Below are 55,368 nucleotides of genomic sequence, written 5' to 3' on the forward strand. Positions count from 1 at the left end.
CGCCGGCACCGACCACGCCTCCGACCGCGCCGCCCACAGGACCGGCAATCCGGTTGCCTTCATAGGAGCCTTCCTGGGCGCCGCGGACGATGCCCTAGGCGTGACTGGAGTGCGGAAGAGACAACAGCGCGAGAAAGACAGCAGCGGCTGCAAACAGCAGGCGGACGGGCAAGCCGGCCGGCAAGACTGCGGCGGCGATACGAGCTTTGTTCATTTTCAATCCCAAGGGAATAATTGCGGCGGAAGCCGCCTGTCAGGGCAGGCATGGTCAACGTCCGAAGCGGCCAAATGGTTGCGCCTTTGTGACGAATTGTCGGCGTTGTGAACGCACGCCGCGCTCGCGAAAATGTCAGCGTCGCCGGGAGATGCGCGGCACAAAGCGGCCTTGCTTACGCCCGGCATCACGTTAACGATGGGCAGGCAGGCCGCTGGAACGAAAGCCGGATTGCAGGCATAGTGCACGCCGGGGACGGTGAGCCGCGGTGTTATGGTTTGAGCATGATCCCTTTCGGAAAATCGCTACACACTTTTCCGGATCATGCTCCAGCGTGAACAGGCCGGAGGCCAGACGTCAGATGCGTGCATTTTTCCTCGCTTTCACTTCACTGATGCTTGTGAGCGCGGGCACCGCGCAAGCCAAGGTCGACATTACCATCGACAAGGACAATCAGCAGATGACCGTCGCGGTCGACGGCGTCACCCGCTACCACTGGCCGGTGTCCACAGGCATTCCCTCGCGCGAGACGCCGAACGGATCGTTCCGCGCCTTCCGCATGGAAGAGGATCACTATTCCAAGGAATTCGACGACGCGCCGATGCCGCACTCGATCTTCTTCACCAAGGCCGGGCACGCCATCCACGGTACCGACTCGGTCGGACGATTGGGCACGCCCGCCTCGCATGGCTGCGTGCGGCTGTCGCGCCAGAACGCCTCGACCCTCTACGCGCTGGTGCAGGATCAGGGCGTGCTCAACACCACGGTGACGCTGACCGGCTCGGCACAGGTGGCGCTGGCCCGCAACCCACGCGGCCGCGCCAACACTGCGGTCGCGCGCGCCCAGCAGGGCGCCGACGAGCAGCAATACGCAACCACAGGCGATCCCGTGAACCTGACGCCGCCGATGCAACCCGCACGCCGCTACATGCCGCAGGATGACAATTACATCTATCCCGCTGACGGCAGCGACACCGGCGCGCGCTACCCGGCGCCGCGCCCGATCACCCGCCCGTATGGCGCGCAGGTCTACCAGCAACTGCCGCAGCCGCAGCAGACTTACGACCAGGGCTATGGCCAGCAGGGCTATTACTATCAGCCGCAGCCGCGCCAATATTATCAGCCGCGCAACTACTTCTATCAGAACTGACGTTACCTGAACGCGGCGTCGCCGCGTTCGACGATCTTCCGCACGACATCGACGAAGGCGCGGGCGACCGGTTCGAGAATCTCGGGGCCGGTCGCGCCGAGATCGTCCGCGGGCGTATGGAAGGTTTGATGGCGGCCGGCCATGCCGAGGAAATTGACATAGCCCGCCGCGTGCACGTCGCGCAGCTCGCCGACCGCCTGCTTCTCCGTCACCAGACGTTTCGCCGCGACCGCGACGAAGGCCTCGTCGGTCAGCGCAACGGCGGATTTGCTCAGCACCAGATAGCGCTCTTCCTCGGGCCTTGCGGTGCGCGCGCCGTTCGCAAACGCGTAGCACGCGTTCGACGAGCCGAAGTGGATCCAGGCCAGCGTGTCCTTCGGCGCAGGCGCGCCGTCTTTCAAGAACAGCTCCATGCCGCCATGGCCGATCTCGTGACCGGCGGTCGCGATGAAGACGAAATGCGCCGGCCATTTTTCCGCCGCCGCAATGCGCGCTAGCGCGAGGAAGTTGGCGATGCCGGGGCCGCGCTCGCAGACGCAGGAATACCAGCCGGTCATGGGCGTCGAGACGACGATGGTGGGGCCGCGCCCGCTGCCGGTCTCCGCGACGACGTTGCGTCCCGAGACGTTGCGGTCGTAATGGCCTTTGACGTCGAACGTCACCGGCGCGCCCGAGGCGAGTGCGCGATCGAATGGAGCACGCGACTTGGCGCCGACCACCATCACCGGCACCGGCCAGGGCGTGTCCTCCTGCGTGACGTTGTAGGCAAAGCGGTCATCGGCGGGATTGCCGATCGTCAGCAGGATGGCAGCGGGTCCCCTTGCTGCGGCCTCGGAGATCGCGGCACGGTGGGCCGGGCCGAGATAGGCGCCGCGATCGAATGGCAGATCCACCCAGAGAATCTTGCCGGCGACATCGCCCTCCCGCGCGAGCGGCGCGGACAGATGAAAGCTGGCCTTGTCCTCCGGCGGCCACCAGAACGGCGTCGCCTCGGCCGCGGTGCCGGAGGCTTCGGCGCTGGCACGCTCCACGACATATTGCCGGCCGAGCACGACGGGTTGAAACTTGATGGCGAAGCCGGCCCCGGACAGTTCGCCCGCGATCCAGTCGGCCGTCGCGCGATCGCCGGATGAGCCGAAGCGGTGCAGGCCGAAGGAGGCATAGCGCGCCACGTCGGCATAGAGGCTCGCGCCCGACAACACATCCTTGGCTGCCGCCTGTCCGACCATCAGAGCCGCCATCGTTGCGAGGAAGGTGAGCCGCATGTAAATCGCTCCCGGTCTTTTTTGCGGAACAGTTTCCGCTTTCTCCAGCCGCCGTCAACCGCGGGACTGGACGAAACGAGCGAAGATTTCATATGTTTTTCCTTTCATTTGGGCCGCGAACCGAGATGCATTCACGCATTGCGACAATTCTGACCGTGCTTTCGGTTCTCACGACAGGACAAACCATGACCGGAAAAGCGATGGCTTTCGATCTCGAGGCGCATCGCGGCGGGCGCGCGCTGATGCCGGAAAACACGCTGCCGGCCTTTGCCAACGCGCTCACGATGGGCGTGGACACGCTGGAGCTCGACGTCGGCATGACCGCCGATGGCGAGGTCGTGGTGTCGCATGAGCGCGGGCTCAATCCCGATCTCGCGCGGGATCCGAACGGCGCCTATGTCGCGGCGCCCGGCACGCCTTTCGTGAAGCTGCGGTTCGCCGAGGTCAGAACTTACGACGTCGGCCGGATCCGGCCCGACAGCGCCTATGCGAAGCAATTTCCCGACCAGCGCGCAGTGCCGGGCACCCGCATTCCGACCCTGGAGGAGTTGTTCGCGCTGGTGCGCAAGTCCGGCAACGAACGCGTGCGCTTCAATATCGAGACCAAGATCGATCCGGATCATCCCGATGAATCGCTGCAGCCTCAGGCATTCGTCACCAAGCTGCTGGGAGTGATCGCGGACGAAAAGTTTTCCGACCGTGTCATGATCCAGTCCTTCGACTGGCGAACCCTGCTGCTCGTCCAACAGCAAGCTCCGGCCATTCCGACGGTGTACCTGACACTGCAGCGCGGCTCGGCGCCAACGATCGCCCTCGATAAAGCCACCAGCTGGACGGCGGGCTTCAACCCGGCCGATCACGGCGGCTCGCTGCCGCGGACGATCAAGGCCGCGGGCGGCGCGGTATGGTCTCCCTATTTCGGCGACGTCACCGCGGCGCTCGTCACCGAGGCCCATGCGCAGGGATTGCGCGTCGTGGTCTGGACGGTCAACAAGCCCGACGACATGGCGCGGATGATCGAGATCGGCGTCGACGGCATCATCTCCGACAGGCCGGACCTGTTGCGGCAGGTCGCCGGCGAGAAGGGAATAGCGCTGCCGCCCGGGACGCCGGTCGAACCGTAAGCCTCGACTGGTAGCTCGAAGAGCTACTGCTCTCCGAACCGCAAGCGCCGATACAGCGCACCCAGGATGTTGGAATAGTCGTCGGTCCAGACCCGCACCTTCTCGTCCGCGTCGGTCTCCTCCCACTGCTTGGAAGAGGCCAGCCTGCCGACGTCATCGGCTTCGCGCGCGGAGATGACGACGTCGGTCGAGAAGATGTAATCTGCGTCGCGGCCGGAATCCTCATCAAAGACCCAGCTTTTGAGATCATTGGCATCGGCAATGCCGACGACGACAGGTTCGAGATCGAGATGCCGGTTGGAGACGTGCATCACCACGGCGCCATGCGGGGCGAGCTTGTCCTTGTAGATCTTCATCGCCTCTTGGGTCGCCAAGTGAATCGGGATCGCATCCGACGAATAGGCGTCGACGATGATGAGGTCGTAGATGCCGTCGGGCTCCCTGGCAAAGGTGAGGCGCGCATCTCCGATCACCGGCTTCAGGTCCGGCAGGCAGCTCGAGATGTAGCGGAAGTTCCTGGGGTCACGCGCGGCATCGACCATGGACTGGTCGATCTCGAAGAATTTCCAGTCCTCGCCGGGCTCGGCGGCGCAGGCGAGCGTGCCTGAGCCGACGCCGATCGCCGCGACCTTCAAGGGAGCGCCCTTGCGCTCGCGGATCGCGGTGATCGCCTGACCGATGCCGCCGTCCTTGTGATAATAGGTGATAGGCTCGGGCCGGCCGGTGACGGGCGTGCCGTCGTTGTTGCGGAAGCGCTCGGCGCCGTGAATCGTGGTGCCATGCATCAGCACGTGGAAATAGCCGCCCGGCGTCACCACGATCTTGTGCACGCCGAAGAAGCTGCGCACGGTGGTGACGCGGCCCTCGTCGGCCGGGTAAATCCGCGTCAAGGCCAGCGCCAGCGCCACGGTGGCAAAGATCTTCCAGCGATCGGCATCGAGCGCGAGCGCCAGAAGCGCTGCGAGCACGCCGACGGCGCCGGCAACCCAGACGCGGTGATCCTCGAACCAGGTCGAGAGATCGCCCGAGGTATAAGATGGCACCACCAGCGCCGCCGCCAGCAAGGCAAGCGCCAGCCAATACCATCTCACGAGACCAGCAAGACGCTCGTTCGCTGACGGCCGGCACAGTGCGGCAAGCGCGACCAGGATCGGATATTCGGCAATCCAGGAGAACGTGAAGGGCGCCACGAGGCCGGCAAAGAGGCCGCCGACCATGCCGCCGAATGACAGCGCAACATAGAACCCGGTGAGATATCTGGCCGCGGGGCGGGTCCGCGCCAGTTCGCCATGGCAGGCCATGGCGATGATGAAGAAGCAGAGTTGATGGCCGCCGAGCGTGAGCAGCAGATTCTGCTCGCCGCCGAAGGCAAGAAGGAAGATGACGCCCGCGATCGCCAGCGGCTGGAGCATCAGCATCCATTTGTGCGGCAGGAGCGGCCGCGACTGGAACACCACGACCCAGGTCAGCAGATACAGCGACAGCGGCAGCACCCACAGCAGCGGCGCCGCCGCCACGTCGGTGGAGATATGCGCCGTGACTGCGATCAGCAGGCCCGAGGGGACCGCCGCAAGGAATATCCAGCGCAGCCGCGTCACCACGCCTGGAGCCGGAGTATTTGCGTCATCGGTCCGTGTATCAGCCACCGCGAGATCAGGCGAGCGCAACAGCATCATGCCGCAAGCCCCGATCAGCAGAATCAAAAGGCCGTAGCCGCCGGTCCACAGCCGGTTCTGCGCATGCAGCGTGAACATCGGCTCGAGCAGGAACGGATAGGACAGCAGCGCCAAGAAGCTGCCGATATTGGAGGACGCATAGAGGAAGTACGGATCGTGACCATCAGGGTGACCAGTCCGGACGAACCATGCCTGCAGCAGCGGATTGTTGGCGGCGAGCGCGAAGAACGGCAGGCCGATCGAGGTCACGAACAGGCCGAGCAGCCAGAACGCGTAGCCGGACGCCGGCGGCTCGCCATAGGCGCTGGCGATGCCGAGCGGCAGTGTGACGAAGGCGGCGATCAGTAGCACGAGATGGACCACGACCGGGACCACACGATTTTTGATCTGCATGAGCAGATGGGCATAGGCATAGCCCGCCAGCAGCAGCGACTGGAAGAACACCATCGCCACCGACCACACGGCAGGCGAGCCGCCGAGCCGCGGCAGCACCATTTTCGTGAACAGCGGCTGCACCGAGAACAGCAAGAGCGCGCTGACGAAGATCGCTGCAGTGTAGATTGTCAGCAGCAGCCTATTGCGCGAGGCGGACGGCTGCTCCGCGGCGGCGGGTTGCGCGATCGAATCCATGGGAGCTCCGGCTTACTTCCGGCGGGCGCCGGGCGCGCGCAATGGAGCACACCGCGCCTGAACGGGCAATAAATGGTGTCGTGATGTTGCCGCGACGACTGCTTGCTATTAGACGGTCGTTCCGGGGCGATGCAGAGCATCGAACCCGGAACCTCGAGATTCTCCGGTGCGAAAGCCCGCACCATGGTTCGATGCAGCGCATCGCCCCGGAATGACGCCAAGGAAGTCATGACAGATACCGACGTCGTCATCATCGGCGCTGGCCATAACGGCCTCACTTGCGCGGCTTATCTCGCGAGCGCGGGCTTGCAGGTGCGTATGGTCGAGCGCCGCAAGGTGGTCGGCGGCGCCGCGGTTACGGAGGAGTTTCATCCGGGCTTCCGCAACTCGGTCGCGGCCTACACGGTGAGCCTGCTCAATCCGCAGGTCATCCGCGATCTGGGGCTTGCAGAGCAGGGCCTGCGTGTCGTCGAGCGGCGCGCGCAGAATTTTCTGCCCGCACCGGACGGCAACTATCTCCTCACCGGCGAAGGCCGGACGAAAGCCGCCGTTGCGCGGCTCAATACGCGCGATGCCGACGCCCTCGACGGCTTTTCGCGCGAGCTCGAGGATATCGCCGATGTGCTCAGGCAGTTCGTGCTGCGCGCGCCGCCGAATCTACTTGCCAGCTTTGGCCTTGGCGCGATCCGCGAGGCCGCGAACGCACTGACGACAGCCAATATCCTGCGCGGCCTGACGCTGGAACAAAGCCGCAGCCTGCTCGATCTCTTCACGCGTTCGGCCGGCGAGATGCTGGATGAGCGGTTCGAGCACGATCTGGTCAAGGCACTGTTCGGCTTCGATGCCATCGTCGGCAATTATGCGAGCCCTTATGCGGCCGGCTCCGCCTATGTGATGCTGCATCACGCCTTTGGCGAGGTGAACGGCAAGAAGGGCGTCTGGGGTCACGCCATCGGCGGCATGGGCGCGATCACGCAGGCCATGGCACGCGCCGCGCGTGCCAGGGGCGTCACGATCGACCTCGATGCCGGCGTGCGTGAAGTCATCGTGGATCGCGACCGCGCCGTCGGGGTGGTGCTGGAGAACGGCACGGCGATCCGCGCAAAATATGTGGCCGCCAACGTCAATCCAAAACTGCTTTACACGCGGCTGGTCGCGGCGGATGCCCTGCCGCAGGACTTCCTCGCCCGCATCCGCCGCTGGAAGAACGGCTCTGGCACCTTCCGCATGAACGTGGCGCTCGACCGCCTGCCCTCCTTCGCCGCGCTACCCGGCGACGGCGATCACCTCACCTCCGGCATCATCCTGGCGCCTGATCTCGGCTATATGGACCGGGCCTATCTCGATGCGCGGGCGCAGGGCTGGAGCCGTCAGCCGATCGTCGAGATGCTGATTCCATCGACGCTCGACGACACGCTCGCCCCTGCCGGACAACACGTCGCGAGCCTGTTCTGCCAGCATGTCGCGCCCGAACTGCCCGATGGAAGGTCCTGGGACGACCATCGCGACGAGGTTGCCAATCTCATGATCGCGACGGTGGACAGCTACGCGCCCGGTTTTGCCGCGAGCGTCCTCGGCCGCCAGATCCTGTCCCCGCTCGATCTCGAGCGGCAATTCGGCCTGCTCGGCGGCGATATCTTTCACGGCGCGTTGACGCTGAACCAGCTGTTCTCGGCGCGGCCGATGCTGGGCCATGCCGATTATCGCGGGCCGTTGAAGGGGCTCTACCATTGCGGGTCCGGGGCCCATCCCGGTGGCGGCGTCACCGGAGCCCCTGGCCACAATGCGGCGCAGGCCATACTGAGAGATCACCGCAGGCTGTTCGCAAGCCGTGGATAGGTCTGTGGACAGGCCTGCTCGCAGCGCTGTGATGAAGCTGTGGAAGTCTGTCGCGGCCCCTGGGTACAAGCCGCGAACCAAACTGTGGGAGGGCGGCGGATAGGCCCGATACGAGGCTGTGGATGAGCCCCCGGGTCACGCGTGGATAACCCGTGGACACAGGCAGCGATTACCGCCTCGGGCTCCGCCAACACGACTTCGCCCGCCAAGGGACAATCCCCAGGGCGGGCTGGTCGTCGAAAATGCCGTCTATGAAGAAAGTGGCCGCCGCCGGAAAATGGGAGGCAGAAATTACTTCAAGGAGCTGCTAATCGAGGTGAACTTGTCGTTCAGCGTGGTGCCCAGGCTGTTCACCACCGTGATGATCGCCAGCGCGATACCGGCCGCGATCAGCCCGTATTCAATCGCAGTCGCGCCAGACTCATCGGACCAGAACTTCGAAACCATGCGCTTCAAGACTCGCCTCCATCTCCATTTAAGGATGTGCCGGTTAGCTCCATCATCCGGAAATGTACGGTCGCACCGCCTACGATCGAGTTAAGCCGGGAACCGCAACTTGTGCGGAAAATTGGGAAGAAAAGTTCCCCAAATTGAAACCAACGGAACCTTAGGATGCAGCTTTCCCCTACCCATCGCGCCAGCTTTTCGATCGGCACCGAAGCCGCAGCCAGGCGCGTGGTCGATGTGTTGACCGAGGTCTTTTTCGAGGGCGATGCCGCGGTCGCCGCCTTCGAGCGACCGGACGGGCAATGGGACGTCACGCTGCATTTCGCCGCGGCGCCGGATCAGGCGGGCCTACGCGAACTCGTTGCAAATTCAGCAGGAAATGACGTCGCCGCCAGGCTTGCCTTCGACACGGTCGAGGCAAAGGACTGGGTCAAGGCGAGCCTGGAGGACCTCGTCCCGGTTCCGGCCGGACGCTTCGTCGTCCACGGCAGCCACGACCGCGACCGCGTGGCGCCGAACAAGCTCGCCATCGAGATCGAAGCGGCACTCGCCTTCGGGACCGGACACCACGGCACTACGCGTGGCTGTTTACTCCTGCTTGACCATGTCCTGAAACATGCGCGGCCGAAGCGCGTGCTCGATCTCGGCACCGGAACCGGTGTGCTGGGCATCGCAGCCGCCAAGGCGCTGCATCTGAGGGTGCTGGCCTCCGACATCGATCCGCCTTCTGTACGGGTCGCGGCCGAGAACGCAGCCCTGAACGAAACAGGCCAATATGTGCGGGTGATCCGCGCCACCGGCTTCGCTGCGCCGGATTTTGCCAAGAGCGGTCCGTTCGACCTGGTGCTCGCCAACATCCTTGCCAATCCCCTGCGGCAATTGGCGGGCCCGATGGTCCGGCATCTCGCGCCCGGCGCTCGCGTCATCCTCTCCGGCCTGTTGACCCATCAGGCGCCCGCCGTGATCGCCGCTTACCGCGCGCGCGGCCTCGTGCCGCTTCGGCATCTGCGGATCGAGGGCTGGAGCAGTTTGTTGCTGCGGAAAGTGGATTGAGCGAGCTCTCGTAGCGTGGGCAAAGCGTAGCGTGCCCACCACTTTCGTCCGCCGATACGAGATAATCCGTGGGCACGGCGCTCTGCGTCTTTGCCCAGGCTACAAGACTGTCGAGGCTGCCCTACTCCGCCGGCTTATCGTCCCCGCGCATCGCGCGCTCGCCCTGCAAGGCGCGCCTGGCGCGACGCTCGGCGACGCGGTCGATCATCTGGCTGATGAGGCCGCGCGGCTTTTTCGGTGTCTTGGCTGCGGGTGCGCGGCGCACCGGCGGCGAAATCTTCTCAAAGGTGAACGCTGGCATCGTGTGTCCCCTCGCCGTTGAGACGAACCACTTGCTCGAATTTTCCCGACATCCGGACGAAGCGCAACTGCCGCATCCATTACTCCACTCAATTCGAATGGAACATTTTCAAGCACAGTCCATGCCAGATGAGACGGCAATTGCGTCTAGATTGCGGACTGATCCCCATGATCCTAAACTGAGCCATGTTCGAAGCACACTTCCAGACATTCGAGGAGCCGGAGGCCGGCGTCGCATTGACGGCGCGGCTGGCTGCGCTCCGTGAAGAACTCACCCGCCGCAAATTGAGCGGGCTCCTCGTTCCGCGCGCCGACCAGCAGCAGAATGAATATGTGGCGCCCTCCGAAGAGCGGCTCGCCTGGCTGACCGGCTTCACCGGCTCGGCCGGCCTTGCCGTGGTGCTGGCCCAGGAAGCCGCATTGTTCGTCGACGGTCGCTACACGATCCAGGCAGCCAAGCAGGTCGACGCCAAGGCCTGGGCGGTGGAATCGCTAATCGATCCGCCTCCCGAGAGCTGGGTCTCGGCGCATCTCAAATCAGGCGATCGCCTAGGATTTGATCCGTGGCTGCACACTTTTGCGGCAGCCGAGCGGCTCTCCGCCGCCTGCGCCAAGGCGGGCGCCGAACTGGTGGCGGTCGACAGCAATCCGGTCGATGCGGTCTGGCACGACCGGCCGCAGCCGCCTATCGCGCCGGTGGCGATCCACGGCCTGCAATATGCGGGCGTGGCGGAGGCCGAGAAGCTGGCGCAGATCAAGGCCGAGATCGAGAAGCTGGGCGCCGATGCCCTGGTGCTGTCCGACAGCCATGCGGTCGCCTGGACCTTCAACATCCGCGGCGCCGACGTCGCACATACGCCGCTGCCGCTGTCCTATGCGGTGGTGCCCAAGGTCGGGCGGCCCACTGTTTTCATCGACCACCGCAAGCTCTCGAACCTGACGCGCGATCATCTCGAGCAATCGGCCGACGTGCGCGAGCCCGATGCGCTGACGCCGACGCTGATGGCGCTGGCGAGAAGCGGCGGGGCAATCGCGCTCGACAGCGCCACCGCGGCCGACGCCCTGAGCCGGCTGATCGCGGGCGCCGGCGGCAAGCCCGTGCGCGGCAGCGATCCGATCGCGCTGCTGAAGGCGGTCAAGAACGCGACCGAAGTCAAGGGCACGCAGACCGCGCACCGCCGCGACGCCATCGCGCTGGCGCGCTTTCTCGCCTTCATCGATCGCGAGGCGGCAAGCGGCAAGCTGACCGAGATCGACGCGGTCGAAGCGCTGGAAACGTTCCGCCGCGACACCGGCGCGCTGAAGGACGTGTCGTTCCCGACCATATCGGGCACCGGTCCCAACGGCGCCATCGTGCACTACCGCGTCACCCGCAAGAGCAACCGGCGCATCGTGCCCGGCGATCTCCTGCTGATCGATTCCGGCGCGCAATATGAAGACGGCACCACTGACGTGACGCGCACCATGGCGGTCGGCGAACCGACGGCGGAGATGCGCGACCGCTTCACCCGCGTGCTGCGCGGCCATATCGCGATCGCCCGCGCGGTCTTCCCCGACGGCACCACCGGCGCGCAGCTCGATACGCTGGCACGGCAATATCTCTGGGCCGCCGGCGTCGATTTCGAGCACGGCACCGGCCACGGCGTCGGCAGCTATCTCTCGGTCCACGAAGGACCGGCGCGGATCTCGAAGCTCGGCACCACGCCGCTCAAGCGCGGCATGATCCTCTCCAACGAGCCCGGCTATTACAAGACCGACGGTTTCGGCATCCGCATCGAGAACCTCGAGCTGGTGGTCGAAGCCAGCATCAAGGGCGCCGAGAAGTCGATGAACGCGTTCGAGACGCTGACGCTCGCGCCGATCGACCGCCGGCTCATCGACACATCGATGCTGAGCAAGGAGGAACTCGCCTGGCTCAATGCCTACCACGCGCGTGTCCGCGACGAGGTTCGGCCGGCGCTGGACGAGGCGACGAAGAACTGGCTCGACCAGGCGACGGCGGAGCTGCGGGCCTGAATCCGTCCCAAGACTGCCGCGCCTTGACGCCGCGCGCATAGCCGTATTCCGAAATGGCCATATTCGCTCGCGATGCGATACGGCTAGTGTCCGGCGATGCACGGCATGATCAGCGGGCCGCCTGAGGCGGCGACGAAGAACATCGCGACCTCGCGCGTGGTGTTGCTGCTTCTGGTCGTCATGACCGGGGTCGCGCCGATCTCGCTGTACATCCTGGTCCCGGCGCTACCCGTGCTGGCAACGAATTTCGGTCGCGACATCTCGATCGCGCAGATGACGGTGTCGCTCTATATGGTCGGCATCGCCCTGTCGCAGCTCATCATGGGACCGCTGTCGGACAAGTTCGGCCGGCGCCCGGTGCTGCTTGGCGGCCTCGCGTTGATGGTCGCAGCGAGCGTCGCCTGCATGTTCGCCGAGACCCTGCCGCAACTGATCGCCGCGCGCTTCTTCCAGGCGCTCGGCGGCGCCTCCGGCATGGTGATCAGCCGCGCCATCATCCGCGACATCTATGAGCGCGACCGCGTTGCCTCCATGATCAGCCTCGTGGTCGCGGCCCTGATGATCGGCCAGATGGTCTCGCCGCTCACCGGCGGCCTGATCGAGACCGCGTTCGGCTGGCGCGCGATCTTCTACGCCGTCACGGCCGGTGCGCTTGCGGTGGCCGTCGGCATCGCCATCGCATTGCCGGAGACGCGTCGCGACCGCGCGGTCGGCAGCGGCGGCTTTCGCAGCGACGTCGGCGGCCTGATCAAGAGCCGCGCCTTCATCGGCTATGTGATGTGCCAGGTGCTGGCGTCGCAGATCATCTTCACCTTCGCCGGCGGCGGTCCCTACATCGTCGTGACCCAGATGGGGCGGACCAGCGCCGAATACGGCGCGTGGTTCGCCACGACGGGCTTTGCGTATCTGATCGGCAATCTGCTCTGCGTGCGCTTTGCGCCGCGGCACGCGCTGGAGAAGCTGATCTGGTTCGGGCTCGCCCTGCAGCTTTGCGGCAGCCTGTTGAACCTGATGTGGAGTCTGACCGGCTGGAACGAAGCACCTGGCTGGCTGTTCGGCACGCAGATGATCGTGATGGTCGGCAATGCCTTCGTGATGGCGAATTCCGCGGCCGGCGCCATCAGCATCCGTCCCGAAGCCGCCGGCACCGCCTCGGGCGCGATGGGCTTTCTGCAACAGGGTATCGGCGCGCTGATGTCGCAATTCGGCGCCTATCTCGGCGGCCACTCGGCCACCACGCTGCCGCTCACCTCCGCCGTCCTCGCTATCTCGCTGCTCTGCGCCTGCACGATGATCTTCGTGGTGCCGCGCGGCGAGATCATGGTGAGCGAGGCACTGATCGAGCAGGCGGAAGAGGAAGAGACCGGGATGATGTAGCCCGCCGATTGCCAAGCGCGTTGCGCTCCCGAATACTGCGCGGACACCTGCTTGGGGGGCGAACCGATGATTTCGTCGAAGCGCGTACTTTATTGGCTGCTGTTGGCGGCGGCGATGCTGGCGCCGAGTGCGGCGCGATCACAATCTACCGATACCCTCGTGACGATGCTCCAGATCCTGAAGAAGGAGACCGCGGGGTGCAACTTCTCGCTCAAGGCCACCGGAACGATAACCAGCAACTATAATGGACCCGTCGATGAATTCATCGTGTTCTGGGTCTACGGTGTCGACGGCTGCGGCGGCGGCAACAATTGGGCAACATCAACGAGCGCGTTTTATGTCAAGCAGCCCTTCCGGGCCGCTGCCCAGGTCAGGAAGATACCGTTGGCAAAGAACGTGGTCGACGACACGCTGTTTTCGCAGGTCAAGAACGTAAGCTTCAAGCAGGACGCAAACGCCTCGACGTCCTATGTCGAAATCGACGGGCTCAGCGTCGGCGAAGATGATGCGCGTTGCTGCCCGACCGAAGGCCGAACGGCCAAAGTCTGGATCGAGGAAGGCCGGATCAAGAGCGCCATCATCAACCGGTGGAAAGAGCCGGCGCGCAACTAGGCCAGGCGCACCCCGTCACTCCCCGATCAGCTTCAACCACTCGTCCTCTGTCAGCACCTTGACGCCGTGCTTGTTGGCGTCCGCGAGCTTCGAGCCTGCGCCGGGGCCGGCGACGACGAGATCGGTCTTCTTCGACACCGAGCCCGAGACCTTGGCGCCCAGCCGCTCCGCGGTCGCCTTGGCCTCATCGCGCGTCATCTTCTCCAGCGAGCCTGTGAATACGACCGTCTTGCCGGCGACGGCCGAGTTGCTCTTCGGCTTCTCGGCGTCGACGATCTCGACTTCCCGGGTCAGCCGCTCGACGATGCCGCGATTGTGGCTCTCGCCGAAATAATCGGCGATGCTCTTGATCACGGTGTCGCCGATCTGGTCCAGCGCATCCATCTCCGCCATCGCTTCCCCGTCGCCCTTGGCGACCTTGAGGCAGGCGTCGTGAAAGGCTTCCCAGGAGCCGTAGCCGCGCGCCAGCGCCAGGGCGGTGGTCTCGCCGACATGGCGCATGCCGAGCGCGTAGATGAAGCGCTCCAGCGCGATTCTGCGCCGGCTCTCGATGGCGCCGAACAGATTGCGCACCGAGGTCGTGCCGTAGCCCTCGATCTCCTCGAGCTTGAGCTTCGCGTTGCGCTTCTCCAGCGTGAAGATGTCGGCGGGCTCTCTCACCCATCCTTCATCGAAGAAATACTGGAGCTGCTTCTCGCCGAGACCGTCGATGTCGAAAGCGCGGCGCGACACGAACAGCTTGAGGTGCTCGATCTTCTGATAGGGGCAGGCGAACTCGCCGGTGCAGCGGGCACGCGAGCCCTCCTCTCCCGTCGCCGTCTCCTCGCGCGTGACGTCGGTGTGCAGCGGGCATGGACACTTCTTCGGGAAGTGGAATTCCTTAGCGCTCTTCGGCCGCTTGTCGAGGACGACATCGACCACCTGCGGGATGACGTCGCCGGCGCGCTGGATCACGACGGTATCGCCGATCCTGATGTCGCGGCCATCGCGCAAGCTCTCGCCCTTGTTGCCGATGCCCTTGATGTAGTCCTCGTTGTGCAGCGTGACGTTCTGCACGATCACGCCGCCGACGCCGACCGGCTCGAGCTTGCCGACCGGCGTGAACGAGCCGGTGCGCCCGACCTGGATCTCGATGGCGCGCAGCACCGTCATGGCGCGCTCGGCCGGAAATTTATGCGCAATGCCCCAGCGCGGCGTGCGCGAGACGAAGCCGAGCCGCTCCTGCCAGTCGATGCGGTCGACCTTGTAGACGACGCCGTCGATGTCGTAGTCCAGTTTTGCGCGCTGCTCCTCGATGGAACGATGAAAAGCGAGCAGCTCCTCGACGGAATGACAGAGCTTCGTCAACGGATTGGTCTTGAAGCCGCAGCGCTCGAACCAGTGAATCATGCTGCTCTGCGTGTCCTCCGGCATCGCGCTCATCTCGCCCCAGGCATAGGCGAAGAAGCCGAGCGGGCGCGAGGCGGTGATGGTCGGATCCTTCTGCCGCAACGAGCCTGCGGCCGAATTGCGCGGATTGGCGAAGATGGTGGCGCCTTCCGCTTTCTGCCGTTCGTTGAGCGCGAGGAAGGCCTTCTTGGTCATGTAGACCTCGCCGCGCACCTCGCAGATGTCGGGGATGTTGCGCCCCTTCAACTTCTGCGGCACGTCTTCGAGCGTGCGGATGTTGGCAGTGACGTCCTCGCCCTCTGCCCCGTCGCCGCGCGTTGCCGCGGTGACGAGGTCGCCGCCCTCATAGCGCAGCGACATCGACAGGCCGTCGATCTTCGGCTCTGCGGAGAAATTGACGTTGTCGTCGTCGAGCTTCAGGAAGCGCACGATACGGCCGACGAAGTCGCGCACGTCCTCCTCGGCAAACGCGTTGTCGAGCGACAGCATCGGCACGGCGTGCCGCACCTTCCTGAAGCGGCCCGACGGCGCCGCGCCGATCTTCTGCGACGGCGAATCCCCGCTGACGAATTCAGGAAAGCGCTTTTCGATCGCGTTGAAGCGCTGACGCAGCGCGTCGTACTCGGCGTCGGTGACGGTAGGCGCATCTTCCTGGTAGTAGCGCCTGTCGTGCTCTTCGAGCTCGAGCGCGAGCCTGACGTGCTCGACCTTGGCCTGCGCCTTGGTGAGGTCGGCGACGTCACGGAGCGGTTTTGATCTTGCTGCTCTTGCCATGGTGCTTGGATACGACGGAGCGGGTTGCTCGGTAAAGGCGTGTGGAAATCTCGCGCCCCGGACGCAACGCAACGCCCCCGGCGATGCAAAGCGTCGACCGGTGCGGTGCGCTGCAGAGCCGCGGCCCATACAGCGGGAATTCTGGATCCCGGCTCGCGCTACGCGCGTCCGGGAGGCGGAATCTAGCTTGCCGCCTTGAGCAGCCGGTCCGCGGCCGCCCGCGCCTCGGCCGTGATCTCGGCGCCGGCGAGCATGCGGGCGATTTCCTCGCGGCGGTGGTCGTCGGCGAGCGCATTGACGCGCGTGGCGACGCGCTTGCCCTTGTCCAGCGCATCCTTGGATATCAGGAGATGCTGGTCGGCGCGGGCGGCGACCTGCGGGGCGTGGGTCACGGCCATCACCTGGACCTTGCCAGCGAGACGCGCCAGCCGGGCGCCGATGGCATCCGCAACCGCGCCGCCGACGCCGGTGTCGATTTCATCGAACACGAGCGTCGGTGCGGAGCCGCGGTCGGACAAGACGACCTTGAGGGCCAAAAGGAAGCGCGAGAGCTCACCGCCGGAGGCAACCTTCATCATCGGACCCGGCTTGGTGCCGGGATTGGTCTGCACCCAGAACTCGACGCGGTCGAAGCCTTGCGGCCCGGGGGCAGCCTCGTCGGTGGTGACCTGGGTGATGAATTTGGCGCGTTCGAGCTTGAGCGGGGCAAGCTCGGCGGTAACGGCCTTGTTGAGCTTCTCGGCCGATTTCTGCCGCGCCGCCGAGAGCTTCTTCGCGGCCGTCGCGTAGCGGCTATCGGCCTCGATTGCGGCCTGCTCCAGCTTCTTCAGGCGCGAGGCGCCCGCATCGATCAGCACGACATCGGCGGCGTATTTGGCGGCCAATGCCGCCAGCCCATCGACCGGCGTCGAATATTTGCGCGAGGCGGCGCGCAGCGCGAACAGCCGCTCCTCGATGCGCTCGAGCTCGGCGGGATCGAAATCGGTCGCGGCAAGCGCCGCCTGGAGATGCTGATCGGCCTCCTCCAGCGCGTTGATGGCGACGTCGATCGCCTTCACCGCGGGCTCGACCAGCGCCGGTGAATTGACGCCGCGGCGCTCCAGCCGACGCACCGCGGCCGACAGCGCCGCAACCGGCGAATTATGGCCGCCGACGACCTCCTGCGCCTCGCGCAGATCGGAGGCGATCTTCTCGCCCTGCATCATGGTGGTACGGCGATGGGCCAGCGAGGTCTCCTCGCCGTCCTTGGGCGCGAGCTGCTTGAGCTCGTCGGAGGCGTGACGCAGATAATCGGCCTCACGCGCGGCGCGCTCCATGCCGGCGCGATGCTCTTCCAGCTCGCTATTGGCCGAGCGGCGCGCGTCCCACAGCGCTTCGACGGCCGCCACGTCCTTTTCGAGGCCGGCAAAGGCGTCGAGCAGGCGGCGATGCGTGGCGGCATCGACCAGCGCGCGCTCGTCATGCTGGCCATGGATCTCGACCAGCGCGGCGCCGACCGCTTTCAGCGTCTGCACGCTGATCGACTGGTCGTTGATGAAGGCGCGGGTACGGCCGTCGGCGAGCTGGACCCGGCGGAGGATCATCTCCCCGGTATCATCGAGCCCGTTTTCGGCCAGGATCTTCGCCGCGGGGTGATTCTTCGGGACATCGAAGACGGCGGTGACCTGACCCTGCTCCGCGCCATGGCGCACGAGGCCGGCGTCGCCGCGGCCGCCGAGCGCCAACGCAAAGGCATCGAGCAGGATGGATTTGCCCGCACCGGTCTCGCCGGTCAAAACCGCAAGCCCGGTGGCGAATTCGATATCGAGCCGTTCGATCAGGACGATGTCACGGATCGACAGACGCGCCAGCATGGAACCAAATTTCCTAGCCGAGACCTAGAGGCCTATCTTCTTGAAGGTCCGGCTGATCCAGGACCCCTGATTCTCGCTCGGCTCGAGACCGCCCGATTTTACAAGATTATAGGCGTCCTTGTACCAGCGGCTGTCAGGAAAATTGTGGCCGAGCACAGCGGCGGCGGTCTGAGCCTCGCCGACGATGCCGATCGACATATAGGCCTCGGTGAGGCGGTAGAGCGCCTCCTCGACGTGGCGCGTGGTCTGATACTGCGTCACCACGGTCTTGTAGCGGTTGATTGCGGCGGTGTAGTCGCGCTTCTGCATGTAGTAGCGGCCGACGTTCATTTCCTTGCCGGCGAGCTGATCGCGGGCGCCCTCGATCTTGGCCTTGGCGGAGGTCGCGTATTCGGAGGTCGGATATTTGCGCACCACCTCTTCCAGCGAGGCGATCGCCTTCTCGGTGCGGGCCTGGTCGCGGCTGATATCCGGGATCTGGTCGTAATGCGATGCGGCGATCAGGTACTGCGCGTAGGCGGCATCCGGGCTGCCGGGATGCAGGGTGACGTAGCGCGTCGCGGCGCCGATGCAGCCGTCATAGTCGCCGCCCTGGTAGGACGCGTAAGCCGACATCAGCAGCGATTTGCGCGCCCAGTCGGAATAAGGATGCTGGCGGTCGACCTCCTCGAACTTCTTGGTCGCCGCCTTCATGTCCTTCTTTTCGTTCATGAGGTACAAGCCCTCATTGTAGATCTTGTCGGCGGGCTCCTCGACGAAGGTGTCGTCCTTCTGGGTGAACTTGTCCCAGAGCGAGCCGGTGCCACAGCCAGCCAGCGGCACCGCGAGCAGCAGGAGAGTTGCCGCCTGAAGCAGCCGACGAGTTCCGATCGGAGAAACCAAGAGATATCCGCGCGTCATACGCTGTGCCGACATGAATTCTAGACCTGACGCCCTGTGATGCGGTGCCCGCCGGCCCATGATCCCCATCATGGGTGCGAAATGTACCGTGGTGCCTGCCACGCGACCACGTCGGTGTAATCGAAAATCGATTGTTAACCCATCGGATAGGCAGGCATTCCGCCCGGATTAAGGCGAAAACGCCGCAATCCTAGTGCATCATGGTTACCAGGAGTTTCCCGGAGAAGGTGCCGCTTCGGCGCCTGCCGCAGCAGCCGTTCAGGACACGTCCGGCCCGTAGGCGGCGGCGATCCGGCCGCCAACGATCCCGCTGCCAACCTCGACCACGGGACGCGTGGTGCGGCGGGCCGCCTCGCCCTCGACCACCCGCCAGGCGGTACGGTCGGCGAGCAGCGCGGTCAGGACGGCGTGGTTGAGCTTGTGGCCGCCACGCACCGAACGATAGGCTCCGAGCAGCGGCAGGCCGGCCAGCGCGAGATCGCCGATCGCGTCCAGCACCTTGTGGCGGGCGCATTCGTCGGCGTAGCGCAGGCCCTCGGGGTTGAGCAGCCGCTCGTCGTCAAACACCACGGTATTGTCGAAGGAGGCGCCGCGGGCATAGCCCGCGCCCCAGAGCCGGGCCTGATCGCACATCAGGCCGAAAGTGCGGGCGCGTGCGATTTCCCGACGGAAGCGCTCGGGCGACAGATCGAGCGCATAGCTCTGCCGGCCGATCACGGGATTGGCGAAATTGATCTCGATCTCGGTGCGGAAGCCGTTGGCGTACGGGCGCAATTCGCCGAACGAATCACCCGTTGCAACCGACACCGGCTTGAGGACCTGGATGAAGCGGCGCTGTGCCGATTGGGTTACGATGCCGGCCTGGTCGATGGCCGCGACGAAGGGTGCCGCGCTGCCGTCCATGATCGGCACTTCCGGGCCGTCGATTTCGATGGTCGCGTTGTCCACGCCCATGCCGCGCAAAGCGGCGAGCACGTGCTCGGCGGTTGAAACCAGCGGACCCTTGCTGTCGCCCAGGACGGTCTGGAAGTCGGTCGCGACCACCTGCTCCGCGGTGGCCTGCACTTCGCGGTCGCAGCCGTCGAGGCCGGTCCGGACGAAAATAAAACCCGCGTCGATCGGCGCAGGCCCAAGAGTCACGGTGACGGGAAGACCGGAATGAACGCCGACGCCGGCCACGGTGGCTTGCGCACGAAGCGTTGTTTGCCGGCTAAATTTCATCAGGAACCCGCCCCACTACGACCCATTGCGACTTATACTAGACCCGACCGATCGATTGAGATCGACCGTCCGAATCTCCGTATCCCCAAGTCACGCCCGAACCATAGTCACTGCCCCAAACAGCGCCAACTCACGCTTTTTTACCGATTGTTACCCCAAACCCGCCGTATTCGCGCCAAGGCTTAACCAAATTGCGCCGGGGTTTTGGACCGATAGCGGTAGCTTTAGTGAAGCACCCAACAGGTAATTAATGATTTAAAATCAGTTGCTTGAATACGCAATCCGGACATGCACGGGACAAAAGGAAAGGTCCCGGCGAGCGTCTCGCCGGGACCTTTTTGCGTCTGCCTTATTGTAACAATCCTCAGGTCGCCTGCCGCCGCAGGAAGGCCGGGATATCAAGATGGTCGTCTCCCTGTGGCGCCGGCGCAACAGGCGCGGGGCGACCATGGGCATCGAGACCCTGCGGCGCGGGCCGGCGGGCATATTCCGATACCGGCTCGCTGGCGGCGATTTGTTGCTGCACCGTCCGCTGCGGCTTGCGCTCGGGCAGCGCCGGCATGGCGGGACCGGCGGTGCGGGCGGCGATCGGAGCTTCCGTCTCCTCGTCGCGACGGCCGAGGCCGACATTGGCGAGACGCTGGAGCAGCGACAGGCGGGTCTTTTGCGGGGTCTCCTCTTCCACCTCGCCGCGGGCCTGACGAAGCTCGGCCTGGGCCGGCATCGGCAGCTCGTCGAGGCGTGGCATGCGCGGCGCGCGGGGCGGGGCGCGCTCGGCCTGCGGCGGGATGAAGGTTTCCGGCGTCATCGGCTCATGCATGGCAAGCGGTGCCTGCTCGGGCTCCGGAAACAGCGTGGGCTTCTGTGCGATCGGGCGCACGGTGACGTCGCCATAGGTCTGCGGCGCGGGCGCCGGCGGGACTTCGGCAACGGCAGCGGCAATGGCGGCAAGCGCGGCGCGCTCGACATTGGGACGCGGCGCTGCGGGAGCAGCGGCGGGTGCAGCAGCCGGGATCTGCGATTCGAGCTTCTGGGCGCGCTCGGCCAGGCGCTGGTTGTCGGCGCGCAGGCGCGCGGTCAGGTCGGCGAGACGGCTCTCGGCAGCGGCGGCCGGAGCCGCGGGAGCCTGCTGGATCTGCTGCGGCGCGGCGTTCGCGACCGGAGCGGAGGTCGCCTGGCTGTTGCGGGCGATCGCAGCCTGCTCGATGCCGGTGGCAACGACCGAAACGCGGATCAGACCATCGAGGGCTTCGTCGAAGGTGGCGCCGACGATGATGTTGGCGTCCTGGTCGACTTCCTCGCGGATGCGGGTCGCAGCTTCGTCGACCTCGAACAAGGTGAGGTCCTTGCCGCCGGTGATCGAGATCAAGAGGCCCTTGGCACCCTTCATCGAGGAATCGTCGATCAGCGGGTTGGCGATCGCGGCTTCCGCGGCGGTCAGCGCGCGCTTGTCGCCGGAGGCTTCGCCCGTCCCCATCATCGCCTTGCCCATCTCGCGCATGACGGCGCGGACGTCGGCGAAGTCGAGGTTGATCAGACCTTCCTTGACCATCAGGTCGGTGATGCAGGCGACGCCCGAATAGAGCACCTGGTCGGCCATCGCGAACGCGTCGGCGAAGGTCGTCTTCTCGTTGGCGACCCGAAACAGGTTCTGGTTCGGGATGATCAGCAGCGTGTCGACCACCTTGTGCAGCTCGGCGATGCCGGCCTCGGCGGTGCGCATGCGGCGGCCGCCTTCGAAGTGGAACGGCTTGGTGACGACGCCGACGGTGAGGATGCCCATGTCGCGCGCGGTCTTGGCGATCACGGGAGCTGCACCGGTGCCGGTGCCACCGCCCATGCCGGCGGTGACGAACACCATGTTGGCGCCCGAGAGATGGTCGCGCAGCTCGTCGATCACCTCTTCGGCGGCGGCGGCGCCGACGTTCGGCTGCGAACCTGCGCCGAGCCCTTGCGTCACGGCGGTGCCCATCTGGACGATGCGCTGCGCCTTCGACATCGTCAGCGCCTGCGCGTCGGTGTTGGCGACCACGAAGTCGACGCCCTGGAGGCCCGCCGTGATCATGTTGTTGACGGCGTTGCCACCGGCGCCGCCGACGCCGAACACGGTGATGCGGGGCTTCAACTCGTGAATATCAGGAACGTTGATGCTGATGGTCATGTTTGCCTCTCGATCACGCGCGCGTGGGTTCGCCCCGGCCTGCGGCCGCGGGAGTTGGTGAAATCTGACATTTGCGGAAAGCGGTCATCAAAAGCCCTCGCGTAGCCATCGCCCGACCTTTCCGAAATAACCGCCGGTCCCTGTCCTGACCTGCTGCCGCGTATGCCGCGGTTCGACATGCTCGTGGTGAACATATTGCGGGTAGACGAGAAGTCCGGCCGGCACCGCGAACGCGGCGTTCTTCGCCTCGTTGGGCAGCCGGCCAAAACCGAGCGGACGTCCGACCCGCACGGGCCGGCCGAGAATTTGCGTTCCAAGCTCGACGAGGCCGGTGAGCTGGGAGGCGCCGCCCGAGAGCACGACGCGGCCCTTGGGCTCTGCCGCGAAGGGCGAATCCTTCAGCTTGTCCCGAACCATTTCGAAGACTTCCTCGGCACGATGCTTGACGATATTGGCGATGGTGGCGCGCGAAACGATCTGCGGCAGATCCTGGTCGTCACCGGCTGTCGGTACAGACATCAGCTCACGCGAGTCCGATCCGCCGGTGATGACGGTGCCGTATAACGTCTTGATTCGCTCGGCATCGGCAATGGTCGCCGAGAGTCCGCGCGCGAGATCCATCGTGATGTGTTGCCCGCCGACCGCAAATCCGGCCGCGTGCACGAAGCGACCGCCGGAATAGACGGCGATCGTGGTGGTGCCCGCACCCATTTCGACCACCGCGGCGCCGAGATCGGCCTCGTCGTCGGTCAGCACCGACAGCCCGGCCACATAGGGGCTCGCTGCCATGGCCTCGACGTTGAGATGACAACGCTCCACCGCCAGCATCAGGTTGCGCGCCACGGTGGCGTCACAGGTGACGACGTTCATGTCGACGCCGAATTGATGCGCGACCATGCCGCGCGGATCGCGGATGCCCTTTACGCCGTCCAGCGTGTAGCCGACCGGAAGCGCATGCAGCACGGTGCGGCCCTCGCCGGTGGCGTGGCGCATGCCGGTGGAGGTGACGCGGCTGACGTCGGCCGGCGTCACCGCGCCGCCGCGAATGTCGGCGGCGGCTTCGACCAGCTGACCCGCGAGCCGGCCGCCCGAGACCGACAACAAAACGGATTCGACCCGCACCTTGGCCATTTTCTCGGCAATGCCGACGGCCTGGCGCACGGCATGCTCGCATTCTCCGAGATCGACCACCGCGCCGGCCTTCATGCCGCGCGACTGGATCTGGCTGTAGCCGATCAATTCCACCGCATGGGTGCGGCCGCGCAGCGCCTCGCTGGGTGCCGACGGCTTCAGTCGCGCGATCATGCAGGCGATCTTGCTGGTGCCGATGTCGAGGCAGGCGACGAGGCCGCCGCGCTTGTGCGGGATCGGGCGCGTCTTCGGTGTCTGGGTGCGATCAAGACCGGTCATACGGGATCGGCCTTCTTTTTCTTCTTGTCCTTGAACAGGTCGTCGCGCGCCTTGGCGGCGTCGTCGGACAGCTGCACCACCAGACGATCAGGCAGGCGCATGTCGACCGCGACGATGTCCTTCGAGAACAGCCTCTCGTCCTTGTCGAGCTTGGAGAGCGCGGCGAGCGCGTTGCCGACATCCTGCTCGGGCAGGCGGACATCGAGACCGTCCTTCAGCCTCAGGTTCCAGCGCCGCTCACCGACATAGATCGCGGCTTTGGTCACCGAATTCACCTGAGGATAACGGGCGAGCAGCGCCAGGAAGTCGCGAGCCTGGGTGTCGGCGCCCTTGCCGACCACGAGCGGCAGGGTCAGGAAGCGGCGCGAGACATAGGGTTCGAGCACGGCACCGTCGTCGGCGATGACGGAGAGCCGGCCGGCCTCCTGCCACAGCGCGAACGCCTTGCGCTCGGTGATCTCGATCATGAGCTGACCCGGATAGAGCTTCAGCACGGTCGCGTCCGCAATCCAGGGATTGGCCTTGAGCTTGTCGCGGACGTCGTCGGCATCGAGGAACAGCAGCGAGGAGCGGCCGCTGACGCCGCCGATCGCAAGGATCTCGTCCTGGCTGAGCTGCTTGCGTCCGTTGATCACGACGGAGGTGATGCGGAAGCCGGCCGAATTGGCCATGGCGTTGCGCGCGTCGCTGACGGCGGTGATGAAATCCTGCAGATGGCCGCCCTTGACGATGCCAAGGCCGCAACTGCCGATCAGCAGCAGCACGGTCATGGTGATTCCGACCCGGCGCGGCAGATAGCGCTCGACCAGCGCGACGATGCGCGGCGGCGGCTCGCGCTCGACGAGGGCCTTGGCCTTGATCTTCTGCCTGGCAGCGGCGCGCTGTTCAGCGCGCTTGTCCTGTACCCACTCGCGCAGAAGCACGACCGCTCCGATAGCGGCCGCCTTCAGGTCAGCTTGGGGCCTCAGCGATCTCACAAACGACCGGGTGAGGCTTCCTGCACCATCCATTGCACGAGCTCGTCAACAGTTTGCCCGCGACACCGCGCGGGTCCTGGCGAACATGACGTCTCGGTCGTGCCGGGCCGGGTGATGGTCTTCGGTAGAAGAAGCCGCTCCCCTTCAAAGCGCTTGCCGGCCGGATACATCCGAAACGGCTCACGCGCCGGCAGCCAAAACGCCATATGCGCCGCCAGCGTTAACCTTCGGACGTCCTGGTAAACAAAAGGTAAAATTCGTTAACGCGGGATGCTTTTTGCCAAGGCAAGTGAGGCAGTTGCGCCACGATGTCCGGCATTTTACCGGTTTTGGCCGCCAAATCGGCCAGTTTGGCCGGTCCGGCCGTTAACCAATCCTAACTATTTCCGCACCCGCCGGACGGCCAGCTCGATCAGGTCGCGCAGGAAGTCGACGAAGGCGATGCCCTCGGCTTTCAGCGCCTTGGGGTAGAGCGAGGACTTGGTGAGTCCGGGCAGCGTGTTGGTCTCGAGGTAGACCAGCCCGTTCTCCGAGACGATGAAGTCGGAGCGGGAATAGCCGGAGCAGGACATCGCCCGATGCGCCAGCATGGCCTGCGTCTTGAGCGCGGCCGTCACCTCGGGTGTGAAGCGGCCCGGGCAGATTTCCTGGGTCGACTTCAAGAGATATTTTGCGGCGTAGTCGAAATTGCCTTCTCCCGGAATGATCTCAATCGGCGGCAACGCGATGATCGACCCGTCGGTGCGCTCCAGCACGCCGCAGGTCGCCTCGACGCCGGCGATGTACGGCTCGATCACGTACTCTTCGTGCTTGGCTGCATTACGGACGGCAACGAGATCCTGCCTGGCATTGACGAAGATCAGGCCATAGCTCGAGCCGTCGCGCGCGGGCTTTGCGATCAGCCTGCCATATTCGGCGAAGGCGTCGTCGATCTTCTCGAGCGCGATGCCCACGGGCGGCGTCACGCCACCGAGCGCGGCAAAGCGCTTGGCCGCGATCTTGTCGAAGGCGAGATGCGAGGATGCCGAGCCGGAGCCGGTGAACGGCACGCCGCGCGCCTCGCACATCACCTGCAATTCGCCGTTCTCTGCGCTGCCGCCATGCAGGCTGAGAACGAGTACGCGAGCTTCCGCCTTGGCCTTGTCGAGCGCCTGCGCGAGCGGAATGCCTGATGTGCCCGGCTTGAACTCGTCCTCGAAGGGCCGGGCATGTTCGAGCAGCTGGTTCGACTGCACGACATGCACCTTGTCCTCGACATCCCAGAACCAGAGATCGGCCTCGGGCAGCGCCTGCTGCAGCGCCTGGGCCGACGCGACGGAAACCAGACGCTCGCGGTTGGAGCCCCCGAACAGGATGGTGGTGCGCATGTTCTCTTGGTCCCAATCTCTCTATTCGTCATTCCGGGATGCGCCGCAAGGCGCAGGCCCGGAATCCATTTGCCCACCGCCTCTGCCGTCCGATGGATTCCGGGCTCTCGCTTCGCGAGCCCCGGAATGACAGAGGCTAAAAAATCCCAATCCGCTTGATTTCCCAGTTGAGCTCAATTCCGGAATTCGCCTTCACCCGTTCGCGCACGGTCTCGCCGAGCGTCTCGATGTCGTGCGCTGTGGCATCGCCCGTATTGATCAGGAAGTTGCAGTGCATCTCCGAGACCTGCGCGCCGCCGACGCGCAAGCCGCGGCAACCGGCGGCGTCGACCAGCTTCCAGGCGGAATGGCCGGGCGGATTCTTGAAGGTCGAGCCGCCAGTCTTTTCGCGAATCGGCTGTGCGGTCTCGCGGTGAGCCTGAACCTCGGCCATGCGCGCGCGGATCGCCTCAGCATCCCTGATCTCGCCGCGGAAGCGCGCGGAGGTGAAGATGATCGAGGGATCGACGCCGCTGTTGCGGTAGACGAATTTCATGTCGGCGTTGGAGAACATGTGCTTGGCGCCATCGCGCCCGACGCCGCGCGCCTCGATCAGCACGTCCTTGGTCTCGCCGCCATTGGCGCCCGCGTTCATACGCAGCGCGCCGCCGATGGTGCCGGGAATGCCGAAGTAGAATTCGAGCCCGCCGATATTGGCGGAAGCCGCGACTTCCGCCACGCGCTTGTCGAGCGCGGCAGCGCCGGCGGTAACGATATTGCCACTCACACTGGTCTCGCCGAACGCGCGCGGCGCCAGGCGGATCACCACGCCGGCAATGCCGCCGTCGCGCACGATCAGATTGGAGCCGACGCCGACGACGTAGACGGGGATGTCGCTGGCGAGGTGCGCGAGGAAGTAAGCGAGGTCGTCCTCATCCGCCGGCGTGAACAGCACCTGCGCCGGACCGCCGACGCGGAACCAGGTGAGCTCCGCCAGCGACTGGTTCGCAAGCAACCGCCCGCGCAACTCCGGCATCGCGGCTTTGAGAGCGGGGGTGATGTCGGGAAAGCTCATGCGGCGTCCCCGCGTGAGGAACGCACGCTGTCTCCGTTCCCTCCCCCCTTGTGGGGGAGGGTCAGGGAGGGGGGTAGCCACGAACTGAGACCTCGCCTGTGGCCACCCCTCTCCCCCGCCCTCCCCCACAAGGGGGGAGGGAGCGCAGTGCGTCGTGTGGCAATTGATGAGATCAAAGTCACCACTTCACCCCAGCGCCTTCAATTGGTCCGGCAGCGCATAGGCCCATTGCGTGATGTTGCCGGCACCCAGGCACACGACGAGATCGCCCGACTTCGCGAGCCCCTTCACGATGCCCGCAAGCTCCGGGGCTGCCGGCAGCGGGATCACCTCGCGATGCCCGTGGGCGCGCAGGCCTGTCACGAAATGATCGCGGTCAATGCCGTCGATCGGCGCCTCGCCAGCGGCATAGACATCGGCGACGACGACCGCATCGGCGTCGTTGAAGCAGGTGCAGAATTCCTCGAACAGCGATTGCAGGCGGGTGTAGCGATGCGGCTGCACCACGGCAACGATCTTGCCGTTGGTGGATTCGCGCGCCGCCTTCAGCACCGCCGCGATCTCGACCGGATGATGACCGTAATCGTCGATCACGGTGACGCCGTTCCACTCGCCTGTCTTGGTGAAGCGGCGCTTGACGCCGCCGAAGCCTGCGATCGCCTTGCGGATCGCCTCGTCCGACACACCGAGCTCGCGTGCGACAGCGATCGCCGCCGTCGCGTTCGAGGCGTTATGACGCCCCGGCATCGGCAGCATGAGATCGGCGATCTCGTGCACGGCGCCGGTCTTGCGATCGCGGAACGCGACCTTGAACTTCGATCCGCCGCCCATTGGGGTGAGATCGAGCAGCCGCGCATCAGCCTGCGGATTTTCGCCGTAAGTGATGATGCGGCGATCCTCGATCTTGCCGACCAGGCTTTGCACCACGGGATGATCGATGCACATCACGGCAAAACCGTAGAACGGCAGGTTCTCGACGAAGTGGCGGAATGCGTCCTGCACGGCATCGAACGTCTTGAAGTGATCGAGATGTTCGGGGTCGACATTGGTAACGATCGCCACGTCCGTCGGCAGCTTCAGGAAGGTGCCGTCACTCTCGTCGGCCTCGACCACCATCCAGTCGCCGGCGCCGAGACGTGCGTTGGAGCCGTAGGCGTTGATGATGCCGCCGTTGATCACGGTCGGATCGAGCCCGCCCGCATCGAGCAGCGTTGCGACCATCGTGGTCGTCGTGGTCTTGCCATGGGTGCCGGCGATCGCGACGCAGCTCTTCAGCCGCATCAGTTCGGCCAGCATCTCGGCACGCCGCACCACGGGAATGCGCCGTTCTCGCGCCGCCATCAATTCCGGATTGTCGCGCTTGATCGCGGAGGAGACCACGACCACCTCGGCACCATCGATATTCTCGGCCTTGTGACCGACCGAGACTTTTGCGCCCTTCTTGCGCAGACGGTCGAGATTGTAATTGTCTGATGCGTCCGAGCCCTGCACGGCATAGCCGAGATTGACCAGCACCTCGGCGATGCCGCTCATGCCGATCCCGCCGATCCCGACGAAGTGGATGGGTCCGATCTCGCGCGGCAGTCTCATGCTGTGTTCCCTGACCTCGCCGCCTGAAACGGCGGCATCTGGCTGACGTCACGGCCAAATCAGCCGCGCCGTTCCTACTGGATGCCCCGCTTTGGAAGACGAAGACAAGGGCTTTTTCGCGTCAGATTCCCGCGACTTTGACCACCAGATCGGCGAGCCGCTCGGCGGCATCGAGCCGGCCTGCCCCTTTTGCTGCGGCAGCCATGGCACCGAGGCGCGCCGGCTCGGCGGCAAAGGCGGAGATCTCGGCGGCGAGGCGATCGGAGGTGAACTCGGTCTGCGGGATGCGGATGGCACCGTCGACCTTGGCCAGCACGCCGGCATTGGCGAACTGGTCCTGGTCGATCGAGCCGGGCAGCGGCACCAGGATCGCGGGCCGGCCGATCGCGGCAAGCTCGGCCACCGTGCCGGCGCCGGAGCGCGATACCACGAGATGATTGGACGCGAGCCGTGCCGGCAGATCCGTGAAGAATGGCGCCAGTTCGGCCTTGATCTTGAGCTTGTCGTAGACGGCGCGCACGCGGCTCATGTCCTCGTCGCGGACCTGCTGGGTCAGGATGAGCCGTCCCCACAGCGCGGGCTCGAGCCGCTCGATCGCGCCGGGCACGATGTCGGCCATGATACGCGCGCCTTGGCTGCCGCCGACGACGAGCAGGCGGAGCGGACCGTTCGTTTCGGGCGCGGCATAGGGCACGGCGGCAGCGGCGAGGACCGCCGGCCGCATCGGCGTGCCGACCGTGGTGGTCTTGCCCGAGAGCGCGGGATCGCGGTCGAGCACGCCGGGCAACGAGGTCGCGATGGCGCGGACGCGGCCCGACAGGAAGCGGTTGGCGCGGCCGAGCACGGCGTTGGCCTCGTGGATGATCCCGGGCACGCCGGCGAACTTCGCCGCGACCAATGGCGGCAATGTCGGATAACCGCCGAAGCCAACGACGGCAGCCGGCTTCAATCGCTTGATCAGGCCGTAGGCGGACAGCGTGCCGGTGGCGAGCGTGAGGCCGGCATAGGCGAGCTGCAGCGGATTGCGGCCGCGCGCGGTCTCGCTCGCGACGACGTCAATCATGTCCTTGCTGAACAGCCCGCTGTAGCGCAGCGCGCGCTCATCGGTGACGAGGCGCACGCGAAAGCCGCGCCGGATCAATTCGACGCCGAGCGCCTCGGCCGGAAACAGATGGCCGCCGGTGCCGCCCGCGGCGAGAAGAATCAAGGGGGACATGGTCATATCTGCCCTTTTACAGGGCCTCCGCCGTCATTGCGAGCGCAGGGAAGCAATCCAGACTGTCTCCCCGAGGGATTCTGGATTGCTTCGTCGCTACGCTCCTCGCAATGACGACTTAAGCGTAGCTGCGCATCGCGTCGGCGTGGCCGCTGGCCTCGACCTCGGTGCGCGGCCGCAGCCGCGTCAAGGCCAGCATCATGCCGACGCCATAGGCCAGCGACACGATCGAGGAACCGCCGTACGAGATGAACGGCAGCGTCATGCCTTTGGCAGGAATGAGCTGGAGATTGACCGACATGTTGATCGCCGCCTGCACCCCGAACAGGATCGCAAGGCCCGAGGCCGCAAAGCGCGAGAACATGTCTTCATTGGCGTAGGCGCGCGACAGCGTGCGGATGACGACGAAGGCGAACAGCGCCAGCATGGCAAGACACAGGATGATGCCGAACTCTTCGGCGGCGACCGCGAAGACGAAGTCGGTGTGACTGTCCGGCAGGCTGCGCTTGGCGATGCCCTCGCCCGGTCCGAGCCCGAACCAGCCCCCGTTGTAGAAGGCCTCCATCGCGGTATCGACCTGGAAAGTGTCGCCGGAGGCCGGGTTCATGAAGCGTTTGATGCGTCCTGCGACGTGCGGAACAAAAAGATAGGCGCTGAACAGTCCGGCCGCGCCGAGCCCCGCGAGGCCAAACACCCAGATCATGCGCATGCCCGCGATGAAGAACAGCGAGCCCCACACCATCAGGATCAGCATGGTCTGGCCGAAATCCGGCTCCATCACCAGCAGCGACACCAGCATCAGCAGCAGCACCAGCGCCATCGAGGTCGCGGGCATCTCCGGACGCTTGGTCGATTCCGCAAACAGCCAGGCCGCGATGACGACGAAGGACGGCTTGGCGATTTCGGAGGCCTGGATGTTGATGCCGATGAGCGTGATCCAGCGCCGCGATCCCTTCACCTCGGGGCCGATCGCGAGCGTCACCACGATCAGGATGATGCTGATCGTGAAGATGAGCAGCGCGCTACGCCGGATCGAGCGCGGCGACATGAAGGACACCCCGATCAGCACCAGAAGCGACGGCACCAGGAACATGACGTGACGATTGAAGAAATGGAACGGATCGAGCCCGATGCGGGTCGCGACCGGCGGGCTCGCCGCCAGCGACAGGATCACGCCGGTCAGCATCAGCACCAGGATGGCGCCGAGCAGCGGCTTGTCGACGGTCCACCACCACTCGGTAAAGGGGGTGCGTTCTTCACGGGAGAGCATGGGCGGCCGCTTTCGGACAGAGGTCCGTCCATTGGTCGCCGAGGTTGGTTACCGGGGGGTTAATGGATCGTTCAAGTTTTGAAGAGTCTCTTGCCCCGGACGCAGCGCAGCGTCTACGGCGACGCGAAGCATCGTCCGCCGCGGTGCGCTGCTGAGCCGGGGCCCAGCCATTCTTGGTCCCGGCTCTGCGGAGCGTCACTTCGTGCCGCACCGCGTCCGGGACACGAGAGGGCTATTCGTAGCTGATCGCGACATCCCCCGCGCGCTGATCGCGTTTGTCGAACTGGCTTGCCTCGGGAATGAACCCGATCCTCACCGCCCGCTCGCTGCTCCAGGCGACCACGGTCTCGAGATGCCCGCGGACGCTGACAAAGGTCGGCGTGCTCTCGGGCGAGAATGTCCGGCCACGAGCTATTATGCTGGCTTGTGTGCTGTCGGGCACCGTCGCCCCGCACGTCTTCCAGACCAGGACAACCAATTGACTGCCGCTTGGCGAGGCGAACGCACGCTGGCGAACGACGCGGCATGCGCCAAGTCCGCTCATGACGTTGTCAATGAGAACAACACAGAGGAAGCCGACCGGTACAGCAAGAGCGACGGCAAGTCCGATCCAGCGTCGCCGCGACATCCTCACACCACCGGCTTCACACCCGGCAGCGCCTGCACCAGCTCGCGGAACCTGGTGCCGCGGATCTCGAAGTTGCGGTACTGGTCGAAGGACGCGCAGGCCGGCGACAACAGCACGACCGCATCTGCGAGCCCGGAGGCTTCGGCGTCGCGCGCGGCGTGCGCGACGGCGACGTCGAGCGTCTGGCTGATCTCGTGCGGCACTTGGCTCAGCGTTTCCGAGAATTCCTGAGCGGCTTCGCCGATCAGATAGGCCTTGCGGATGCGCGGGAAGAAGCCGGTCAGGCCAGTGATGCCGCCCGCTTTCGGCTTGCCCCCGGCGATCCAGAAGATGTCGGCGAAAGACGACAGCGCATGCGCCGTGGCGTCGGCATTGGTACCCTTGGAATCGTTGACGAACAGCACACTGCCGCGGCGGCCAACCTGCTCCATGCGATGCGCCAGGCCCGGAAAGCTGCGCAGGCCATTCTGCAACACGTCCGGGCTGATGCCCATCGCGAGCGCAGCGGCAGCGGCGCAGGCCGCGTTCTGCGCATTGTGCAGGCCGCGCAGCGAACCGATGCCGCCGAGCGTGGCGATCTCGCTGCGGGCGCCACCCGAGGTGCGCACGATGGTACCGTGCTCGACATGAATGCCTGAAGCCAGCGGGTTCTTGACGGAAATCCGCACGACGTTCTTGCCGGCGCGGTCAAGCCTATCAGCGATGTCGCGGCAATAGCCGTCATCGACGCCCACGATCGACGTTCCGTTTGCCTGCACGTTGGCAACGAGGCGCTCCTTCACCGCCGCATAGTGCGAGATCGTGCCGTGGCGATCGATGTGATCCTCACTGACATTGAGCAGAATGCCGACGGACGGGTCGAGCGAGGGCGTGAGGTCGATCTGATAGGACGACATCTCGATGACGTGGACGCGGCCCATGCGCGGCGGCTCCAGCGACAGGATCGCGGTGCCGATATTGCCGCCCATCTGGGTATCGTAACCGGCGACCTTCGTCAGATGCGCGATCAGGGCGGTCGTCGTCGATTTGCCGTTGGTACCGGTGATGGCGACGAACGGGGCGTCCGGCGCATGACGGCGACGCTCGCGGCAGAACAGCTCGATATCGCCGATCACCTCGACCCCGGCCTCGCGCGCCTTCAGCACGCTCCAGTGCGGCACCGGATGGGTGAGCGGCACGCCGGGCGCGAGCACGAGCGCGGTGAATTTCGCCCAGGACACATTGCGCAGATCCGCGGTGACGAAACCGGCCTGCGCCGCCTTGGCGACATTCTCGGCATTGTCGTCGGCCGCAATCACCTCGGCGCCGCCGGCTTTCAGCGCGTGGCACGAGGCGAGCCCGGAGCCGCCGAGGCCGAACACTGCGACCGTCTTGCCGGCGAAGGATGTGACCGGAATCATCGTGATACCGTCAACGCAGCTTCAGGGTGGAGAGACCGGCGAGCGCCAGCATCACCGAGATGATCCAGAAGCGGATCACGATCTGCGGCTCGGTCCAGCCGAGCTGCTCGAAATGGTGATGGATCGGCGCCATGCGGAAGATGCGCTTGCCGGTCAGCTTGAACGACACCACCTGCACGATGACCGAGACCGCCTCCAGCACGAACAGGCCGCCGATCACCGCAAGCACGATCTCGTGCTTCACCGCAACCGCGATCGACCCCAGCATGCCGCCGAGCGCGAGCGAGCCGGTGTCGCCCATGAAGATCGAGGCCGGCGGCGCGTTAAACCAGAGGAAGCCGAGACCCGCGCCCAGCAGCGCGCCGCAGAGCACCGCGAGTTCACCGGTGCCGGCAACATATTTGATCTGGAGATAGTCGGCGAACACCGCATTACCGGCGAGATAGGCGATCATCGCAAAGCTTGCGGTTGCGATCATCACGGGCACGATGGCGAGGCCATCGAGACCGTCGGTGAGGTTCACCGCATTGCCCGCGCCGACGATGACGAAGGCGCCGAAAACGACGAAGAACCAGCCGAAATGCAGCACGGTATCCTTCAGGAAGGGGATGGTCAGCGCGGTGGACGCAGGATCGCGGTTCAGCCGCACCAGCGCATAGCAGGCGGCCAGCGCGATGATCGCCTCGATCAAAAGACGCAGCTTGCCCCCGAAGCCGCTCGTGGTCTGCTTGGTGACCTTCAGGTAGTCGTCATAGAAGCCGACGAAGCCGAAGCCGAGCGTCACCGCCAGCACGATCCAGACATAGGGATTGAGCGGATTGCACCACAGCACGGTGCCGACCGTGAGGCCGGACAGGATCATCAGCCCACCCATGGTGGGCGTGCCCTTCTTCGCCAGATGCGATTGCGGACCATCGGTCCGGATCGGCTGGCCCTTGCCCTGGCGGATGCGCAAATGGTCGATGATCCAGGGCCCGAACAGGAATACGAACAGCGCGCCGGTGACGACCGCGCCGCCGGTGCGGAAGGTGATGTAGCGGAAGACGTTGAGAACGGTGCGCACTCCACCGACGCCCGGAAATGTGTTGGAGAGATCGATCAGCCAGTAAAACATTCAGACGGTCCTATGGCGCCTTTCGCACGCGGCCTTCGCTCAGGCCGCATCGCCGCACGCGCATTCGCAGGTCTTGATCATGGGGTCGAGCGACCTCAAGAAACCGAACGGCGGCGCGCCGCAAAGGGTTAAGATTCGGGAACTGCGCCTTCCAAGCAGTTTACGCCTTTGCCTGCAAGGCGGCCACTAGGCCTGGCACAAACTTGTTGACCCAGAACATCTTCTTGCTGCCCTTGACAACCACGACATCGCCTGCCTTCAGCAGGTGAGCTACCTCGCCCGGCTTCAGCGTGGCGGGATCGTCGTGCCAGCCGAGCCCCTTGCTGGCGGGCAGCACGTCGTAAAGGTGGCGCATCAGGGGGCCGACGCAATAGATGCCGTCGATGCCGTCGAGATGCGCGGCGAGCGCGGTGTGATAGCGAGGAGCGTCGTCGCCAAGTTCCAGCATATCGCCGAGCACCGCGATACGGCGACCGCCGCTCGTGCTGCGCGCCTGAAGGCTCTGCAGCGCAGCCGTCACACTCGCCGGATTGCCGTTGAAGCTGTCGTCGATCACGGTGACACCGCCGACCGCGTGTTCCACGCCGCGGCCGGTCATGATGCCGACGCGCTCGAGCTTGATCGCAAGTGTCGCCACATCGAGATGGGCAGCATGAACAGACGCGAGCGCGGCAAGCGCATTCTGTACCCGATGCGGCGCACCCGGCGTCAGGCTGAAGGCGATCTCCTTCTTGCCGACGCGGGCCACGACCTGCCAGCTCTCGCCGTGCGGCGCGTGCGTGACCTCGTGCACTTCGGCCTTCTCGCCGAAGCGCACCACCTTGCCCTTCCAGTCGGGCGCCTTGAGGCCTGCAGGCAGCACCAGCACGCCGTCCTCGGGCAGGCCGTGCGCGATCGACACCTTCTCGCGCCTGATGGAATCGAGCGAGCCGAGCTTCTCCAGATGCACCGGCTGGACGTTGACGACGAGCGCGACCGTCGGCCGCGTCAATTCGCTGAGCCGCGCGATCTCGCCCACCTGGTTCATGCCCATCTCGACGACCCAGAGGCTGGCGTCCGGCCGGGCATTGCATAGCGTGAGCGGCACGCCCCAGAAATTGTTGAAGCTCGAGGGGCTCGCATAGGCATTGGGATAGGCCGCGAGGAATTCCTTGGTGCTGGTCTTGCCGGCACTGCCGGTGAGACCGATCACCGGCCCATGAAAGCGCGCACGTGCGGCGCGCGCGAGGCCCCAGAGACCGTCGATCAGCGTGTCCTTCACGACGATCTGCGGAATGCCGATGCCCGCGATCTGGTGCGGCACGATCATCGCGACCGCACCTGATGCTTCGGCCTTGTCGGCGAACTCCCAGCCATCGCGCGCGCTGGCGAAGGCTGAAATGAAACCGCCACTCGGGGTTCCCGATAGCGCCACGAACAGGCTGCCCGGCTTCACCAGGCGGCTGTCCTGGGTGACGAAATCGATCGGGGTGTCCGGGAATGATCCGGTCGCACCCAGCGTGTGCGCCACCTCGGCGACCGTCCATAATGGCCCGCTCATGCGTCCCTCGATGCCAATGCGGCGGCGACCGCCTCGTGATCACTGAACGGCAGGACCTCGCCGCCGACGATCTGCCCGGTCTCGTGCCCCTTGCCGGCGATGAGCAGCGCATCGCCCTCTTCGAGCTCCTCGATCGCGACGCGGATCGCGGCCGCGCGGTCGCCGATTTCGCGTGCGCCCTTGGCGGCGGCGAGGATCGCGGCCCGAATGGCTTCCGGCTTCTCGTTGCGCGGATTGTCGTCGGTGACGATGACGCGATCGGCATTTTGAGCCGCGATCTCGCCCATGATCGGCCGCTTGCCGGCGTCGCGATCGCCGCCGGCGCCGAACACGACGATCAGCCTGCGGCTGGCGTAGGGGCGCAGCGCTTGCAGCGCCTTCGCCAGCGCATCGGGCTTGTGCGCGTAGTCGACGAAGACAGGCGCGCCGTTGCGCTCGCCGACGCGCTCGAGCCTGCCCTTGGCGCCCTCGAGATGTTCGAGGCTGGCAAACACATTGGCAGCATCGCTGCCGGTGCCGATGGCAAGGCCGGCAGAGACCAGCGCATTTTCGATCTGGAATTCGCCGACCAGCGGGAGCCGCACCGCACAAGACTTGCCGCGATGCTCGAGCGTCAGTTTCTGCGAGAAACCTTCGACCACGGCCGCGGTGAGGCGAATGCCCTCGCCTGTCCCATCGCCGTGACGGCCCACCGCCATCACGCGCAACCCGCGCGCCTTCGCCGCATCGATTGCTTCCGCCGAGCAATCATGATCGGCGGAGATCACCGCGGCTCCGCCAGGCGGGATGAGCTCGCGGAACAGCCGGAGTTTTGCGGCGAGGTAATGCGCGACGGTCGGATGGTAATCCATGTGGTCGCGCGACAGATTGGTGAAGCCTCCTGCGGACACCCGCACGCCATCGAGGCGGTATTGATCGAGCCCGTGCGACGAGGCCTCGAACGCAAGATGCGTCACGCCCTCGCGCGCGAGCTCGTCGAGCTGGCGGTGCAAGGCGATCGGATCCGGCGTGGTCAGTGAGCCGTAGACGGTGCGCTTGGGAGAGACGAGGCCGATGGTGCCGATGCTGGCCGAGGCATGGCCCAGCCGCTCCCAGATCTGGCGCGTGAACGCGGCGACCGAGGTTTTGCCGCTGGTTCCGGTCACCGCCGCGATGGTCGCAGGCTGCGCCGGGAAAAATCTTGCCGCAGCCAGCGCCAGCGCGCGGCGCGGATTGGCGACAGCGACGAACGGTACCTTGCAGCCGTCAGGCGCGTGATCGCCGGCCACGGCCACCGCGCCGGCGGCGATGGCCGCATCGATGAAGCGCGCGCCGTCGGTCTTGCTGCCTGACAGCGCAAAGAAGAGATCGCCGGGCTTGACCACGCGGCTGTCGAGCGCAACGCCTGCAACTTCGAGCGCCGCGACGGCGGGCTCGATTGCGGCATCATTGCCTAGGAGGTCACGCAGCTTCATGGTCTTCCAGTCGCTGTGCCGGAAAAGCCGAACCCGAAGGGAAAATCTCCGACTCAGCAGCGGCTACGGCCTACCCGATTGATTACTGGGTTGTCCTGGATGCTGCAAGAATAAGGCGGTCCGCAGGCGGCAGGTCGTAGCGGGGCTCGATGCCGAGCAGCGGCCCGATACGGGCGATGACGTTGCCCGCGGTCGGGACGGCGTTCCAGCCCGAGGTGATGAAGCCGTAGGTTTCCTTCAGAGGCTGCGGCTCGTCGAGCATGATCAGGAGCTGGTATTTCGGCTTGTCGGCCGGCATGATCGCGGTGAATGCGGTCAGCACCCGCTTCTTGGCGTAGCGGCCGTTGACCACCTTTTCCGCGGTGCCGGTCTTGCCGCCGATATAATAGCCCTTCACATCCGCCTTGCGCGCCGTGCCGATCTCGGCGTTCAGCCGCATCAGGAACCGCATCTTGTCCGAGGTCTCGGGCTTGATCACGCGCTTGGCGATCGCCCGCGCCTCCTCCTCGGAGCGCTTGAGGAACGTCGGGGGAATCAGCAGGCCGCCATTGGCGAGCGCGCTGACGCCCATCACGGCCTGCAGCGGCGCGACCGCGATGCCGTGGCCGAACGCGATGGTGATGGTGTTGAGCTCGCTCCAGCGGCGCGGCAGGATCGGCGAGGCGCTTTCCGGCAGCTCCGTGCGCAACCGCTCGAGCTGGCCCATCTTGCGCAGGAACGCCTTGTGCGCTTCCACGCCCTGCGACAGCGCAATCCGCGCCGCGCCGACGTTGGAGGAGAAGGTGAACACCTCTTTCATGTTCAGGAAGCGGCCCTTCGGCTCGTCGTCATGGATGGCGAACTTGCCGTAGTGCAGCGGTCCGCGTGCATCCCACAGCGAATCGAGGCCGTATTTGCCGGTGTCGAGCGCCATCGCCAGCGTGAACGCCTTGAAGGTCGAACCCATCTCGTAGACGCCTGTGGTCAGGCGGTTGATGCGGTCAGGGTCGTGAGCTTCCTTGGGATTGTTCGGGTCGAAATCCGGAACCGAGACCATGGCCACGATCTCGCCGGTGTTGACGTTGGTCACGAGGCCCGAGGCCGCCTTGGCGTGGAATTTTTCCTTGGCTTTCAGCAGCTCGTCGCGCAGCGCGTGCTCGACGCGCAGATCGACCGACAGCTCGATCGGCTTCTGCAACCGGTCGATAGCAAAGCCGGCGCGGTGGAGATCGGCGAGGCCCTGGTTGTCGAGCCACTTCTCCATGCCGGCGATGCCCTGGTTGTCGATGTTGACGAGACCGATGAGGTGGGCGACCTCGTTGCCGGTCGGATAGACGCGCTTGTTCTCGCGCAGGAAACCGATGCCGGGGATGCCGAGCTTGTGGATGTCCTGCTGCTGCTTCGCCGTGATCTCGCGCTTGAGCCAGACGAAGCCCTTGCGCGTCCGCAGGCGCTCGCGCACCTCGGCTTCGTCGAGATCGGGCACGGTCGCGGTCAGAAGCTCGATCGCCTCGTCCTTGTCGATGATGCGGCGGGGCTCGCCGAACAGGCTGGACGCCTTGACGTCGGTCGCGAGGATCGCGCCGTTGCGGTCGACGATGTCGGGTCGCGCGGTCGCGACCACCTCCTGCGCCGCCGCACGCCGTGCGCTGTGCGCGTCGGCGCCGATCGCGAACATCACGAGCCGGCCGCCGATCAGGGCATAGACGGTGGCAAACGCCAGCATCGCGAGGCCGACGCGCGCGCGCGCCTTCGCGGCGCGATCGACATTGCGCCCGTAGAGCAGACTGCGGATCAGGCGCTGCCGCCAGGGTTCTGCTGGCCGCACGGTCGATTTGGCCGGAACAGCGCTCATTGCTTGTCCTCGGGCTGAGACACGGAACCCGTCACGCTGTCAGGATCGCTGGCGGCTTCGATGGTGTTGATCATGGACCCGATCGGATCGGGCTCGCCCGGCCGGAACATCCGCGGCGGACGGTCCGGCAGGTTCTTCAGTGAATCATATTGCGTGCCGTTGACGGGCTTGAGCGGCAGATGCCGCTCGACGAGGCCCTGCAGGCGCAAGGGAGCATCGAGCTTGGCCCATTCGGAACGCAGCTGCGCGATCGCATCGCGCTGCTCGCGGATCTCGGCGTGCAGCCGCAGCACCTTTTCCACGCGGGCGGTGGAATCCATCTTGATCCGGTAGACATAGGCAGCCGCGAAGATCAGCGCGCCGATGACGAGGAGGTGGATGAAGCGCATGTGCTAGCCGCCCCTCATCACGTCGGAGAGTTTCGGCCAGGACGACCGCTGGTCGTCGGCATGCGCCGGCGCCGAGGTACGCTCGGCGGCACGCAGCTTTGCGGACCGGGCGCGCGGATTGCGCGCGACTTCCGCTTCGCCCGCGATCACGGGCCGCCGCGTCAGAAGCTGGAAGCTCGGCGCCGCCTGCGCCACTTCCGGCAGATGCCGCGAGCCGCCGCCGGTCTTGGACCGCTCGGCGAGGAAATTCTTGACGATGCGATCTTCCAGCGAGTGGAACGAGACCACCACGAGACGCCCGCCCGGCTTGAGCACGCGCTCGGCGGCCATCAGCGCGGTCTGGAGCTCATCGAGCTCTTCGTTGACCAGGATGCGGAGCGCCTGGAATGTCCGTGTCGCCGGATGAATGTCCCCGGGCTTCGAACGCACCACGCGGCCGACGAGATCGGCGAGGGCGCGCGTGGTGGTGAACGGCGTCTCCTGCCGGTCGGCGACGACGGCACGGGCGATGCGGCGCGACTGCCGCTCCTCGCCGAACAGATAGATGATGTCAGCCAGATCGCTTTCCGAGGCGCGCGCGACGACATCCGCCGCGGTCGGTCCGGTCTGCCCCATCCGCATGTCGAGCGGACCATCGAAGCGGAACGAAAAACCGCGCCCGGCCTGGTCGAGCTGCATCGACGACACGCCGACGTCCATCACGACGCCGTCGACGGCGTCGACGCCTTGCGAAGCGCAGACCTCGGCGAGATTCGAGAATCGGTCCTCGACCAGCGTCAGCCGCCCGGCGGCTTGCGCGACCAGTTCGGCACCGCCCGCAATTGCGGTGCGGTCGCGATCGATCGCGATGACGCGGGTTCCTGATACGTCGAGAATGGCGCGGCTGTAGCCGCCGGCCCCAAAGGTGGCATCGACATAGATGCCGCCGTCGCGCGGTGCGAGATGCGCGACCGCCTCGCGGCCCAGCACGGGGATGTGGGGCGCGTCGCTCATGCCTCGCGCCTGCCGCGTGCGCAGGAGGGCAAGCAGGTCAATTTTGGGGCGAAGCAGCCCATCACGCCTCGAATAATTCCGCGTCGCGGCGGTTCCACGACAAAGCCCCTCTTCAGCACCCTTGCCAGCATGCAAGCCGAGCCCGGTCGTCCCAGGCGGCAAACCCGGTGCTCCCAGTGGAATATGTCGGGCAACCATGGGATTTCGAGCCAAAAACGCTTTTGGCCGCCTCCGGACGCGGGTCGGCTCTTCACCTCTCAGTAACGGCGCTTAGCGTTAAGAAAGCGTTGATCGGCTCGTTACATCTTGAAAAGGTCTTTGGACGTTCGCTGGGTGGTGATGCCTCATCCACACACTGACCCAAAATGCGCGCGTTAACCGACCTGCGCGATTGCGCGGAGCGGAGGGTAAAGGAATAGTAAAGAGAAGGGCTTGGCCCACTCATCGTCCGATTCTGAGTTGTTTATGCCGTCCGGTCCGTCCACGCCGTCTGGAACTGATTCGAAGCGTCAGCGCGCTCTGCCGATTCCCAAGGCGGCGGCGACCATGCGGACGTTCGAGCCGGATTCGTCGATCGTCTCGGACATCATCCCCTCGCCCAACCATGGCGAGCGCAGCAAGGGCCGGCAGCCCGACATGATCCTGCTGCACTACACCGGCATGCCCGACGTCGAGGGCGCGCTGGCCCGGCTGTGCACGGCCGGCACCGAAGTGTCGGCGCATTATGTCGTGCTGGAGGACGGCCGCATCGTGCAATGCGTGCCGGAAGCCCGGCGCGCCTGGCACGCCGGCGTCTCGTCCTGGGCCGGCGAGGACGACATCAATTCCTGCTCGATCGGGATCGAGATCATCAACCGCGGCCACGATTGGGGCTATCCGGAATATCCGCTGCGCCAGATCGCCGCCGTGATCGCGCTATGCCGCGGCATCATCCTCCGCCGCAAGATCGTGCCGCAGCGCGTGCTCGGTCATTCCGACGTCGCGCCGGCGCGCAAGAAGGATCCCGGCGAGAAATTTCCCTGGCATTCGCTCGCCAATTCCGGCGTCGGGCACTGGGTGACGCCGGCGCCGGTCGTGCGCGGCGAAACCCTGATGCTCGGCACCATCAGCGACGCGGTGCTAAGCCTGCAGCAGGCGCTGGCTCGCTATGGCTATGGCGTGCCGCTCACGGGCAAATACGATGCATCGACCATGGAAGTCGTCACCGCCTTCCAGCGTCACTTCCGTCCCGCGCGGCTCGACGGCGTTGCGGATCACTCGACGCTGACGACCCTGCAGGCGCTGCTGGCGAGCCTGCCGGCGGACGGGACCACTGTCGCGTCGAACTGACGGCGACCACCACACACTCGTCATTGCGAGGAGCACTTGCGACGAAGCAATCCAGGCTGTTTCCACTGAGACAGCCTGGATTGCTTCGCTGCGCTCGCAATGACGGAGTGTGCGGCGGCACCTACTCCATCTCCCTCACGCGCCGCGCATACAATCGTCGTAACGGCTCCAATTGCGTCGCCGCCGTCGCAGCAGCATAGGCATCGCGCGCTTCATCCTTCCGCCCCAGTCGTCGCAGCAGGTCCGCGCGCACGGCGGGCAGCAGCTCGTAGCCGTCGAGGCCACCGCGTGCGGCGACCGCGTCGACAAGGTCGAGCGCGCGTGCCGGGCCGTCGACCATCGAGATCGCGGCGGCATGGTTGAGTTCGATCACCGGCGACGGGTTGATGCGCAGCAGGACTTCGTACAGTCCCGCGATCTGCGGCCAATCGGTCTGGCCGTAGCTCGGCGCGCGGGCATGCAGCGCGGCGATCGCGGCCTGCACCACATAGGACTGCGGCCGCCCCGGCACGCGCAGCGCGTCATCGACGAGACGCGACCCCTCCTCGATCTGCGCCCGATCCCAGAGCGAGCGGTCCTGCTCTTCCAGCAACACGATGTCGCCGGCCGCGGTCTCGCGCCCGGCGCGGCGCGCATCGTGCAGCAGCATCAGGGCCAGCAGCCCCTTGATCGCGGCGCGATCGGGCATCAGACCGTCGAGCAAGCGCGCGAGCCTGATGGCTTCGGCCGCGAGATCGGGCCGCATCAGGTCCGCGCCCGAGGTTGCGACATAGCCTTCGGTGAAAACGAGATAGATCACGGCGAGCACGCCGTCGAGCCGTGGCGCCAGCGCGTCGCGTTCGGGCACTTCATAGGGAATGCCGGCAAGCCTGATCTTCTGCTTGGCGCGAACGAGGCGCTGTCCCATCGCATCCTCACTGACGAGGAACGCGCGCGCGACCTGCGCCGTGGAGAGGCCGCAGACGGTGCGCAGCGTCAGCGCGACCTGGACTTCGGACGCGAACGCCGGATGACAGCAGGTGAAGATCAACCGCAGCATGTCGTCATCGAGCATCGCCGGCGGTTCGGCCGGGGCATCGGCATTGAGCTCGAGCTCGTGCACAAGCGCCTGCTGCTTGCTGCGGAAGACGGCCTGGCGGCGGACCCGGTCGATCGCCTTGTTGCGGCCGACATTGACCAGCCAGGCGCGCGGATTGTCGGGGAGCTCTCCCGCCGACCAGCGCTCCAGCGCGACTGCGAACGCGTCCTGGAGCGCATCCTCGGCGAGATCGAAATCGCCGACGAGGCGGATCAGGGTGGCCAGCGCCCGCCCCGCCTCGTCGCGAAAGACCTTGTCGATGTCGGTCGGCGTCATGCGTCGATGCGAGGCGCGGCCGTCACTTGTCGTAGACCCAGATCGGCCGTACCTCGATCGATCCGATGCGCGCGCTGGGAATGCGCGCCGCGATCTCGATTGCTGCATTGAGGTCCTTGGCCTCAATCAGATAATAGCCGCCGAGCTGTTCACGCGTCTCCGCAAATGGACCGTCGGTCGTCAGCGTCTTGCCATCGCGCACGCGCACCGTGGTCGCGGTCGTGGTCGGCCGCAACCGGTCGCCGGCCTTGAAATTGCCGTTCCGGACGATGGATTGCGTGAAGGCCTCATACTCCGCCGACATCTTCTGGCTGGTTCCCGTGTCGACCTTCGCGTACTCGGCCTCGTTCTGGTAGATCATCAGCAGATATTGCATTGCCTGGCTCCTGTTGTTCGGTGGGATCACCGACATCCAGTCGAACGGATCACCCGCCAAACGACATCTTCAGGATAAATTATTTCGAGCGAGGCGTGCGCGAGGATATTGCCTTGACGAAACCGTCACAAATGCCCATTGGCTAGGCCGTCAGTCGGCCGGACGGCCGCCCCTGCAAGTGTCGAAAGGCCGCCGGGGAGGAAAGTCCGGGCTCCCTTGACATACGGTGCCGGATAACGTCCGGCGGGGGCGACCCCAGGGAAAGTGCCACAGAGAACGAACCGCTCCCTCCTCGGAGGAAGTAAGGGTGAAAAGGTGCGGTAAGAGCGCACCGCGGCTCCGGCAACGGAGCCGGCATGGTAAACCCCACCGGGAGCAAAACCGAATAGGGACGGCTTAAGCGGGCTGTTCGCGCAAGCGATAACGCCGCGGGGCGATGTCAGGCCCGCCGTCCGGGTAGGTTGCTCGAGGCCATGTGCGAACATGGCCCCAGAGGAATGGCCGTCACGTATCGCTTGCGCAAGCCGGCGGTGCCCTACAGAACCCGGCTTACAGGCCGGCTGATGTCTTGCGACGAGGGGTTCGATGCCAGCGCATCGGACCCCTCACCAATTTCGGGCGAACGCGCAACCATTCGAACGGTGTCATTCCGGGGCGTGCGCAGCACGAGCCCGGAATCCATCAGGCCGCAGAGACGGTGGAGGAATGGATTCCGGGTTCTCGCTTCGCGAGCCCCGGAATGACAGTGAGTGTTACGCCACGATCTCGCTCAACACACCCATCAGTACCTCCGGCGCCGTCACGTTCGGCGCGTGGCTGGCGTCGAGCTCGAAATAGCGCCAGCCCTCCTCGCTCTTCGCGCGTCGTGCAAACTTGCCGAACACATCGCCCGGCGGAATGCGTTTGCACTAGATGTAGCTCCGCGGCATCGGCGGTTCGCCCTGCTGAAGCTTCAGCTTCGTTTCAAAACATTTGAGCGGCATGTTGATGCGGCGCGCATTGAGCCAGTCGAGATCGGCCTGCGGCGTATCCGGCGGCGGCGGGTTCGGCGGGATGCGATAGCCGTCACCTGCGGCAGCCGCCTTGCGCATCGGCTCGCGGCCGCCTTCGTTGAGATCGAACAGCGACTGCCCGTCTCCGGGCACGAAGGCGTCGAGATAGGTCAATTGCGTCACGCGCTCACGGGTGCGATCGGCAACGCCTGTCGCGACCATGCCGCCATAGCTGTGGCCGAGCAGCACGATGTCGCTGAGATCCTCGAACCAGATGACGTTGAGGATGTCCTGGATATGCGTCTCGAGATCGATTGCAGGGCTTGCGAGATGCGACCGCTCGCCGAGCCCGGTGTAGGTCGGCGCGATCAGGCGGTGGCCGGCTTGGGCCATCAGCGGATGCATCTTCTTCCAGGCCCATCCGCCGGACCACGCGCCATGACAAAGCAGGAAGGTCTTTGCGCGTGCGGCCATTGGCGTTTCCATCGGTCTTGTTTTGATGCGATGGAGTGTAGCGATGGGCTGGGCGATGTAAACGCCGCGTGCCTCAGGCTGCGCGCGGTGCCTTCACCAGCACGGGCGCGAGCTGGCCGGCTTCGCGCCGCAGCTTGCTCGCCTCGAAACCGTGCATGCCGATCTGCCATTGCAGGCCGACGATGGCGCCCTTGGTCGGTTGCAATAGCGCGAGAGAAGAAAACAGCGTCACCGGCAGCCACACCGCGAGTTGCAGCCACACCGGCGGTGCATAGGCGGTCTCGACCGCGAGGATCGCCGGCACCACGAGATGGCCGACCACGACCATCACGAGATAGGCCGGAAAATCATCCGCGCGCTGATGAACCAGCTCCTCGCCGCAATGGTCGCAGGCATCCGCCACTTTCAGGAAGCGACCGAACAGATGGCCTTCGCCGCAGTTCGGACATTTGCCGCGAAAGCCGCGCCACATCGCCTTCGCCAGAGAGACTGAACCGGTCGCCATGACCACACCCCTTCCATTCCAACGATCCATACAATAATAGCTTGCATCCATACATTGAAGGGATATGAACCTAAATTGCATGGAATGGACCCCTACAATCTCTGAGCTGTCGGGGCCGCGCTACCAGCGCATCGTCGATGCCATGGAGGCCGACATCGCTGCCGGCCGGCTGGTGCGGGGACAGCAACTGCCGACGCAGCGTGCGCTGGCAAAGGCGCTCGGGATCGACCTCACCACGGTGACGCGCGCCTACACCGAGGCGCGGCGGCGCGGCATCATGGAAGCCCGGGTCGGCCAGGGATCGTTCGTGTCGGAGACCAGCGCGCGCCGCGCGGTCGACCTGCCGCATCCGGTTGCGATCGACCTCTCCATGAACGTGCCGCCGCATCCGCTCGAAGCGCAGCTCGAGGAGCGCATCATCGCCGGCCTCGAAGCCATTCGCGCGCAATCGGGCCTGACCGCATTCCTCAATTACCAACCGCCCGGCGGCAGCGCGCATGAGCGCGAGGTCGCCGCACGCTGGATGCGGACGCGCGTTCCGCACACGCAGACGGACAGGCTCGTGATCTTTCCCGGGACACAGACGATCCTGTTCAACCTGCTCGCGCATCTCGCGCGTCCGGGCGACGTGGTGCTGACGGAAGCCATCACTTTCCCGGGTATCAAGGCCGCAGCGTCGCAGCTCGGTATCAAGCTCGTCGGCGTCACCATGGATGACGGCGGCATCCTGCCTGATGCGCTGGCGAAGGCCTGCCGCACGCACCGGCCCAAGGCCATCTATCTGATTCCGACGCTGCACAATCCGACCACGGCGACGCTTGCCCCCGAGCGGCGCAGCGCTATCGCCAAGATCATCCGCGATGCCGGTACTGTTCTGATCGAGGACGATGCCTACGGCCTGCTCGACCGTTCGGCCTCGCCGATCGCCAACCTCATCCCGGAGCGGACCTATCTGGCGACCACGCTCTCAAAATGCATCGCACCGGCGCTACGCGTCGCCTACCTGCTGACGCCCGACAGCGCAGCACAACAGGAGATGCGGGGCCTGCTGCAGGCGACCGTGCAGATGCCTGCGCCGCTGATGGTCGCGCTGGTGACGCACTGGGTCGAGAGCGGCGTCGCCGATCGGATCATCACCGCGATTCGCAACGAGGCCGTCGGCCGCCAGCGATTGGCGCAGCGCGCATTGAAGGGGTTTCGGTTCCAGGCGAAGCCGGCGGCGCATCATCTGTGGCTGCACTTGCCGGAAAAGCCATTGGATATCGCAGCACATCTCCTGCGCAACGGGCTCGCGATCGTCGCCGGGGACGCCTTCACCGTCGACGGAGCTTCGCCGCATGCGGTGCGGGTCTCACTCGGCGCTGCGCGCAACCGGTCCGAATTGAGCGAGGCGCTGCGTATCCTGGTCGGCGCACTGCAGAGGCCTGCCGAGACAAGGCAGATCGTCTAGCAAATTTCTATCGATGTTGGCGGCGATGGCGGCTGCGGACGGCTGGCGCGGCAGGCGATGGATAGGCCGCGTAGGCATCGCTCGACACGACAGGCTCGCCGCGGGCTGCGCGGCCCGCCGGCGTGAGCTGCCCGCCGTTCAGCACGTCGCGATCGGGATGTGCGGCCTGGTAGGCCGCGGGCTCGGAAAATTGCGCCTCGGCCAAGGTCGGCATCAGGCTTGCCGCCGACAGCAGCGCGGCCGTCACGGCAAGATGCATGCGGGTCATATGGGTGCTCCATCATCTCACGGGCCAGGCGGCTCGAAGCGCGAATGGCTTGCCGCAGGCCTCCCAAGTCGCGGGACGATCAGCATGTAGGCGCGTCCTTCGGGAATGCCCGCCATCCGGAATCACGCTTGCGTGCGGTTTTGAAATTGACCTTCCAAGCCGCATCTGTGCTATGCGCCATGAGGCGATCACGGCTTCGGGATCGCAGATCACGACGGGAAGTCACTGGTGGAAACGTCCTCCTACGCCCTGATTCTGTTCGGCGCACTGGCCGGCGGATTCGTCTCGGGGCTCGCAGGGTTCGGCACGGCGCTGATGGCGCTCGGCATCTGGCTCTACGTGCTGCCGCCCTCGCTCGCGGTCCCCTTGGTGCTGATCTGCTCGGTGATCGCACAGACCTCCACGCTGCCGTCGATGTGGAAGAGCTTCGACCTCTCCCTGGTCTGGCCGTTCCTGATCGGCGGATTGCTCGGCGTTCCGCTCGGGACCATGCTGGTCGCCTCCGCCGATCCCAAAGTGTTCAAGCTCAGCGTCGGCGTGCTGCTGCTGATCTTCCCGACCGCGCTGTACCTCAACAAGAGGCCGCTCGCCATCACGTTCGGCGGCCGCATCGCCGACGGCGCGATCGGCTTTGCCGGCGGCATTCTGGGCGGGCTCGCCGGATTGTCCGGCCCGCTGCCGATCCTCTGGGCCAACATCCGCGGCTGGAACAAGCATGAGCGGCGCGGCATCTTCCAGCTGTTCAATTTCACGGTGCTCGCCACCGCGCTGGTGTTGCAGACGATCTCGGGCCTGGTCGCTTTCAAGGTGGTCTGGCTTGCGATGGTCGCATTCCCGGGCACGCTGATCGGGGCATGGGCCGGCGCGCGCGTCTATCACGCGCTCAGCGACAAGCACTTCGGCGATGTCGTGCTCGGCCTGCTGTTCCTGTCAGGCGCCACCTTGGTCTGGAACAGCGTCGGCGCGCACTAGAGCGCGATCAGATTAGGTTCGATCGGTGCCTCTGATCACCTCTCCCTTCGGGAGAGGTGATCGCAGTTCTCGGTTCGTATCGATTCAACCAAAACACATTCCGCACTAGTCTTCCTGCCTCGTTACGCCGGCTCGCGCAGTGGCGATGCGACAGGTTCAGGATCCGTCGGCGGCGTAGCTCTCTGCCGGGCCGGCAGCGCAAGACGCTTCCTGAATTCGCGCAGCAACAGCGACACGCTCAAGCCGCCCTGCAGCGTGTTGGTCGCGATCGACAAGTACCAGACGTGCTCCATCCGGAAGCCCGGCCAGGTCGAGAGCCAGATCGACGGCAGGGAATAGGTCAAGACCCGCATGGCCGAGGTCCACAACACCGGCTTGGTGTTGCCCAGCCCCTGGAACATGCTGGAGCAGACAAAGATCAGCCCCTGCGACACCATGTTGAACGAGACGATGCGCAGAAAAAGCGAGGCAACCGCCATCGTCTCCCGATCGCTCGAGAACCCTGCAAGCAGCAGACCCGGCGCGAGCTGCGCGACGACCAGAAAAGCCGTCATCACGGCGGTCGCCATCAGCGATGCCTTGACAAAGGTCTCCCGCACGCGCGCGCCGTTGCCGGCGCCGAAATTCTGGCCGGCGATGGGTCCTGCAGCAAGCGCGATGGCGAGCGCCGGCATCTGGATCAGCCCGAGCAGCCGCGTCCCGATGCCGAATCCCGCCTGCGCCGCCGCGCCAAATACGCTCAGCACGTAATAGCCCACCGCCATGACGATGAAGACCATCACAAACTCGCCGCCGGCAGGCAGCCCGACGCTGAGGATTCTCTTCCACTGCCGAAGCTGCGGACGCCATTGCGCCGGGTGAAAAGCGACGTAACGCTCCAGCCTGTGGAAATAGACCAGCAGCATCAGCACGCCGATGCCAACCGCGATGGAGCTTGCAAGGCCCGCTCCGGCGATCCCAAGCGCATGTCCGGTGCCCCACCCCGTGATCAGCACCGGCGCCAGCGCGATGTTGATGGCCACGGCGAGGGCCTGCACCAGCATGCTCGGCCGCACGATGCCGGTGGCCCGCAATGCGGACGCCATCACCTGCGTCGCGAATTGCAGCGCAAGTGCCGGCATGAACCAGAGCAAATAGGTCGTACCGGCCTCGATCGTGGCCTGGTCCGCTGCAATCGCGCGCATATAGGGACGTGACAGCGCAAGACCCCCGGCCAGTGTCAGCAGGCCGAACAGCACCGACAAGACGACGGACTGGTTGAAGACGAGATTGGCATCGCTGCGGTCCTTGCGCCCCACCGCATGCGACATCAGCGCCACCGTGCCGACGCCGAGCACTTGCATCAGCGCATTGACGAGAAAGCCCGCATTGCCCGCCGCAGCGACGCCGGCGATCGCCGCCTCGCCCAGGCCCGAGACGAAGTACAAATCGACCAGTTGGCAGATCATGATCGTGATCATGCCGACCACGATCGGTGGCGCCATGCTCAGGATATGGCTCGCGATGGAGCCGTGCGTCAGGTCTTTCATCTCATTCCATCCTTCGGCGGCGTGGCCGACGATCGCCCGTCGGCCACGCGCCATTCCACGTCCTCATTCCGCCGCTGCGATGTGCCCGAGCTCCACCACCTGGCGTTCGAACAGACTGCGATAGATGCCGCCGCGCTTGCCCGCGAGCGCGGCATGCGTGCCCTGCTCGACGATCTCGCCGCGGTCGAACACCAGGATGCGATCGAGGCTGCGCACCGTCGACAGCCGGTGCGCGATCACGATCGAGGTGCGGCCCTTCATCAGCCGTTCCATCGCCTGCTGGATCAGGGCCTCCGACTCCGAGTCCAGGCTCGAGGTCGCCTCGTCCAGGATCAGCACAGGCGCATCAGCCAGGAAGGCGCGCGCCAGCGCCACGCGCTGCCGCTCGCCGCCCGACAGCTTCACGCCGCGCTCGCCGACCAGGGTGCCGTAGCCCTTCGGCAGGCGCAGGATGAAGTCGTGCGCATTCGCCAGCCGCGCCGCCTGCTCGATCGCCTCCAGGCTGGCACCGGGCCGGCCATAGGCGATGTTCTCCGCAAGCGAGCGGTGAAACAGGATCGGCTCCTGCTGCACGATCGCGATCTGGCTGCGCAGCGATTGCTGCGTTGCCAGCGCGATGTCCTGTCCGTCGATCAACACGCGACCGCCGGTGACGTCATAGAGCCGCTGCACCAGCTTGACGAAGGTCGTCTTGCCGGAGCCGGAGCGGCCAACCAGCCCGACGCGCTCGCCGGCACGGATCCTGATCGACAGTCGGTCGTACAGCGGCGCGCGATGGCCGCCATAGTGGAAGGTGACATAGTCGAACACGATCTCGCCGCCTTCGATCGCGATCGGACGCGCGCCTTCGGCATCGGCGATGCCGATCGGCTCGTCATGGATCGCCACCAGCTCCTCCATGTCGTTGACCGAGCGCTGGAGATTGTTGATGTGCATGCCGACGTCGCGCAAATAAGCGTGGATGACGTAATAGCTCGTCAGCACGTAGGTGACGTCGCCGGGCGAGGCATGCCCGTACATCCACAGCAGCACTGAGCCGCCGATCACGGAGCCGCGCAGGCACAGCAGCAGCGAGAGCTGTGCCATGGCGGTGTAGTTGTAGCGAAACCAGGTCCGCTTCACCCGCACGCGCCAGCGCTTGATGACACGTCCCAGCCGCGCATCTTCCCGCGCTTCGGCGCCGAAGGACTTCACCACCGCATTGCAGGTCAGCGCATCCGCCAGGGTGCCGCCGACCTTGGTGTCCCAGGCATTGGAGACACGCGCGGCCGGCGCGATATAGCGGGTCGAGAACAGCACCGTCATCGTGACATAGACAAGCGCGCCGAGTGCGATCACCGCGCCGAGCGAGGCCCAGTGCACGCCGAGCAGGATCATCGACCCGATCAGCACGACCAGTGAGGGCAACAGCGCCAGCAGGAGCGTGTCGTTGAGCAGATCGAGCGCCCACATGCCGCGCGTGATCTTGCGCACGGTCGAGCCGGCGAAGGAGTTGGCGTGCCAGTCGGTCGAGAAGCGCTGCACGCGCAGGAACGCGTCCTGCGCCACGTCGGACATGATCTTCAGCGTGAACGGCACGATCGCCTGCAGCCCGGTCAGGCGCAGCACCATCGAGGCTGCGCCCAGCACGACGATGCCGCCGAGCGCCACCAGCGCGGCGTGGCGCGCCTCGGGACTGGATGGGCCCTGCGTCAGGGCATCGACCAGATGTCCCGAAAAAACGGGCATGAACAGGTCGGCGACGGTCGCGCCGAGCAGGCCGGCAGCGATGGCGAGCGTCCGCCCCGGCTGCTTCAGCCAGTGCCGGAACACGAAGGGCAGGACCACGCGGATCGCCGCGGGCTTTTTTGACAGAGTGGTCATGGCATAATCCGGCCGCTGCTGGCGCGGGCCGGCCCCATCGATGGACGCAAGCCGGCCACGAGGGCCGAGGCGGCGTCACTTAAAACTGAGTTTGACTTGGGAAGCGGAGCGATCGGGACTGAGAACCCAATCGAAGCTGGCGGAAGAGGCCTCTACAGGGCCGAGCACATACCGAGCCAGAAAACCGAGCGCGGGCGCACGATCTGCGAATGCGACGAAATCATGCAAATCCCTCCCCGGTTCGGTTGAATGAGGTGCGCTTTATAGATGTGTCATCCGCGATTTGCAACGGGCCACATACGAGATCACGCACGAGTGTTGCATTTTGGTGCGGGTTGCCCCGGCCAATCAAAGCCGGGCGATGACACCGCGTGTGGGGCAGCGTCAATGCGCGTCGCCGCCGCCGCCGAATGGCGAGGCCGGTCTGTTCAGCAGCGTGACCAGCAGGCTGAGACCGAGATAGAACAGCGTCAGGATGAAGAAGGCATCGCCAAAACTCATCACCACGGCCTGGCGGTGCACGATCTGGCTGAGCTGCTTCATCGCCATCAGCGTGGAGTCGCCGAGCCCCTGGAATTTCTGAGCCAGCATGGTCAGCGTTTCGGTCGCGGTCGCATTGCCCCAGGTCACGCGCTCCTGCAGGCGCGTGATGTGCAGATCGGTGCGGTCGTTGAGCACGGTGTTGATGACGGCTAGACCGACCGCGCCGCCGAGATTGCGCATCAGATTGAACAGGCCCGAGGCATTCTTCACCCTCTCGGGCGGCAGCGTGCCGAGCGCGATGTTGTTGGTCGGCACCATCGCGAACATCATGCCGACGCCGCGCAGGATCTGCGGCACGAGCAGCTCGTAGAAATCGTAGTCGCGCGTGATCCAGGTCATCTGGTAGGAGCCGATCGCGAACACGATCAGGCCGAAGGCGATCATGTAGCGCATGTCGAGGCTCGCCATCAGCCGGCCCACCAGCGGCGCGACCAGGAACATGGTGATGCCCGAGACGAACATGGTCTCGCCGATCATCAGCGCGCTGTAGCCGCGCACCTCGGCCAGATAGCGCGGGTAGATGTAGGTCAGGCCGTAGAGGCCGATGCCGATGCAGAATTGTAGCGTGGAGCCGACGGCGAAATTGCGGTTGGAGAAGGTGCGCAAATTGACGATCGGTTCAGTCGCCGTGAAGACGCGCACGAAGAAGGCGATCGCCGAGAGAACGCAAATCCACGCGCAGATCGCCACCGAGGTGTCCTGCAGCCATTCATATTGCGGACCTTCCTCCAGCACATATTCCAGCGTGCCGAGAAAGCCGGCCATGAACAAGAGGCCCCACCAGTCGAAGCGGTCGAGCAATTCGAAATGCGGCTCGTCGAAATCGACCAGCGCCAGCACGCCCAGGGTGATGCCGATGCCGGGAACGACGTTGATGAAGAACAGCCAGTTCCACGACATCAAATCGGTGATGTAGCCGCCGACGGTCGGTCCGATTGTCGGGGCCAGCGTCGCAACGAGGCCGATGATGGGACCGACGATGTGGAATTTGGTGCGCGGGAACACGGTATAGGCCGAGGCGAACACCGTCGGAATCATCCCGGCGCCGAGAAAGCCCTGGAGCGCGCGCCAGAGGATCATCTCCTCGATCGTCGTGGCGAAGCCGCAGAGCAGGCTCGATGCGGTGAAGCCGGCCGCGGAGATCGCGAACAAGAGCCGCGTGCCGAAGGCGCGCGACAGGAAGCCGGACAGCGGGATCGCGATCACTTCGGCGATCAGATAGGCGGTCTGGACCCAGGAGACTTCGCTCGAGCTCGCCGACAGGCCGGCCTGGATTTCGTTCAAGGAGGCCGAGACGATCTGGATGTCCAGGATCGACATGAACATCCCGAACACCATGATGATGAAGGCGAACAGCCGCTTCGGCGCAATGCGCTCCGAGGCGGCCGATGCCATCATGGCCGGTGAAGCAGTCGTGGCGGTAGCCATAATCTGACCTCGCAGCGCCCAGGCGCGCTTACTGCGGATGGATCATGGTGGGATCGTCGAGGTCGATCTCGCTGTCGGCGTCGGCGGCGCCCTTGTTGGTGTCCACGGTGGCGTAGACCGACATGCCGGCACGGAGCAGGTTCTGCTTCGCAACTGCCTTCGGCACGCGGATGCGGACCGGCACGCGCTGCACGATCTTGGTGAAATTGCCGGTGGCGTTGTCCGGCGGCAGCAGCGTGAACACCGAACCGGCGCCCGCCGCGATGCTGTCGACCACGCCGGAGAACTTGCGCATGCCGTAGGCGTCGACCTTGATCGTCACCGGCTGGCCGGGGCGGATGCGCTTGAGCTGGGTCTCCTTGAAATTGGCGTCGATATAGACGTCATCGAGCGGCACGACATTGCCGAGCCGCTGGCCGACCGCGACGAAGTCGCCGGCGTTGACGAGGCGGTTGGAGAAGATGCCGTCGACCGGCGCACGCACGGCCGTGAAGGACAGATCGCGCTCGGCCTTGGCGAGCGTGGTCTTGAGCTCGGCGAGCTGCGCCTGGGCTTCGGCCTGCTGCGCCTTGGCGACGTCGACATTGCTGACCGCGACGTCGTAGGCCGCCTGCGCGGCCTTCACCGCGGCGGCGCCCTGGTCGCGCCCGGCTTCCGAAGTTTCGAATGTCGCGCGCGAGGCGAAGCCCTTGTTGCTCAGCGCCTGCTGGCGCTCGTAATCGAGATCGGCGCGCTTGAGGCCAGCTTCGGCGGAGACGAGCTGCGCCTTGGCCTGTACGACCTGGCTGTCGAGCGCCGCGATCTGGCGGCCGATGCGATCGATGGTGGCCTGCTGGGTCCCGATCCGGGTCGCCGCCGCATCGACCGCGATCTTGTAGTCGCCGTCGTCGATGCGCAGGATGACGTCACCGGCATGCACCAGCGTGTTGTCGCGGGCAAGGATCGACGAGATGTGGCCGGCCACGCGCGCGCCCAGCATGGTGTTGTTGGCGCGGACATAGGCATCGTCGGTGGAGACGAAGAAGCGGCCGACCAGCGTGTAATAGCCGGCATAGCTTGCGGCCGCGAGCGCCAGCACGAGGCCGATGCCCATCATGACGAATTTGCGCTTGCCGGATTTTGGCGCGGCAGCGGGCGCGGATGCAGTCGGGGCCGGTTGGTCGGTCACGGGCTTCTCCGGCGCCTCGCTGGTGCGGCGCTTGGTCTCTTCGGCCACATGAGAGCGCAGCTGTTCGGCGAGGACTGCTGATGTCCCGGTCGCAGCTTCACCGTTCGCGGGCGCCGTTTCCACCGCTTCCTGGCGAAGGACGCGCGCAGCCTGGTCTCTCGATGCGGCCATAAAGGCCTCCCCCATTAAAACGCGATCCCGGGCGGCCGTCGCACAGCCGCATTTTCCCGCTCGTCCATCCCAAATACCATTGACCGAACGGTTCGGTCAATCTATTAAATATTCCCGGGCCGATCCTACTGGCCCGAATCCTTTATTCAGGTTTCATGCTTCGAGCCCGCTTCAGAAACCTTCCGAGACGCTGAACCAATGGTTGTAGCCGGTCGCGAACATCTGCACGTCCTCCAGGAGGAGGACAGCTCCAAACGCCGCCAGATTCTGGCCGGCGCCCGTAAGGTGTTCATGGATCTGGGTTTTGACGGCGCCAGCATGGGCGAGATCGCCCGCGCGGCCGGCGTTTCCAAGGGCACGCTCTACGTCTACTTCGCCGACAAGAGCGCGCTGTTCGAAGCCATCCTGGAGGAGGAAGCGCTCTTTCACGGCCAGGTCGTGTTCAATTTCGACCCTGCGCGCGACGCCGAGACCACGCTGAAGGACTTTGGCCAGGCCTACAACCACCTGCTCTGCCGGCCCGGCGGCGGATCGGCGATCCGCACCGTAATGGCCATCGCCGAGCGCATGCCCGACGTCGGCCGCCGCTATTATCTGCGCGTGCTGGACAAGACCATCAACCGGCTGTCCGAATATCTCAAAGCCCATGTCGCCTCGGGCGATCTCGAGATCGACGATTGCGACCTCGCCGCCTCGCAGTTTATGGAAC

43 protein-coding genes, 1 other RNA gene and 2 pseudogenes are annotated in these 55,368 nt (G+C 65.4%); 12 read left to right on the forward strand and 34 right to left on the reverse strand.

Translation table 11 applies throughout. From position 1 onward, the window contains the following. A pseudogene (locus IF809_RS27355) lies at positions 1-214 on the reverse strand (hypothetical protein); the annotation flags it as partial. Positions 215-575: 361 nt separating this feature from the next. On the opposite strand from IF809_RS27355, the gene IF809_RS27360 reads away from it, so the two are divergent. Then, entirely contained in the window at positions 576-1,364 is a 789-nt protein-coding gene (locus IF809_RS27360) for a L,D-transpeptidase (RefSeq protein WP_462839045.1), read from the forward strand. A 2-nt stretch (positions 1,365-1,366) separates the two neighbouring features. Here the strand turns inward: IF809_RS27360 and IF809_RS27365 are convergent, their stop codons facing one another. After that, on the reverse strand, positions 1,367-2,629 hold the full coding sequence (locus tag IF809_RS27365) for a hypothetical protein (RefSeq protein WP_462839046.1): 1,263 nt from the start codon (positions 2,627-2,629) through the stop codon (positions 1,367-1,369). Positions 2,630-2,814: 185 nt separating this feature from the next. Between IF809_RS27365 and IF809_RS27370 the strand changes: the two genes are divergently transcribed. Continuing rightward, complete coding sequence (locus tag IF809_RS27370; RefSeq protein ID WP_462839047.1) at positions 2,815-3,753, forward strand: glycerophosphodiester phosphodiesterase; 939 nt, start codon at positions 2,815-2,817, stop codon at positions 3,751-3,753. 23 nt (positions 3,754-3,776) lie between these two features. Here the strand turns inward: IF809_RS27370 and IF809_RS27375 are convergent, their stop codons facing one another. Next, entirely contained in the window at positions 3,777-6,059 is a 2,283-nt protein-coding gene (locus IF809_RS27375) for a spermidine synthase (protein WP_462839048.1), read from the reverse strand. A gap of 228 nt (positions 6,060-6,287) precedes the next feature. On the opposite strand from IF809_RS27375, the gene IF809_RS27380 reads away from it, so the two are divergent. Then, positions 6,288-7,898 (forward strand): phytoene desaturase family protein, encoded by a 1,611-nt coding sequence (locus IF809_RS27380; protein ID WP_462839049.1) that lies wholly within the window; start codon positions 6,288-6,290, stop codon positions 7,896-7,898. A gap of 291 nt (positions 7,899-8,189) precedes the next feature. On the opposite strand, the gene IF809_RS27385 is transcribed toward IF809_RS27380, so the two are convergent. Continuing rightward, on the reverse strand, positions 8,190-8,345 hold the full coding sequence (locus IF809_RS27385; RefSeq protein WP_128969196.1) for a Flp family type IVb pilin: 156 nt from the start codon (positions 8,343-8,345) through the stop codon (positions 8,190-8,192). 165 nt (positions 8,346-8,510) lie between these two features. Between IF809_RS27385 and IF809_RS27390 the strand changes: the two genes are divergently transcribed. Continuing rightward, on the forward strand, positions 8,511-9,398 hold the full coding sequence (locus tag IF809_RS27390; protein WP_128964712.1) for a 50S ribosomal protein L11 methyltransferase: 888 nt from the start codon (positions 8,511-8,513) through the stop codon (positions 9,396-9,398). 121 nt (positions 9,399-9,519) lie between these two features. Here the strand turns inward: IF809_RS27390 and IF809_RS27395 are convergent, their stop codons facing one another. Next, a complete protein-coding gene (locus IF809_RS27395) occupies positions 9,520-9,699 on the reverse strand; it encodes a hypothetical protein (RefSeq protein WP_128964711.1) in 180 nt (59 codons plus the stop codon). A 185-nt stretch (positions 9,700-9,884) separates the two neighbouring features. Between IF809_RS27395 and IF809_RS27400 the strand changes: the two genes are divergently transcribed. From IF809_RS27400 to IF809_RS27410, 3 genes are all read left to right on the forward strand, one after another. Then, positions 9,885-11,714 (forward strand): aminopeptidase P family protein, encoded by a 1,830-nt coding sequence (locus tag IF809_RS27400; protein ID WP_462839050.1) that lies wholly within the window; start codon positions 9,885-9,887, stop codon positions 11,712-11,714. A 96-nt stretch (positions 11,715-11,810) separates the two neighbouring features. Beyond that, positions 11,811-13,091, forward strand: coding sequence for a multidrug effflux MFS transporter (locus tag IF809_RS27405; protein WP_462839051.1), 1,281 nt, complete (start codon positions 11,811-11,813; stop codon positions 13,089-13,091). Positions 13,092-13,157: 66 nt separating this feature from the next. Next, a complete protein-coding gene (locus tag IF809_RS27410; RefSeq protein ID WP_462839052.1) occupies positions 13,158-13,703 on the forward strand; it encodes a hypothetical protein in 546 nt (181 codons plus the stop codon). 15 nt (positions 13,704-13,718) lie between these two features. On the opposite strand, the gene ligA is transcribed toward IF809_RS27410, so the two are convergent. From ligA to rsmH, 20 genes are all read right to left on the reverse strand, one after another. Further along, positions 13,719-15,866: an NAD-dependent DNA ligase LigA gene (ligA, locus tag IF809_RS27415; RefSeq protein ID WP_462839053.1), complete on the reverse strand. Its 2,148-nt coding sequence runs from the start codon at positions 15,864-15,866 to the stop codon at positions 13,719-13,721. A gap of 182 nt (positions 15,867-16,048) precedes the next feature. Continuing rightward, entirely contained in the window at positions 16,049-17,719 is a 1,671-nt protein-coding gene (gene recN / locus IF809_RS27420) for a DNA repair protein RecN (protein ID WP_462839054.1), read from the reverse strand. 24 nt (positions 17,720-17,743) lie between these two features. Then, positions 17,744-18,634, reverse strand: a complete 891-nt coding sequence (locus IF809_RS27425; protein ID WP_128964705.1) for an outer membrane protein assembly factor BamD — start codon at positions 18,632-18,634, stop codon at positions 17,744-17,746. 243 nt (positions 18,635-18,877) lie between these two features. Continuing rightward, entirely contained in the window at positions 18,878-19,840 is a 963-nt protein-coding gene (gene lpxC, locus IF809_RS27430; RefSeq protein ID WP_462839055.1) for a UDP-3-O-acyl-N-acetylglucosamine deacetylase, read from the reverse strand. 364 nt (positions 19,841-20,204) lie between these two features. Next, on the reverse strand, positions 20,205-22,001 hold the full coding sequence (gene ftsZ, locus IF809_RS27435) for a cell division protein FtsZ (protein ID WP_128964703.1): 1,797 nt from the start codon (positions 21,999-22,001) through the stop codon (positions 20,205-20,207). A gap of 87 nt (positions 22,002-22,088) precedes the next feature. Then, positions 22,089-23,411: a cell division protein FtsA gene (gene ftsA / locus IF809_RS27440; protein ID WP_462839056.1), complete on the reverse strand. Its 1,323-nt coding sequence runs from the start codon at positions 23,409-23,411 to the stop codon at positions 22,089-22,091. Further along, positions 23,408-24,421: a cell division protein FtsQ/DivIB gene (locus IF809_RS27445; RefSeq protein WP_128964701.1), complete on the reverse strand. Its 1,014-nt coding sequence runs from the start codon at positions 24,419-24,421 to the stop codon at positions 23,408-23,410. Before IF809_RS27445 ends, ftsA begins: the two co-directional genes overlap by 4 nt. Positions 24,422-24,768: 347 nt before the next feature. Beyond that, positions 24,769-25,755, reverse strand: coding sequence for a D-alanine--D-alanine ligase family protein (locus IF809_RS27450; protein WP_462839057.1), 987 nt, complete (start codon positions 25,753-25,755; stop codon positions 24,769-24,771). A 136-nt stretch (positions 25,756-25,891) separates the two neighbouring features. Beyond that, positions 25,892-26,809, reverse strand: a complete 918-nt coding sequence (murB, locus tag IF809_RS27455) for a UDP-N-acetylmuramate dehydrogenase (RefSeq protein ID WP_462839058.1) — start codon at positions 26,807-26,809, stop codon at positions 25,892-25,894. 186 nt (positions 26,810-26,995) lie between these two features. Continuing rightward, complete coding sequence (gene murC / locus IF809_RS27460; protein WP_128964698.1) at positions 26,996-28,399, reverse strand: UDP-N-acetylmuramate--L-alanine ligase; 1,404 nt, start codon at positions 28,397-28,399, stop codon at positions 26,996-26,998. A 121-nt stretch (positions 28,400-28,520) separates the two neighbouring features. After that, the gene (murG, locus tag IF809_RS27465; RefSeq protein WP_462839059.1) at positions 28,521-29,621 is read right to left on the reverse strand and encodes an undecaprenyldiphospho-muramoylpentapeptide beta-N-acetylglucosaminyltransferase; all 1,101 of its coding nucleotides are present in this window, start codon (positions 29,619-29,621) and stop codon (positions 28,521-28,523) included. Positions 29,622-29,733: 112 nt separating this feature from the next. Beyond that, positions 29,734-30,885 (reverse strand): putative lipid II flippase FtsW, encoded by a 1,152-nt coding sequence (gene ftsW / locus IF809_RS27470; protein ID WP_128964696.1) that lies wholly within the window; start codon positions 30,883-30,885, stop codon positions 29,734-29,736. Positions 30,886-31,117: 232 nt separating this feature from the next. Next, positions 31,118-31,429 carry a hypothetical protein gene (locus IF809_RS27475; RefSeq protein ID WP_462839060.1) on the reverse strand — a complete coding sequence of 104 codons (312 nt, stop codon included), beginning with the start codon at positions 31,427-31,429 and terminating at the stop codon, positions 31,118-31,120. 86 nt (positions 31,430-31,515) lie between these two features. After that, a complete protein-coding gene (gene murD / locus IF809_RS27480) occupies positions 31,516-32,913 on the reverse strand; it encodes a UDP-N-acetylmuramoyl-L-alanine--D-glutamate ligase (RefSeq protein WP_453982403.1) in 1,398 nt (465 codons plus the stop codon). 10 nt (positions 32,914-32,923) lie between these two features. Next, positions 32,924-34,027 (reverse strand): phospho-N-acetylmuramoyl-pentapeptide-transferase, encoded by a 1,104-nt coding sequence (gene mraY / locus IF809_RS27485; protein WP_453982402.1) that lies wholly within the window; start codon positions 34,025-34,027, stop codon positions 32,924-32,926. A 160-nt stretch (positions 34,028-34,187) separates the two neighbouring features. Then, entirely contained in the window at positions 34,188-35,567 is a 1,380-nt protein-coding gene (locus tag IF809_RS27490; RefSeq protein WP_462839061.1) for a UDP-N-acetylmuramoyl-tripeptide--D-alanyl-D-alanine ligase, read from the reverse strand. Then, the gene (locus IF809_RS27495) at positions 35,564-37,021 is read right to left on the reverse strand and encodes a UDP-N-acetylmuramoyl-L-alanyl-D-glutamate--2,6-diaminopimelate ligase (protein WP_462839062.1); all 1,458 of its coding nucleotides are present in this window, start codon (positions 37,019-37,021) and stop codon (positions 35,564-35,566) included. Before IF809_RS27495 ends, IF809_RS27490 begins: the two co-directional genes overlap by 4 nt. Before the next feature lie 82 nt (positions 37,022-37,103). After that, complete coding sequence (locus IF809_RS27500) at positions 37,104-38,855, reverse strand: peptidoglycan D,D-transpeptidase FtsI family protein (RefSeq protein WP_128964690.1); 1,752 nt, start codon at positions 38,853-38,855, stop codon at positions 37,104-37,106. Next, a complete protein-coding gene (gene ftsL, locus IF809_RS27505) occupies positions 38,852-39,244 on the reverse strand; it encodes a cell division protein FtsL (RefSeq protein WP_128964689.1) in 393 nt (130 codons plus the stop codon). Before ftsL ends, IF809_RS27500 begins: the two co-directional genes overlap by 4 nt. A gap of 3 nt (positions 39,245-39,247) precedes the next feature. Beyond that, positions 39,248-40,237, reverse strand: coding sequence for a 16S rRNA (cytosine(1402)-N(4))-methyltransferase RsmH (gene rsmH, locus IF809_RS27510; protein WP_453982399.1), 990 nt, complete (start codon positions 40,235-40,237; stop codon positions 39,248-39,250). A 546-nt stretch (positions 40,238-40,783) separates the two neighbouring features. Here rsmH and IF809_RS27515 point away from each other — a divergent pair. Next, positions 40,784-41,566 carry an N-acetylmuramoyl-L-alanine amidase gene (locus IF809_RS27515; RefSeq protein WP_462839063.1) on the forward strand — a complete coding sequence of 261 codons (783 nt, stop codon included), beginning with the start codon at positions 40,784-40,786 and terminating at the stop codon, positions 41,564-41,566. Positions 41,567-41,687: 121 nt separating this feature from the next. Here IF809_RS27515 and IF809_RS27520 read toward each other — a convergent pair whose 3' ends face one another. Together IF809_RS27520 and IF809_RS27525 are read right to left on the reverse strand one after the other, a co-directional pair. After that, complete coding sequence (locus IF809_RS27520; RefSeq protein ID WP_462839064.1) at positions 41,688-42,920, reverse strand: RNA polymerase sigma factor; 1,233 nt, start codon at positions 42,918-42,920, stop codon at positions 41,688-41,690. Positions 42,921-42,942: 22 nt separating this feature from the next. Beyond that, entirely contained in the window at positions 42,943-43,296 is a 354-nt protein-coding gene (locus IF809_RS27525) for a YciI family protein (protein WP_462839065.1), read from the reverse strand. 150 nt (positions 43,297-43,446) lie between these two features. On the opposite strand from IF809_RS27525, the gene rnpB reads away from it, so the two are divergent. Then, positions 43,447-43,864: RNase P RNA component class A (gene rnpB, locus IF809_RS27530), an RNA gene on the forward strand. 184 nt (positions 43,865-44,048) lie between these two features. Here rnpB and IF809_RS27535 read toward each other — a convergent pair. Both IF809_RS27535 and IF809_RS27540 read right to left on the reverse strand, forming a co-directional pair. Further along, a pseudogene (locus IF809_RS27535) lies at positions 44,049-44,762 on the reverse strand (alpha/beta fold hydrolase). A 73-nt stretch (positions 44,763-44,835) separates the two neighbouring features. Then, positions 44,836-45,297 (reverse strand): DUF983 domain-containing protein, encoded by a 462-nt coding sequence (locus tag IF809_RS27540; protein WP_462839066.1) that lies wholly within the window; start codon positions 45,295-45,297, stop codon positions 44,836-44,838. A 49-nt stretch (positions 45,298-45,346) separates the two neighbouring features. Between IF809_RS27540 and IF809_RS27545 the strand changes: the two genes are divergently transcribed. Then, entirely contained in the window at positions 45,347-46,717 is a 1,371-nt protein-coding gene (locus IF809_RS27545; RefSeq protein WP_462839067.1) for an aminotransferase-like domain-containing protein, read from the forward strand. 7 nt (positions 46,718-46,724) lie between these two features. Here IF809_RS27545 and IF809_RS27550 read toward each other — a convergent pair whose 3' ends face one another. Further along, a complete protein-coding gene (locus tag IF809_RS27550) occupies positions 46,725-46,985 on the reverse strand; it encodes a hypothetical protein (RefSeq protein WP_462839068.1) in 261 nt (86 codons plus the stop codon). Positions 46,986-47,213: 228 nt separating this feature from the next. Here IF809_RS27550 and IF809_RS27555 point away from each other — a divergent pair, with 228 nt between their 5' ends. Further along, positions 47,214-47,957, forward strand: a complete 744-nt coding sequence (locus IF809_RS27555; RefSeq protein ID WP_128964680.1) for a sulfite exporter TauE/SafE family protein — start codon at positions 47,214-47,216, stop codon at positions 47,955-47,957. Positions 47,958-48,079: 122 nt separating this feature from the next. Here IF809_RS27555 and IF809_RS27560 read toward each other — a convergent pair whose 3' ends face one another. From IF809_RS27560 to IF809_RS27575, 4 genes are all read right to left on the reverse strand, one after another. After that, the gene (locus tag IF809_RS27560; RefSeq protein WP_462839069.1) at positions 48,080-49,486 is read right to left on the reverse strand and encodes an MATE family efflux transporter; all 1,407 of its coding nucleotides are present in this window, start codon (positions 49,484-49,486) and stop codon (positions 48,080-48,082) included. A gap of 63 nt (positions 49,487-49,549) precedes the next feature. Continuing rightward, on the reverse strand, positions 49,550-51,349 hold the full coding sequence (locus IF809_RS27565; protein ID WP_462839070.1) for an ABC transporter ATP-binding protein: 1,800 nt from the start codon (positions 51,347-51,349) through the stop codon (positions 49,550-49,552). A gap of 384 nt (positions 51,350-51,733) precedes the next feature. Continuing rightward, on the reverse strand, positions 51,734-53,320 hold the full coding sequence (locus IF809_RS27570) for a DHA2 family efflux MFS transporter permease subunit (protein ID WP_462839071.1): 1,587 nt from the start codon (positions 53,318-53,320) through the stop codon (positions 51,734-51,736). A gap of 28 nt (positions 53,321-53,348) precedes the next feature. Beyond that, positions 53,349-54,659 carry an HlyD family efflux transporter periplasmic adaptor subunit gene (locus IF809_RS27575; protein WP_462839072.1) on the reverse strand — a complete coding sequence of 437 codons (1,311 nt, stop codon included), beginning with the start codon at positions 54,657-54,659 and terminating at the stop codon, positions 53,349-53,351. 198 nt (positions 54,660-54,857) lie between these two features. Between IF809_RS27575 and IF809_RS27580 the strand changes: the two genes are divergently transcribed. Further along, on the forward strand, positions 54,858-55,368 hold a 511-nt coding region (locus tag IF809_RS27580), incomplete at its 3' end, for a TetR/AcrR family transcriptional regulator (protein WP_462839073.1).

Source organism: Bradyrhizobium sp. UFLA06-24 (genome assembly GCF_054967145.1).

Excerpts from the sequence above, each read along its gene's own strand:
- IF809_RS27570 (WP_462839071.1), bottom strand. The coding sequence starts at position 53,320 with ATGGCTACCGCCACGACTGCTTCACCGGCCATGATGGCATCGGCCGCC.
- ftsA (WP_462839056.1), bottom strand. The coding sequence starts at position 23,411 with ATGACCGGTCTTGATCGCACCCAGACACCGAAGACGCGCCCGATCCCG.
- rsmH (WP_453982399.1), bottom strand. The coding sequence starts at position 40,237 with ATGAGCGACGCGCCCCACATCCCCGTGCTGGGCCGCGAGGCGGTCGCG.
- IF809_RS27490 (WP_462839061.1), bottom strand. The coding sequence starts at position 35,567 with ATGAGCGGGCCATTATGGACGGTCGCCGAGGTGGCGCACACGCTGGGT.
- mraY (WP_453982402.1), bottom strand. The coding sequence starts at position 34,027 with ATGTTTTACTGGCTGATCGATCTCTCCAACACATTTCCGGGCGTCGGT.
- IF809_RS27395 (WP_128964711.1), bottom strand. The coding sequence starts at position 9,699 with ATGCCAGCGTTCACCTTTGAGAAGATTTCGCCGCCGGTGCGCCGCGCA.
- IF809_RS27475 (WP_462839060.1), bottom strand. The coding sequence starts at position 31,429 with ATGAGCGGACTTGGCGCATGCCGCGTCGTTCGCCAGCGTGCGTTCGCC.
- ftsL (WP_128964689.1), bottom strand. The coding sequence starts at position 39,244 with ATGCGCTTCATCCACCTCCTCGTCATCGGCGCGCTGATCTTCGCGGCT.
- IF809_RS27515 (WP_462839063.1), top strand. The coding sequence starts at position 40,784 with ATGCGGACGTTCGAGCCGGATTCGTCGATCGTCTCGGACATCATCCCC.
- ftsW (WP_128964696.1), bottom strand. The coding sequence starts at position 30,885 with ATGCTCTCCCGTGAAGAACGCACCCCCTTTACCGAGTGGTGGTGGACC.
- IF809_RS27540 (WP_462839066.1), bottom strand. The coding sequence starts at position 45,297 with ATGGATCGTTGGAATGGAAGGGGTGTGGTCATGGCGACCGGTTCAGTC.
- IF809_RS27495 (WP_462839062.1), bottom strand. The coding sequence starts at position 37,021 with ATGAAGCTGCGTGACCTCCTAGGCAATGATGCCGCAATCGAGCCCGCC.
- ligA (WP_462839053.1), bottom strand. The coding sequence starts at position 15,866 with ATGGCAAGAGCAGCAAGATCAAAACCGCTCCGTGACGTCGCCGACCTC.
- IF809_RS27375 (WP_462839048.1), bottom strand. The coding sequence starts at position 6,059 with ATGGATTCGATCGCGCAACCCGCCGCCGCGGAGCAGCCGTCCGCCTCG.
- recN (WP_462839054.1), bottom strand. The coding sequence starts at position 17,719 with ATGCTGGCGCGTCTGTCGATCCGTGACATCGTCCTGATCGAACGGCTC.
- IF809_RS27360 (WP_462839045.1), top strand. The coding sequence starts at position 576 with ATGCGTGCATTTTTCCTCGCTTTCACTTCACTGATGCTTGTGAGCGCG.
- IF809_RS27425 (WP_128964705.1), bottom strand. The coding sequence starts at position 18,634 with ATGTCGGCACAGCGTATGACGCGCGGATATCTCTTGGTTTCTCCGATC.
- IF809_RS27365 (WP_462839046.1), bottom strand. The coding sequence starts at position 2,629 with ATGCGGCTCACCTTCCTCGCAACGATGGCGGCTCTGATGGTCGGACAG.
- IF809_RS27500 (WP_128964690.1), bottom strand. The coding sequence starts at position 38,855 with ATGAGCGCTGTTCCGGCCAAATCGACCGTGCGGCCAGCAGAACCCTGG.
- IF809_RS27380 (WP_462839049.1), top strand. The coding sequence starts at position 6,288 with ATGACAGATACCGACGTCGTCATCATCGGCGCTGGCCATAACGGCCTC.
- IF809_RS27450 (WP_462839057.1), bottom strand. The coding sequence starts at position 25,755 with ATGCGCACCACCATCCTGTTCGGGGGCTCCAACCGCGAGCGTCTGGTT.
- ftsZ (WP_128964703.1), bottom strand. The coding sequence starts at position 22,001 with ATGACCATCAGCATCAACGTTCCTGATATTCACGAGTTGAAGCCCCGC.
- IF809_RS27520 (WP_462839064.1), bottom strand. The coding sequence starts at position 42,920 with ATGACGCCGACCGACATCGACAAGGTCTTTCGCGACGAGGCGGGGCGG.
- murB (WP_462839058.1), bottom strand. The coding sequence starts at position 26,809 with ATGAGCTTTCCCGACATCACCCCCGCTCTCAAAGCCGCGATGCCGGAG.
- IF809_RS27390 (WP_128964712.1), top strand. The coding sequence starts at position 8,511 with ATGCAGCTTTCCCCTACCCATCGCGCCAGCTTTTCGATCGGCACCGAA.
- lpxC (WP_462839055.1), bottom strand. The coding sequence starts at position 19,840 with ATGAAATTTAGCCGGCAAACAACGCTTCGTGCGCAAGCCACCGTGGCC.
- IF809_RS27575 (WP_462839072.1), bottom strand. The coding sequence starts at position 54,659 with ATGGCCGCATCGAGAGACCAGGCTGCGCGCGTCCTTCGCCAGGAAGCG.
- IF809_RS27405 (WP_462839051.1), top strand. The coding sequence starts at position 11,811 with ATGCACGGCATGATCAGCGGGCCGCCTGAGGCGGCGACGAAGAACATC.
- IF809_RS27560 (WP_462839069.1), bottom strand. The coding sequence starts at position 49,486 with ATGAAAGACCTGACGCACGGCTCCATCGCGAGCCATATCCTGAGCATG.
- IF809_RS27545 (WP_462839067.1), top strand. The coding sequence starts at position 45,347 with ATGGAATGGACCCCTACAATCTCTGAGCTGTCGGGGCCGCGCTACCAG.
- IF809_RS27445 (WP_128964701.1), bottom strand. The coding sequence starts at position 24,421 with ATGGATGGTGCAGGAAGCCTCACCCGGTCGTTTGTGAGATCGCTGAGG.
- IF809_RS27565 (WP_462839070.1), bottom strand. The coding sequence starts at position 51,349 with ATGACCACTCTGTCAAAAAAGCCCGCGGCGATCCGCGTGGTCCTGCCC.
- IF809_RS27550 (WP_462839068.1), bottom strand. The coding sequence starts at position 46,985 with ATGACCCGCATGCATCTTGCCGTGACGGCCGCGCTGCTGTCGGCGGCA.
- murG (WP_462839059.1), bottom strand. The coding sequence starts at position 29,621 with ATGACCATGTCCCCCTTGATTCTTCTCGCCGCGGGCGGCACCGGCGGC.
- IF809_RS27385 (WP_128969196.1), bottom strand. The coding sequence starts at position 8,345 with ATGGTTTCGAAGTTCTGGTCCGATGAGTCTGGCGCGACTGCGATTGAA.
- IF809_RS27400 (WP_462839050.1), top strand. The coding sequence starts at position 9,885 with ATGTTCGAAGCACACTTCCAGACATTCGAGGAGCCGGAGGCCGGCGTC.
- IF809_RS27410 (WP_462839052.1), top strand. The coding sequence starts at position 13,158 with ATGATTTCGTCGAAGCGCGTACTTTATTGGCTGCTGTTGGCGGCGGCG.
- IF809_RS27525 (WP_462839065.1), bottom strand. The coding sequence starts at position 43,296 with ATGCAATATCTGCTGATGATCTACCAGAACGAGGCCGAGTACGCGAAG.
- murC (WP_128964698.1), bottom strand. The coding sequence starts at position 28,399 with ATGAGACTGCCGCGCGAGATCGGACCCATCCACTTCGTCGGGATCGGC.
- IF809_RS27370 (WP_462839047.1), top strand. The coding sequence starts at position 2,815 with ATGACCGGAAAAGCGATGGCTTTCGATCTCGAGGCGCATCGCGGCGGG.
- murD (WP_453982403.1), bottom strand. The coding sequence starts at position 32,913 with ATGATTCCGGTCACATCCTTCGCCGGCAAGACGGTCGCAGTGTTCGGC.